Below are 56,618 nucleotides of genomic sequence, written 5' to 3' on the forward strand. Positions count from 1 at the left end.
CCGGTGCCCCCACCCGTACCCGGACGACCCAAAGTGTGCGGTTCGACCAATTTCCATTCCCGTTCGCTTAATTCATGGCGGCGTAGCATGCCGCTAAGCTACGACCACTGTCCACACTCCCTAAATCCTGAGCCCTAAAGCCTCCCGCCTACTTCCGGCCGAATACGCGCTTGAGCAGCTCGGTGGTGCGGGCAATGGGGTTTTCGCGGATGTTGGCTTCTTCCTGGGCAATAAGCATGAACAGGCCATCAATGGCCTTGCCGGTGGCGTACTGGTTCAGGTCGGTCTGCACGGGCTTCACCAGCGGAATCTGGTTGTAGCGCGTAGTGAGGCTGGTGTAGTAGCGCGTAGCGCCCACCTTATCGAGGCTCTGCTGAATGATGGGCTTAAAGGCCGTGGTGAGCTGCGTGGTAGTCGTGCGCTTGAGGTACTGGGTAGCGGCGTCTTTCTCCCCTGTCAGGATATTCCACACGTCGGAAAAAGTGAGGCTCTTGATGGCGGAAATAAAGATGGGCTTGGCACTTTTAGCCGCGTCTTCGGCGCCCCGGTTCAAACTCAGCTCAAACTTATCAACTTCCGCGCCCAGCCCAATCTTGCGGAGCGTGGTCGCCACGCGCTGGGCATCGGCGGGGAAAGGAATACGAATCAGGTTGTTGAGGTAGAAGCCGTCCTGCTGTGAGGCCTGGTCGGCCCCTTTGCTGATGCCCTGCACCAACGCTTCTTTCAGGCCGCTGGCAGCTTCCTGCTGCGTAACCGGGCCGGTTTGGGTGGTCGAGGTTGGCTTGGGCAGCGTAATGCCACCTACGCGCGGCAGCGTAATGGTTTGGGCGCAGGCCGAGAAGCTTAGGCTGGCCCCCAAGGCCAAAATCAGTGAATAGCGAAAGTTTTTCATAAATCGAAGCGGCAAAGGTCGGTGGGCTGTACGGCAGCCTTGTCCGCCCGTTTGCATAAACCGGACCAATATTTTTTGAGTTTCTGGTTTCTAGTTTCGGGTTTCTAGTTGTTTGTATCAACATCGACGCGCAACCCGAAGCAAGAACCCGAAACTAGAAACAAGCAACTAGAAACTCTTTTTTCCATGCAATCAGTCCCCACGGCCGAAATTATTACCATCGGCGACGAACTTCTTTACGGCCAGGTTATCGACACCAACTCGGCCTTTCTGGGTCAGGAGTTGGGTAAGCTCGGCATCCGGGTGCGGCAAATAACGAGCGTGTCGGACCGCGCCGATGAAATCGTGACGGCGCTGGACTTGGCCCGCACCCGCGCCAACGTGGTGCTGACCACCGGCGGCCTGGGCCCCACCAAGGACGACCTGACCAAGCACATCCTCACGCGCTACTTCAACACGGAGCTGGTGCTCGACGAGCCCTCCTTGCGCAATGTGGAGGCTATTTTCGCCCGCTTCAACCGGCCCGTCACGGAGGTGAACCGCCAGCAGGCGTTTCTGCCCGCTTCCTGCTTGCCCGTGCCCAACGCCCTGGGCACGGCGCCGGGTATGTGGTTCGAGGACCAGGGTACCGTATTTGTGAGCATGCCCGGGGTGCCGTTCGAAATGAAGCGCATGATGACGGACACCGTGCTCCCGCGCCTGGCCGCCCACTTTCAGGTGCCGCCCATCGAGCACATCGTGGTGCAGACCGCGGGCCTGGGCGAGTCGATGCTGGCCGAGCAGATTGCCGACTGGGAAGATGCCCTGCCGGCCAACATGAAGCTGGCTTACCTGCCCTCCTTGGGTGCTGTGCGCCTGCGCCTCACCGGCACCGACGACGGCCAGCCCAACCTGCGCGGCCGCATGGAAGCCTTGCTGCCAGCTTTGCGCGAGAAGCTCGGCCAGCACATCTTCGCCGAAACCGACATTCCGCTGGAGCAGGCCGTGGGCCAGCTGCTGGCCGCACGGGGCCTCACGGTAGCCACTGCCGAGAGCTGCACCGGCGGCTACCTGGCCCACAAGCTCACGAGCGTAGCAGGTAGCTCCCGGTATTTCCGGGGCAGCGTTATTGCTTATCATAACGACATCAAAATCAGTCAGCTGGGGGTACTACCTGAAACCCTGGCTGCACATGGAGCCGTGAGCGAGGAAGTGGTGCGCCAGATGGCCGAAGGCGCCCGTCAGCACCTGGGCACTGACGTGGCCCTGGCTACCAGCGGCATTGCCGGCCCCGACGGCGGCTCGGAGGAAAAGCCCGTGGGCACCTTCTGGCTGGCCTACGCCGACGCGCATCGGACCGTGACTCGCAAAATCGTATTCAACCGCAGCCGCCAGCTCAACATCGAGTATGTGACCCACGCCCTGCTCAATCTGCTGCGCCTCAGCCTGCCCGCCGCCGAGTAGCAGTCTGCCAAGGCTGGTTTGGAATCGGCATTGGCGCGCCAAGCCAAAAAGGCTACCTTTGACCGGTTTTTCGGCCCACCCACCCAAACTTAGTGGACCGGAGCTGCAGTTCTGCCCCCAACCCAATCCCCCCCAACTTTACATTTTCTGATTACGCATGGCACGAGTGGAAATGGTGATGCCCAAAATGGGCGAAAGCATTATGGAAGGCACCGTCCTGAAATGGCTCAAACAAGTAGGTGAAGCCATTGAGCAGGACGAGTCGGTGCTGGAAGTAGCTACCGACAAGGTAGATACCGAGGTACCCGCCATTCACGCCGGCGTGCTGCAGGAAATCCTGGTGCAGGAAGGCCAGGTAGTAGCTGTGGGCGCGCCCATTGCCATCATCGAAACCGACACGGCCAGCGCTGGCGCAGCGGCACCCACCGCTCCGGCTCCCGCTGCCGAGCCTGCTGCCAGCACTGGCACCTTTGCTCCCGAGGTACCTTACCTGCCCGAGCCGCACGACCCGCAGGCTCAGCAGCAAACTGCTGCAGCTCAGCCCCAGCCCGGCCGTTTCTACTCCCCGCTGGTGCTCAGCATTGCCCGCGAAGAAGGCATTTCAATGGCGGACCTGGAGTGCCTGCCCGGCACCGGCTCCGAGGGCCGCGTCACCAAGAAAGACATCCTCGATTACGTAGCTGGTGGTAAAAAGCCCCTGGCCGCCGCACCTGCGCCCACCGCAGCCTCCACGGCAGCTTCGGCCCCCGTTGCCACTCCGACGCCCGCCCCCCAAGCGGCTCCAGCAGCACCCGCCGCCCCGGCAGGTAAGCCTGCTGCTTCCCCAGCCCCTGCCAGCAAGCCCGCGCCTTCCGTAAGTGGTGGGCAGGAGCTGGTGGAAATGGACCGGATGCGCAAGATGATTGCCCAGCGCATGGTGGACTCCAAGCGCATTTCGCCCCACGTGACGAGCTTCGTGGAAGCCGACGTGACCGAAATCGTGAACTGGCGCAACAAGCACAAGGATGCCTACAAAAAGCGCGAGGGCGAAAACCTCACCTTCACGCCCATCTTCGTGCAGGCCATTGCCCGCGCTATCCAGGACTTCCCCAACATCAACGTGTCGGTAGATGGGGACTACATCATCAAGAAGCGCGACATCAACGTGGGCGTAGCTGTGGCCTTGCCTTCGGGCAACCTCATCGTGCCCGTGATTCACAACGCCGACCAGTTGAACCTGAACGGCCTGACCAAGCGCGTAAATGACCTGGCCGCCCGCGCCCGGGCCAACAAGCTCAAGCCCGAGGACCTGGAAGGTGGTACCTATACCCTGTCGAACGTAGGCTCTTTCGGCAACGTGATGGGCACGCCCATCATCATGCAGCCCCAGGTAGCCATCATGGCGGTGGGGGCCATCAAGAAGAAGCCGGCCGTAATAGAAACCCCTCAGGGTGACCTGATTGGCATCCGTCACTTCATGTTCCTCTCGCACTCCTACGACCACCGCGTGGTTGATGGTTCACTGGGTGGCATGTTCGTGCGCAAGGTAGCCGACTACCTCGAGCAGTTCGACCCCAACACGGCCATCTAGCTGCTTTGTCAGGCGTCAAGCCAAGATGACGCATCACTAACTTACCAGTCAGGGCGAGGCAGCTGCTTCGCCCTGCTTTTTGCCCATGAACAAAGTCCTCTCCCTCGCGGCCCTGCTCATTGCCCTCGGCCTGATCCTGTTTTTGTATCAGCAGCTTAACACCACCGAAAAAGCCTTGCAGCTAGCCGAGAAGCGTTTCGCCGACTGCGAGCAGGTGAACTTCCAGCTGCAGAACCAGCTCACTCTGATCAAGCGCGGCGCCGTCCCCGACAGCCTGAAAGCGCAATAACCAGGAACTAGCATACCAAAACAAAGCCCCGCCAATCTGCATTGGCGGGGCTTTGTCTTAGGCTGCTGGATGTACACCTTACGGGCGGCCGCCGCTTTGCTGGGCGGGCGCTTCGGTGGGGGCACCGCCACCATCCTTCAGGTCGTCGTTGTTCACCGACTTCTTGCGCCGTTGCGGAGCCATGCTCATCTTACCGATGCGGTAGCTGAGCGTGGCCCGCACGCTGGTACGGCGCAGCACGTTCAGGCTATTCTGGTCGAGCAAGGGCGAGCTAACCTCACTGCGGATGCGCCATTTGGGCGTAAAGAAGTTGTCGGCCCCGATGCCGAAGGAGCCTTTCTTATCGGCGAAGTCCTTTTTCAGGCTGAGGCTGTATACGCCGATGCCACCCTGGTAGCCCTGGAGCTGCACCTGCCGGCCCCGGTAGAAAGAGAAGAACTGCAGGCCCCAGCCCTTGGTGAAGTTGTAGCTGCCCATGAGGCGGCCACTGGCTACCCAGCCCTTGTTGCTGGCCGAGAAGCGCACGTCAGTAGTATTGTTGTTGTCGAGCACGGCGTAGTACAGATCCGCGCCGCCGCCCACGGTGAGCTTGTTGTTCAGGTTCACGTTGGCAAACACGCTGGTGCCGTAGGCGTTTTCCGTGCCGATGTTACCGTACCCGGTGCGGATGGTGTCGCCATTGGCGCTGGCCGTGCGGATGGGCTGGATGGACTTGTTAGTGTTGCGGGCGAAGGCTGTGAAGTTGAGCGAGGTTTGCTTGATGAAGGTGTTATAGCCCAGCTCGAAGTTGTTAGTATACTCCGGGCGCAGCAGTGGATTGCCTTCGGTGATGTTGACCGGGTTCTGGGCCTGGCGGTTGGGGTTCAGAAACTGCAACGACGGGCGCTGGATGCGGCGGTTGTAGGCCGCCTTCACGGTGTTGCCGTTCTTGAGCTTCTTCGACAGGTTGAGGCTGGGCACCAGCACCCCGTAGCTCGGAATCTTATCCACCTCCGAGGTTTCAAAGTCGGCGTCGATGGTGGTGTACTCGTAACGAGTGCCGGCTTTCAGGGTATAGTTCTCGCCGAAGCCCAGCGTGTAGGACGCGTAGGCCGCCGACACGTTCTGGCGGTAGGTGAAGACGTTGGACAAACCCAGGCCCGGCTGCGGCTGGCCGTTGGTGAGAGTAGTATAGTCGCTTTCCACCTGGCGGGAAATGTTCTTGCCACCCAGCTCCAATAACTGCTTGTCGCCCAGCGGGGTCTGGTAGTCGGCCTGCAGCGTTACTTCCTGGTTGTAGCTGTCGTTGAGGTTGCGCAATTCGGTGCCAGCCTGGGCACCTTCCAGGATGTCGTTGGTGAAGTCGTTCTGGCGGTTGTTGCGGCTATACTGGGTTTGCAAGCTCAGCTCGCGCTGGGGCACGGCGAAGTTGTGCGTGTAGCCCAAGCTCAAATCCAGCGTGTTGGCCTTGTCGAGTACCTTCACGTCGCGCACGGTGGAAGCGGGGTTCGTGGTGCCATCAAAGCGCTGGATGCTGGTGGTGAGGCCGTCCTGGTAGGTAGTGCCATTGCGCATGCCCAGCTGGGCCGAGGCCGTGAGGAAGTTCTGCTTGTTGATGTCGTAGTCCCAGCCCAGGGAGTAGCGGCCCCCAAACTGGTTGTTGCGCGTCTCGGCCGACTGCGTAGTGGTGCTGAGCTTGGTGCGGGTGCTCAGGTCGTTGCCGGTGATGCTGTAGGTGGTCTGCGCGTTTTCGAAGGAGCCCGGCGTGTTATAGCCCCCGCGTCCGCCTGCGTTCAGCGAGAAGCCCATTTTGCCGGCCCGGTACGAGGCCGACACACCCGCATCGGCGGAGCGCAGGCCCCCGCTCACGCGCCCATCCAGCGTGAAGCCCTGCAGGTTGTTTTGCTTGGTCACGATGTTGATGATGCCGCCCGAGCCTTCGGCGTCGTACTTGGCCGAGGGCGCGGTAATCACCTCTACGCTTTTGATCTGGTCGGCCGGAATCTGCTTGAGGGCATCGGCAATGGAGTTGGCGGCAATGGTGCTGGGGCGGTTGTTGATGAGTACCCGGATGTTCTGGGAGCCGCGCAGGGTCACGTTGCCGTCGAGGTCCACCGAAAGGCTGGGCACGCGGCGCAGCACGTCGGTGGCGTCGCCGCCCCGGGTGGTTTCGTCCTTCTCGGCGTTGTACACCGTGCGGTCTACTTTCTCTTCAATCAGGCTGCGCTGGCCTTCCACCACCACTTCGCCCAGCTTTTGAGCTGTGGAAGCCAGCGAGATGGTGCCCAGGGCCACGGTGTTCCCATCTTCGGTAATGACCACGCCGGGCTTTTCGATCTGCTGGTAGCCAATAAAGCTGATCTGCACGGTGTAGGTGCCGGCGGCCACGCGCGTGAGGGCGAACTTGCCATTGTCGTCGGCGGCCGTGCCATCCACGGGCTTGTTAGTAGCGGGGTTGAAGAGGGCAATGGTGGCGAAGGGCACAGGCTGCTTGCTAGTAGCATCGAGCACGGTACCCGTGATGCGGCCAGTCCCCTCCCGGGGCTGGGCAGCCGCGGCCGGAGCACCAGCGGGTCGGCCGGCCCCGGCCGGGCGGGAGGTACCGGCCGGACGCTCCGCGCCGGCGGGTTGCTGGGCTAAAGCTGCCGTACCTCCGGCAGTCAGGAAAATCAACAGAAAAATTCGTTTCATATCAGAGAAAAACAGCCACAGGCCCGCGTCGCCGGCACCTCAAAGCCTTAAAAGTATGTGCCTCTGGAGCGAGGCCCCACCGGGTATCGACCAACGCTTGGCTCCTGACTACTGGTGCCGTCAAAGCCTCCCGCCAACCTACCTGGCAATGCGCCACAGACACTATTTTGCGGCAGAGGTGGCACGAACCGCCAAAAAAACTGCTGCGCCGGGCAGTTGTTCATTCTTTCTTGTCTGGTAACCTGCCTCTATCCCTCATTTTCACCTCTCCAGCCCTTCTGGTCGGCGTTCGGGCTTGGCAAAATTGACATACCAAGGCTTAGATAGTTACGGTTTGGTTGTATCCGGCGCAAACGGCAGCCTCTCTGGCACCAGCCGCCCAGAAACCAGCACGCCCCTGCGTTGTGCCGATTAGACTTTCATCTAAAGGCACAACGCAGGGGCGTAGGAAGCGGCACTACCCCGAACTAGCCGGCTACCGGAGCTGGACGAGGGCGCCACAGCAGGTACAGGCTGGCTACGTGCGTAAACAGCACGACCGGTACAATGAACGTAGCCAGCCACACAAAGGGAAAGCGCACGACGGCTACATTGGGCTGCCCGAAGGCCAGCTGCTGCAGGGGTGTGGGGGCCGTCAGCAACGCCAGCCCTACGATAGTACCCAGCAACACTAAGCTGCCCAGATGCCAGGCCAGCAGGCCGCCGCGTCCCAGGCGCCCATGCCGGTAGAAAGCGGCTACTACCGGGGCCGAGAGGCCGGCCAGCACATCGAAGTTGCGGCCGGCAAAGGTCATCAACTCAGGTACCAGGTGGGCAGCCGCCAGCCCATACAGCCCCGCCTCCACGCCTACCCGCACCACGCTCACCCCGGCCAGATCGGCCAGCGGCAGATGGGCCGTGGCGCGTCGCCCTGCCCCGGATAGCAGCACCATCATCATAACTACCACGGTAGGCAGAATGCCCGTCACCACCAAGCGGGGTGGCAACACCTCCAGGCTTTGCTGATAAAACCCGGCTCCTGCCAGCACAGCCTGCAATGCCAGCCAAACGCCTACTAGCAGCCAGTAGCGGCGGGTAGGCAGGTCAGCACGGTGCAGGGCCCGTGCCAGCAACGCCGCCGTAGCTGCCGTGCAACAGATGAATAATGCACTCAGCCACAACGGCGCAGAAGTATGCAGGTACTGGAGATTAGCCGTCGGCATAAGAGGATGATAAAACGTGCAACCAAACGCAAAAGAAGCAGCCTGCGGGCTGATGGCGGATTGGTGCTTCCCCATCAGCCTGCAGGCTGCCTCCTCTATACCTGGTTTACTAAATCTAAGCTTTCACGCCCAACAATAGCAGCATAAAGGCAAATTGCCGGGCTGTGTCGTGGATGGACTTAAAGCGGCCGGATGCCCCGCCGTGACCGGCAGCCATGTCGGTGTGCAGGAGTAGCAGGTTGTTGTCCGTTTTTACGGTGCGCAGCTTGGCTACCCATTTGGCGGGCTCAAAGTACTGCACCTGCGAGTCGTGCAGGCCGGTGGTCACGAGCATGTTGGGGTACTGCTGGGCTTTCACCTGGTCGTAGGGCGAGTAGGAAAGCATGTAATCGTAGAACTCCTTCTGGTTGGGGTTGCCCCACTCGTCGTACTCCCCGGTGGTCAGCGGAATGCTTTCATCGAGCATGGTGGTCACCACGTCCACGAAGGGCACGGCCGCCACTACGCCCTTGTAGTACTCGGGGTGGTTGTTCACCACCGCGCCCATCAGCAGCCCGCCGGCCGAGCCGCCCATGGCAAACAGCTTATTGGCGGAGGTGAATTTCTGGTCGATGAGGTACTTAGAGCAGTCGGTGAAGTCAGTGAAGGTGTTTTTCTTCTTGAGCTTCTTACCGTTCTCGTACCACTGCCGGCCCATTTCCTGGCCGCCCCGGATGTGGCAAATCACGTAGGCAAAGCCCCGATCCAAGAGGCTGAGGCGGGCGGTGCTGAAGGTGGGGTTGGTGGAGTAGCCGTAGGAGCCGTAGGCGTACTGCAGCACCGGCGCCGTGCCATCCTTCTTAAAGCCCTTCTTGTAGACAATGGACATAGGGATTTTGGTGCCGTCGGTAGCCGTGGCATACACCCGCTCGGTCACGTAGTCTTCCTTCTTGAAGCTGCCCAGCACGGCCTGCTCCTTCAGCAGCTTTTTGCTGCGGGCGGCCATGTCGTAGTCGTAGGTGGAAGATGGGGTGGTGAGCGAGGAGTAACTGTAGCGCAGCACCGACGTATCAAACTCGGGGTTGATGCTGATGGCGGCCGTGTAGGCGGGCTCACCGAAGTTGAGGTAGTGCTCCTGCTTGTCCTTCCACCGAATCACGCGTAGCTGCAGCAAGCCTTCTTTCCGCTCGCCCAGCACCAGATAATCCTTGAACAGCTCCATGTTTTCCAGAAACACATCGGGGCGGTGGGCAATGACCTCCTGCCAGGCGGTTTTGGCCGTATTGGTTACGGGCGTTTTCAACAGGCGGAAGTTGGGCGCGCCAGCGTTGGAGCGCACATAGAACTGGTCGCCCAGGTGCTCTACCTCATACAAGTGGTCGGCCTCCCGGGGCAGAAACACTTTCAGCGCTTCGGCTGGTTTGCTCGCTTCCAGGTAGCGCACCTCCGACGACATGGTGCTACCGATGTCCAGTAGCACGTACCGGCGCGACTTGGAGCGGTGCACGCCAATACGGAAGGTGTTGTCCTTTTCCTCATACACCAGCTGGTCCTGCTTGGGGTCGGTGCCCAGGGTGTGGCGGTAGAGCTGGTAGTCGAGGAGGGTGCCGGGGTCCTTGCGAGTGTAGAAAACGGTCTTGTTATCGGCGGCCCACACGGCGTTGCCGCTGGTGTTGGGGATTTGCTCGGGAAACAGCTGCCCGGTTTTGAGGTTGCGGAAGCGCAGGGTGTAGAGGCGGCGGCTCACCACGTCCTCGGAGTAAGCCAGCACCTGGTTGTCGTCGCTCACCTCGAAGCCGCCAATCTGGTAGTAGGCTTTGCCCTTGCCCAGCTCGTTGGCGTTGAGCAGGATTTCCTCCTTGGCGCTCAGGTTGCCTTTCTTGCGGCAGTAAATGGGGTACTCGGCCCCGGCCTCGAAGCGGGTGTAGTAGTAATACCCATTGTCGCGGTAGGGCACCGACTCGTCCTGTTCCTTGATGCGCCCCTTGATTTCCTGAAACAGCTTTTCCTCCAGGCCTTTCACCGGAGCCAACTGTTGCTCGGTGTAGGCGTTTTCGGCGTTCAGGTAGCTGATGACTTCGGGGTTTTCGCGCTCATTCAGCCAGTAGTAGTTATCGGTGCGCGTGCCGAAGGGCGACTTCAGTTCTTTGGCCTTAATGGCGGCCACGGGCGGTTTGGACATGGTAGCGGAGGGCGTCTGAGCCAGGACTGCGCCGCTTAGCAGCACGCCCAGGCCCGTCAGGCAGGTGGAGAAAAGGTTCATAGGGCAACCAGATGAGATGAATGGCTGCACTAAAGAAACGAGGAAATACGCTGACCTCGGCTATGTCCGACGAGAGCAGGGCAAATCAACCCCGGTCTGCTTACCATAGCGAAGGAACACAAAGGTAAAAGCCCCTGGCTTCTCATCCGGCTACCGTTGACTACATGGGGCGAAACAATACTTTTAACTGATTAACTTGTATATTAGCCGCTCCGCCTCTCGTTACTTCCTTTACCTCACCTATTGTTCACGCGCGTCCGCCGCCGGTAGCTTACACATGGCTACGGCGCAGGAAGCCGCGCGGACTTTTTTGTTTTGGCACCTACCCGCTATGTATATGCCCGATAACGGCTTACCTTCTCTGCTTGTCTGCCCCGTGCCGCTGCCCTTGCGTGTACCGCTTATGCGCTCGGCCGCTTCCTGTGGCCAGTTGCTGGCTATCCGGTTCAGTAGCAGCAAGTCCGCGTTTCAAACCCAGCTGCGGCATGAGTTGCCCGCCTGGGTGTTGGTTACCAGCCACTGTTTGCGGGAAGACGGGTTGGTGTTCCACCGCATCCGGCAACAGCACCCCTGCTGCCATATTATCTTCTGCGCATTGGATAACACGTGTCCTTCCCTGGGCGGGCTGGACACAGCTTCTCCCAGCTATCCTGATGTACTCTGCACCGTACACGAATTGACAGAATGCCTGGTAGCGGCGGCCAAGGATTCCTTTTTTGTTTCAGCGTCATTAGCTGCTCTCTACGGTCCGTTGCCTACTGAGCCGGCTGCTACCCGTATTGCCTTAACCGCCATAAGCCGGGCCGAAAAACGGGTACTCCGGCAGCTACTGTTGGGGAAATCCAGCAAGCAAATTGCGGAGGCGCTCTTCCTGAGTCCTCGGACCGTAGAAAACCATAAAGCCAGTATGGCGGACAAGCTACACGTACGCGCAGAGGCTGGTAGTTTGGCCGCCTTCCTGCTGCGGCACCGGGAAGCCCTGCTACACTTGTTGGACCAGGATATCCAGCTACCAATTGAGTAGGTACCTGTATGCTTATTGAGTAAAACCACTTATCCTTCCTGTATTTTGGCTGTCAATCTTGCCCCCGTTGTACCGGACGACTGGGCGGTAGCCGAAAAGCCCTTCATAGAGTAGGCATTGTTTGACTCATCCTCTTTCTCATGCATCTTTTCAACGGTAAAAACCTCGTTTGTGCCATTGCTATGGCTTTGGTTACGACTCCTCTGCTGGCGGCCTCCGCAGCAGCCGGCGCGAAATCGGCCGAAGCCGGCACGGAGCCGGCAGCTGTCGTGTTCACCACCAAGGCCCCGGCATCCTGCACGGCTACTGCCACGGTTTCCATTCCCGGGGGGTCTAAAATAGAGCTTTCTGCTACCGCGGCTACGTGTGCCGAAGCCATCCGGATGGTACGGGCGGCTATTTCCAAGATCTAGCACCGTTCCTCAGAAATATTCTGGCAGCGGTTAGCTTACGGGCTGTCCGCTGCCAGCTTTTTCTCCCAGCCTACCCGTACGTTTATGCGCCTCCTGCTCGTCTTACTTTGCTTCCTGGCCGCCGGGGCCGCCTGGCCTTTTGCGCAGCCCGCTTGTGCGCAGGCGCCCCGGTTCAGCGTCACCTATCAGCAGCAGTTCAGTGGCGAGCCCCAGCCCACCGCCACGCTGGTGGTCAACGGCAGCTCTACGCTCTATTACTACAACCGCACGGCCGGCGAGGCCGCCCGGGAATTGCAGCAAACCAACGAAACCAACTACACACTAGCCGTAACGGATGCCGAGGGCACTTGTGTGTACCGCGACGCGGCCACGGGCCGGCTGCTGGCCCGGGAGCTGGAAATAAGCACTCAGCAGTTCGTTCTGATAGCCGATACCGTGCCCCGCCTGAACTGGAAGCTGGGCACAGCCACCCGCCAGATAGGTCAGTACCAGGCGCAGCAGGCCACTACCACGTTTCGTGGCCGGCACTACGAAGCGTGGTTCACGCCCGAAATTCCGGTGTCGGCCGGCCCCTGGAAGCTGGGCGGCTTGCCGGGCCTGATTCTGGAAGCCCGCGATGCTACCGGACAGGTAGCCTTCGCCGCGTTGCGCGTCAGCCAGCCCGCCGGGGTAGCCACGCCCGTACTACCACCTACCCAGGGCCGCCGCTACGGCAGCTGGGCCGAGTACCAGGCCGCCAGCCAGGCGGCCGCCGAGCGGCTCGCCAAATTTATGCAGGCCCAGGCCCCGGGCATCTCGGTCAAGATCAGCCGGGGCGAAGCCCTGGAGCTTGCTCCCTGAGTGAGGGTGGAGCATTGCCGTAGCTTTCTGATGAGCCTGCTGCTGGGCATGGGCCTGCTGCTGGGCCGGCCGGCACCAGCTCAGTGCCTGCTGCAAGGCCAGATAACCGATACGGCCCAGGCGCCGCTGCCGGGCGTCTCGGTGTACCTCACGCGGTCGGGCAACGCCGCCGGAATCGTGTTTACGACCACAGACCCGGAGGGCCGGTTTGCGCTGCGCGTTCCCATTCCGGCCGACTCGCTCCGGCTGCACGCGCGGCTGCTGGGTTTCCGGGCGGTTACGCAGCCCGTCCACTGCCCCGCCCCCCTCCTACGGCTCCGGCTGCAGGTGAGCACTACTGCCCTGGGCCAGGTAGTGGTGCGGGCACCGCCCCCGCCTATCCGGCACAACGATACCACTACCTATCAGGCCCGTGACTTCCGCACCGGCGGGCAGCGCAGCCTCCAGGAGCTCCTACGGCAGGTACCCGGCTTTGAAGTGTCAGAAACGGGCACTATCCGGTACCAGGGACGGGAGATAAGCGGCATCTACGTGGAGGGCGACAACCTGAGTGGGGCCGACTACCGCCGCCTGTCCCGCACGCTGGATGCCGCGCTGGTAGAAAAGATTCAGCCCATTCAGCGCTTTGTGGAAAACCCCTTGCTGGGTGGGCTGGTACACTCCGAAACCACGGTGCTCAACCTCACGCTCCCGCCCGACCGCAAGAAGCCCTTGTTCGGCAGCCTGAGCGCCCAGGCCGCGCTGCCCCACTACCTCGATGCCACGCTTAATGCCTTCAGCTACCGGGGCCGCCACAAGGTGTACGCGCTGGCGACCCACAACAACGTGGGCCTGACGCAGGACCCCTCGGCCCTGGCACCGCTGACTACCCTGGCCGACAACCCGCTGGTGCAGGAACTGCTGCCTCCCCCCCTGCTGCTGGTGCCACCGGAGCTGGCCAGCCTCGGCTTCCGGCCGGAGCTGGCCAGCCTCAACCGCGAAACCACTGCCGGGATAGTACATGTGCTGCGCTCCGCCCGCCCTAGTGGGTGGAAGCTGCTCACGGATGCCGCCGCCTACACCGACTACCGCCACCAGGACCTGCTGGCCGAAACCCGGCTGCTGCTGCCCGAAAACCAGTCTCTCAGCTTCCGGGAGCAGAACCAGGCCCGCCAGACGCGGCAGTGGGTTCGACTGCGCCAGAACTGGTTTGCCGTGCTGGGGGCACGCACCAATCTCACGTATGAGCATCGTCTCCGCTTCAGCACTACCCGCAGCACCGACCACCTCACCCTGGTTACCCAAAGCCTCACCGATACTGTGCATGAAAACCTGCGGCAGCAGTTGATTAGCCAGCCCTGGCACTTAGGTCAGAATCTGCTGCTGACTACCCGCTTCCCGGAGCAGGCCGCGCTGCAAACCCAGGTCGCGCACTTCCTGGAGGGCGGGCCGCAGCAGCTGCGGCTGCACACCTCACAGCCCGCCCGCCTGCAGGCCCTGGCTCCGGGGTGGCCGGCTGCCTCCACCGAGCTACGCCAACTGGCCCCCAGCCGCCAGCAGGGGTTTCTGTTCCAGACGGAGTATTTCCGCACTGGGCGCCGCCTGAACGTGGTACCCACGCTGGAAGTGCGCTACCTGAACACCCGGCTGACGACCCGCCTGGCAGGTGCCCCAACGGAGCCAGATCATCTCCTGCACACCACCCGGCTGCTAGGCGCCGGGCGGATTCGTTTTCACCGCCTGGCAGGCCGGGCTACCCTCACGGGCACGGCGGGTCTGCGGCTGGGCCGGCTGTGGGCTTCGGGCACCACATCAGCCGACCGGACGCTGGCCTACCCTACCACTACCCTGAGCGTACAACTGCCCCGGGGCCGCTACTCCACGGTACTGGCCACCTATGGTTTCGACCAGGCGCTGCCACTGCCGCAGGAGCTACTGGCAACTCCATTGGTAACGGACTACCGCACCCGCCAGCAGGGCCTGGAAACCCTGCTGGTGCGGCCCGAGCACCGCGCGGGCCTGCAACTGGTATATCTGAATACGGAGCACTTCACCCAGCTGCAACTGGGCCTGAGTGGCAGCTGGCAGCTGGCCTCCTTGGCGCTGGCCCAGGACGCCGACCAGCTTGTGAGCCAGTTACGGCTTTTGCCCGGGCCACCCACGCGCGGTGCCACGGCTACCCTGCTGGCCGCGCAGCTGCTGGATAGCCTGGCCGTACGCCTTCAACTGGAAAGCAGCCTGACCTACCTGGAGCCCGTAGCCCAACGGGCAGGCGCCCCCTTACAGCGGAGCCCCCTGGTATCGTGGCGGCAGCGGGTACAGCTGGGTACCGCGGGCCGGGGGCCGCTCAACTTCTATGCCGGAGCTACTTTGCTACACGTGGCCCTGTATCAGCCGACCACTGCGCCTAGCCGCAATACGCAACTGCAGTTGGATGCACAAGTGCAGCTGCGCACCCGCCGCCTCACGGCCAGTGTGCGCGCCGACCAGCTCCTGCAGCGCCAGAACGCCTATCTGGTGCTGGGGGCCGAAGCAACCTATGTACCAATGCGGGCTAGTGCATGGTCCTATACGTTGAGCCTGCGCAACCTGCTCAACACGCGCACTTTCGAGCAGGTGAGCATCACGGCGCTGCTTTTCGCCCGCACCCGCTACGACCTGCTGCCCCGCCTGATTATGCCTGGAGCCACTTACCGCTTCTGAACATAGCGGACAGCGGAAGCCTGCCCGGGCAGTCCCGGCCTAGCAGTTGTGCCCAACGGGCTAAAATAAGGCCGGCTCCGCGCTCAACCAATTGAGCTATACTCATCACGAAGTGAGCTGCGCCTGGGTGTAGAGACGCGACCCTTCGCGTCTCCTCGTTGAACGATAGGAACCGCGCCGGCTAAACAACGTCAGCAACGACGAGACGCGAAGGGTCGCGTCTCTACATCAACCAGGTTTTCGCTGGGTACTGCGTGACGGGTATAAGCGCGGAGCCGGCCTAATTTGCACCTGCGTGGTGCCCGTTGAACAGAATCTACATCCCGGCCAGGCTTTGTTCCAGGGCCGTAATCCTGGCTTCGGCGTCGGCCAGCTTCTGCCGCTCACGCTCCACCAGGTCGGGCTTGGCGTTGGCCACGAACTTCTCGTTGGAGAGCTTTTTCAGTACCGAGTCACGGAAACCCTGGGCGTACTCCAGCTCTTTGCCGAGGCGTTCTTTCTCGGCACCAAGGTCAATCTGGCCTTCCAGGGGCACGAAGAACTCACTGCTGCCCGCCACGAAGCTTACCGAAGCAGCCGGCGCTTCCGTCACCACCGAAATGTCGGTAAGGGCGGCCAGCTTGCGGATGATGGGGTCGTAGTCCTGGAGCAGCTGCGGGTCGTCGGTTTTGGCGGCAAGGGTCAGGGGCTTGTTGGGGCCCAGTCCCTTCTGGTTGCGGATGGTACGTACCCCGCCCACAATGGCCAGGGCCTTTTCCATGCGGGCCAGCACCTCGGCGGCGCCCGCTACGGGCACGGGCTTGGGCCAGGCGGCCACGCACACGTATTCCTTCGGACCGCGCTCCTTCAGCTCGTGCCAGATTTCCTCGGTGATGAAGGGCATGAACGGGTGCAGCAGCTTGAGCAGCGTTTCGAGGAAGCCCGAGGTCAGGCGCAGCGTCTCCGCGTCGATGGGTGCCTGGTAAGCGGGTTTGATCATCTCCAGGTACTCCGAGCAGAAGTCGTCCCACACCAGCTTGTACACCGTCATCAGGGCATCCGAAATCCGGAATTTCTCAAAGTGTTCATCCAGCTCCGTGATGGTAGCGTTGAGCTTGGCCGAAAACCACTCCACCGCCTTTTCATTGGCGAAAGGCAAGGCGGTATCCACTTCCCAGCCTTTGATGAGGCGGAAGGCGTTCCAGAGCTTGTTGGAGAAGTTGCGGCCCTGCTCCACCAGCTTTTCGTCGTAGAGCAAGTCGTTGCCGGCCGGAGCCGAGAACAGCATACCAGTACGCACGCCGTCGGCGCCGAACTGCTTGATCAGGTCCAGCGGGTCGGGCGAGTTGCCGAGCTGCTTGCTCATCTTGCGGCCCAGATTGTCACGCACGATGCCGGTGAGGTACACGTTGCGGAAAGGTATTTCCTTGCGGTACTCCAGCCCGGCCATAATCATGCGCGCCACCCAGAAGAACAGGATGTCGGGCCCCGTTACCAGGTCGTTGGTGGGATAGAAATAGTTGACGTCAGCGTTGTCGGGGTCCTTGAAGCCGTCGAACACCGAAATCGGCCACAGCCACGAGGAAAACCAGGTATCCAGCACGTCCTCATCCTGGCGCAAGTCGGTGAGTTGCAGGTCCTGGTTGCCGCTTTGCTCCCGGGCCTGCACCAAGGCTTCCTCGGCGGTGAGGGCCACCACATAAGTACCATCGGGCAGGTAGTAGGCCGGAATCTGCTGGCCCCACCACAACTGCCGCGAGATGCACCAGTCGCGCACGTTCTCCATCCACACCCGGTAGGTGTTCTTGAACTTGGCCGGATGCAGCTTCACGGTGTCGTTTTCCACCACTTCCAGGGCCGGCTTGGCCAGGTGCTCCATTTTCAGGAACCACTGCAAGCTCAGGCGGGGCTCAATCACGGCCTTGGTGCGCTCCGAGGTCTGCACGATGCTGGCGTACTCGTCTACCTTCACCAAGTGGCCGGCTTCTTCCAGGTCTTTCACGATGTTGCGGCGGGCGGCAAACCGGTCCTGGCCCACGTACAGCACGGCCTTCTCGTTGAGCGAGCCGTCGTTGTTGAGGATATCGATAACGGGCAGGTTGTGCTTTACGCCCAGCTCGTAGTCGTTCAGGTCGTGGGCCGGCGTCACCTTCAGCGCACCCGTCCCGAAGTCGATGCTTACGTACTCGTCCAGAATCACCGGAATTTCGCGCCCCAGCAGCGGAATCCGCACTTTCGCCCCGTGCAGGTGGGTGTAGCGCGGGTCGTTGGGGTTCACCGCCACGGCCACGTCGGCCATGATGGTTTCGGGCCGCGACGTAGCTACTGTTAAGAACTGAGAGTTTAGAGCTGAGAGCTTAGAATCGTTCTGCCCCTCACCTTCTGTCTCTAAGTTCTCAGTTCTACCATCTAAGCTCTCCGCTCCTACCACCTCATACCGCAGGTGGTACATCTTGGCCATCACGTCCTTGGGAATTACTTCCTCGTCAGACAGGGCCGTTTGGCTTTGCGGGTCCCAGTTTACCATGCGGATACCGCGGTAAATCAGACCTTTCTGGTGCAGGTCCACGAACACACGCAGCACGGCCTCGGTCAGTTCGGGCTCCATGGTGAAGCGCGTCCGGTCCCAGTCGCAGGAGGCGCCCAGTTGCTTGAGCTGCTCCAGAATGATGCCGCCGTACTTTTCCTTCCAGGCAAAAGCATGCTCCAGGAACTGCTCCCGCGTGAGGTCCTTCTTCTCGATGCCCTGCTCCTTCAGCAAGGCTACTACCTTGGCCTCGGTGGCAATAGAGGCGTGGTCGGTGCCGGGCACCCAGCAAGCTTCCTTGCCCTGCATGCGGGCCCGGCGCACCAGCACATCCTGAATGGTATTGTTCAGCATGTGGCCCATGTGCAGCACACCCGTCACGTTGGGTGGCGGAATAACTACTGAGTACGGCTGCTTGCGGGGGTTGGCCTTGGCTTTGAAGAAGCCCTGCTCCTGCCAGCGCTGGTACCATTTGGCTTCAACGTCGGCGGGGGTATAGGTTTTGGCGATGGACATCAGCGGAGGGAATTCAAGTTGGAATACGGGCGCAAAAGTAGGCATTTCGGGCGGGGCGGGAAATGTTCGGCCGTTCCCGGCCGAACTGGCCTTTAGTAAGTAGCCGTCCTGGCACTGGGCGCACCTCAGGAATCGAACTGGGTTTAGCGCCGGCGCTTCTCTACTTTTGATTCTTGCCTGGCTTCTCAGCGCCCAACTTACCCTTCGTTTGCTTCCTTCTATGCTCCTGCCCTTCCCTGCCAATCCCGATAAGGCCGCCGACGACTCCGTGGAAGGCCTGGTGCTGCTCGGTGGGGAGCCGACCGTCGAAAACCTCTCTGCTGCCTACAGCCGGGGCATTTTCCCGTGGCCGGTGGAGGGCTGGCCGGTGCTGCCGTGGTTTTGTCCGCCCCGGCGCGGCATTCTGCGGCTGGAGCGCCTGCACGTGGGCCGCTCCCTGGCCCGGGCCCAGCGCCAGAGTCCCTGGCGCATCAGCTTCAACGAGGCGTTTGAACAAGTGATGCGGGCCTGCCAACAGCAGCCCCGTCCCGAGCAGGCGGGCACCTGGATTACGCCCCAGCTGGTGCGCGGCTACGTGGCCCTCCACCGGGCGGGGCGGGCCCACAGCGTGGAGGTGTGGGACGGTACTGAGCTGGTAGGCGGCGTTTACGGGGTGGCCGTGCAAGGCGTGTTTGCGGGGGAGAGCATGTTTCATACCCAGCCCAATGCCTCCAAGCTGGCTTTGCTGGCCCTGATAGAGAGCCTACACCAGCAGGGGGCTACGTTGCTCGACATTCAGCAGCTCACGCCCCACCTAGCCGCCTTGGGAGCCGAGGAAGTCAGCCGCCGCGAGTTTCTGCGGTTGTTACAGCTAGAGCAGGCAGCCGGGCGCGAGCTGCGTTTCGGACCGGAACTGCGGCCCGCTATAACGCCATAAGCCCTGCCGTAGCAGAGCTTATGGATAAGTTTTTCCAAGAAAACACTTCAGTGGTCTAGGCTTCGGCGTGCAGCCACTCTTTCTTCTTGAGCAGCTGATCCTGCGACTCGCGGTAGTCGGGGTCGTCCACGCAGCAGTCTACGGGGCACACGGCGGCGCACTGGGGCTCCTCGTGGAAGCCCACGCACTCCGTGCACTTGTCCGACACGATGTAGTAGTACTCGTCGGAAACGGGCGTTTGTGGGCTGGTACCCGCTACGGTTTGCCCGCCGTCCACAGTCACTTCCTTCAGGGCTGTGCCATCGGCCCAGCGCCAGTTAGCTCCTCCCTCGTAGATGGCAGTATTTGGGCATTCCGGTTCGCAGGCACCACAGTTGATGCACTCGTCGGTTATCATGATGGCCATAGCCGTATCTCCTTTTTTGGTACGCGTAAACGTAGATTGCGGGGCAATAGATGCTTGCTACCTACAACCTAACCGGGCAAAAGTAGAAACTAACCCGTACTCTTGCGAGTTTTTTGCTGAATAGTCCGTTTCTCCTCTTCCCTTCCTTTATGAATCACGCCGAACGTCTTGCCGCTTTTGTCGCCCTGGGCCAGCGCCTGCAGCAGCTTACCGACGATGAACTGGCTTCCCTGGCGGCCCGGGCCCGCAACCAGAATGCGTGGTTTGATCAGCCCAACATCACGTCGGCCTTCAAGGGCGTGGCGCAGATGCTCCAGGAAGAAACACTCCGTACCTGGGCCGGACGCTACCGTCCCGAGCCTGAGACCCCGCGCCAGGTAGGCGTGGTGATGGCCGGCAACATTCCCCTGGTGGGTTTTCATGACACCTTGTGCGTATTGCTGAGCGGGCACACCCTGCTGGCCAAGCTCAGCGCCGATGACACCGTCCTTATGCGCTGGCTGCTGCAGGAGCTGACGCAGCTGGAGCCGCGCTTTGAAGAACGCATCCAGCTGGTAGAGCGCCTAAATGCCGCCGACGCCTTTATTGCCACGGGCTCCGACAATACGGCCCGCTACTTCGAGTTTTATTTCGGCAAGAAACCCAACATTATCCGGCGCAACCGCAGCTCCCTGGCGGTGCTTACGGGCCGGGAAACGGCGCACGAGCTAGGTCTGCTGGGCGAAGATATTTTCCGCTACTATGGCCTGGGCTGCCGCAACGTCAGCTCCCTGTACGTGCCCGAGGGCTACCATTTCCCCGACCTGCTCGATGCCCTGCAGCCCTGGCACCGCGTGGCCGACCATCACAAATACCAGAATAACTACGACTACAATAAGAGCATTATGCTGGTGAACCAGGTCCCGCACTACGATAGTGGGTTTCTGCTGCTCACGGAAAGCCCCCAGCTGGTTTCGCCTATTTCCGTGCTGCACTACGTCACCTACCAGCACGAGGTAGACCTAGCCGACAAGCTCACCGATATTGCCGAACGGACGCAGTGCCTTGTTTCGGCGGGCTCACTGTATCCGGGCAGCTTTCCGCTGGGTCGGGCCCAGTATCCGGCCGTAGATGATTACGCCGATGGGGTAGACACCATGGCATTTCTGGCTGCCCTGTAGCGCTGCATCTTTCTAGGCCGTACCCCTGCCCTGCTACCTGATCTGGTAGTAGGCAGGGGTATTCTTTTGCCTTATTGGTCGGATAAGAACTGGAAAAGCCGATGCAACATCAAAATGAGACAATAGCACTACCAAATGATCGCCGTAGCGAATATTCACTATCGTTAAATATGATTTTTTACGACATACTACTTGGTTTATTGCTTTCAAATAACTAGTTTACTAGCACTAAAACCTAAACCGCCCAAACATCCCACCATGACACAGTTTGCACAATACCCAGAAATCATTTCCAAGGAAGTTGTTCAGCAGTTGCACTTCCCGGTTTCCGATGTCCTGGCTACGCCCGATGCCCGTAACCTGCGCCGCTACTCGGCGGAGCGCGCAACTACGCTTGGCAACGGCTATCATGGTAAAGTAGATATCTACTTCAAGACGGCCGACGGGGAAACCAAGCGGGTCCAAACTACCGTGTGGGCCAATGACGCCGAATACATTACCCTGAAATCGGGGGCTTTCCTGCCCATGCGTAGCGTGCTGGGCATCGACTTCCTTTAATGCTCTCCTACGACAAGTCGATGTCAGCGCGCAGAAGCGGCTCCTGGTCTTCCGGGAGCCGCTTTTTTTGCGTGGTTCGGCAGTTCAGTCGTCACTCTGCTGGTCAGGTGGCCATGCTGCAATCAACGGCAAAGCGGCTTCAACCACGTGGTTGAGGCCGCTTTGCCGTTTGGTAATCGGTTAGCTCTAGATACGGTCCAGGGTTTTCTGGATCAGGTCATTTACTACCTCCTCCGCATTGGTGGCAAACTCGCCCGTGGCGCGGTTAGCCACAATGGCATTGAGCGAGACTACCTCATGGCCCAGCATCCGGCCCAGGGCATAGTAGCCGGCCGTTTCCATCTCGAAGTTGGTGAGGCGGAACTCCCCCTCGGCGCTGTGGTAGCGAAATTGCTGAAACTGCTGAATCAGGTCGGGCAGGCGCAGATCCAGGCGCAGCACCCGGCCTTGGGGGCCGTAAAAGCCGGGGCAGGTGAGCGTATTGCCCACTACCATACCCGCGCCCAGCTGCTCACGTAGTAAATCGGAGCCACGTACGCAGTAAGGACGGTAAGGCAGCTGCAGAGCCTGCTGCACGCCGGTGGCTACTTCCACTTCCAGACCGGTTTCCACCAGCGGGTAAAACTGCATCAGCGAGTCGAGGCCTACGCCGTGTTCCGTCACTAGGTGGGAGCCGATGGGAATGTCGGGCTGGAGGGCGCCGCTGGTGCCCACGCGCACAATGCGCAAGGAAATTCGCTCTTCCAGGGGCCGGGCCTCCCGGGTGACGAAGTCGATGTTTACCAGGGCATCCAGCTCGTTAAGCAGAATGTCGATGTTGTCGGTGCCCATGCCCGTGCTAATGACGGTCAGGCGCTTGCCCTGGTAGTAGCCCACGTGCGTGACGAATTCGCGCTTGTGGATCTGGGTTTCAATGGAGTCGAAGTGCTGGCTGATCAGGGGCACGCGCTCCGGGTCGCCCACGGTGATGATAGTATCGGAAATATGGTCGGGCACCAGGTTGAGATGGTACACGCTGCCGTCGCGGTTCAAAATCAGCTCCGATTCGGGAATAGGCATGGGGAGGGCGGGAAAAAGTGGGGAAACATTCGAGTTACGTATTACGCAGCAAGTGGCCAAAATGTGCGTAATTCTTTCCCTGTTGCAACTGAGAGCCAGGGGCAAAAAATAATGACCCGGCAGTAGCCGGGCCATCAGGTAAAGCAAGGCAGGTAGAGGCTGCCCTATTTCAGGCTGGGAGCCCGATACGAGAGTAAGCCCTGTTCGGGGTTGTAGTTGTTGCTGACTTTGGGATAGGCACCCGTGCCATCGTAGGGCCGTTTGGCCGGGTGCTCCTGGCACGCGGTAGAACAGGCCCCATCAAGCTGCTCGCCGCAGGCCTCGCACATGGCCACGTGCAGGTTGCAGTGTGGGTTGGCGCAGTTGATCATGCGCGCCGAGGGCGTATGGCAGTGGTGGCAGGTGGAAATCAGGGTGGGGTTTACGCTGTTTACATCCACGGCCACGCGGCCGTCAAACACGTAGCACTTGCCCTCGAAATCCTCCCCGCCGGCCTCAAGACCGTATTTGATAATACCGCCGTGCAGCTGGTACACGTTTTCGAAGCCCTGCTCCAGCAAAAACGCCGAGGCCTTTTCGCACTTGATGCCGCCGGTGCAGTACGTGAGGATCTTTTTGTCCTTGTACTGCTCCAGCTCCTGCACCTTCTCGGGAAACTCACGGAAGTTTTCGATGTCGAGCGTCAGGGCGTTTTTAAAGCGCCCGAGCTGGTGCTCGTAGTCGGAGCGCACATCCAGAATCACCACGTCTTCCTGGTCTTTTAAATCGCGGAATTCGGTGGGCGACAGGTGCACGCCGGTGCGCTCGTAGGGCTTGATGTGGGGCAGGCCTACATGCACGATTTCGGGCTTCACCCGTACATGCAGCTTCTGAAAGGTATGGGCCGGGGCTTCCTCTACTTTAAACTCCAGCGCGGCAAAGCGCGGGTCGGCCTTCACGGCCTGCATGTACGCTTCGCAATCGGCCGTGCGGCCCGACACCGTGCCGTTGAGGCCTTCTGGTGCCACAATAATGCGCCCGAGCAGGTTCAGGCCCAGACAGAGACGATGGTGCTCCTCCCGGAACTGCTCCGGATTTTCGATGGGCGTGTAGCAGTAATAAAGCAGAACGCGGTAGTCCATTATGCAATGAGGAATGAGAAGTTAGGAAGGAGGAATGTTAGTCAGCAATTCTTCACTCCTCTCTCCCAACTTTTAATTAAACCTTCTGGGCGGGGTTGCCAAATACCGTCTGGCCAGCCGCTACGTCGGCTACTACCACCGAGCCGGCTCCTACCCGGGCCTTTGCCCCTATTTTCACCCCGGCTACCACCACTGCCCCGGAGCCGATAAAGGCCTGAGCCCCTACTTCTACCCCCGCATTCAGGATGGCGCCCGAGCCCAGCTGGGCATACTCGCCTACCTGTACCTTGGCTTCTACTATGGCATTGGGGCCGATGATAACGCCGTTTTCCACCTTGGCCGTACTGGCCACCACGGCGTTGGCACCTACCAGAATGCCGTGGCCCAGCCAAGCGTGCTCCGATACGCTGGCGCGGGCATGGATGGCATTGACCGGCGCTACCGTGTACTCTTCGTGCAGCATGTTGGTGAGGCTGCGGCGGCTGGCGGTGTCGTCGGTGGCCACGAATACCTCACACTTCTTGCCGAGCAGCTTCAGCAGCTGCGCGTCGTCGGTATTGCCCATAATGGGCACGTTATTGAGTTCCGTATTCTGCAGGGCTTTATCGTCGTCGAGCAGGCAGTATACCACCACGTCGTTGCTGAGAAAAGCATCAAGGGCAGCCGTGCCGATGGTTTGGGCACCAAGAATAATAACAGGATTTTCCATGCGCAGGCAAACAGCGGCGGTTGCCGCCAGGTTTCTAAACCGCAAAGATACGTGCCTTTCGCAGGGCGGCCAAGCCTCTTACTTCCTGGGCCAGGGAAGCCGCCGGAGCACCGCGGCCGCGTAGTCGTTTTGCAGGAGCAGCAGCAGCAGGAAAGGCAGAAACGCCGTGCGGTAGCGGGTAAGTGTACCTAAATTGGGCGTCGTAAGACCAATAAACAACGCAACAACCACGCAATACCACAAGAATACAAGAACAAGAGCAAACGGTAATGTCCCTGCTTTTTTACGTATCACGCCCAGCAAGCTAACCACCAACAAACCAAGCAGCCCCACATTTTCTAACCCAAGCAGCTGATATCGTAGATCTGGGCTTTCTCCCGGCCACGGCCGGCTAAGTGTATTAAATATAGCTACTGGTGCATGTTGCGCTATACTGCTCAAAGTGGGCTTCAAGTCTTGGTATACAATCAGAGGCTTGCCTACCGAGAGTTGACTCATTCCTCGGTAGGTAGTAATTACCTGATTGGTGAATTTATTGGCTCGGAAAACAGGTACTACTTCCGAAGCAGCCCATGCCCCTCCGCTGAAAAGGAAGCCAAAAAATACAAGTTGGCTCCACCAACTACGTAGGCTTCCCATATACTGTATTGTTCGGATCAAAAGTAGAATACCCAATCCTGCGAGCAGAAATATACTAAAGAAGAAGCGCATTTTGAAGGCCACATAAGCTAGCAGCAATGTCCAGACAACCGTGAGCGGTTGCACCTGGTCAGAGCCATAAGCCCACGTAACAACCCAAGCTGTACAACCAAGCACGCTTCCTGTCAGAAGTGCCTCCTTAGTTATACCCGAAGTCCAATAAATACAAGAAGGCCATATTAACAAAGCAAGAGCTGCGCTCAACGGAGGAACTGCCGGAAATAGCCGCAGGATTGTACGAGCCAGAAACCAGCATCCGGCAAAGCTGACTATCGAAAGGTAGGCAGCCGTCAGCCATGGATATCCTAGTGTAACCAGATTTAGGACTGAAAGAATTTTGATAAAAAACCAAGTATTAGAAAAGCCATGAAACCCCAGCTTGGTCCCCTGAAAATAAATAGCGCTTCCTTCCATTGTTTGCAGCCAATCAGGTACGCTGTACCAGAACTGGCGCGTCATCCGCCGTGACCAGATGACGACAAAGCGAACATCTTCGGTCATAAAGCGCGTAACCACCCAGCTAGTGGTTAGCTTGAGTAGCAAGGTGGGCAACAGCCAGTAACGTAACGGATGGGGAACGGTCAACTCACGCCGCAGCCACCAGCATAGCAGCCACAGTAACGGAATGTGTAGCCCAAGGGCCAGCAGTAGCTTCAAGAGACGAGCGTATTTTGGCGCAAAATACGATTTCCAATGGCACAATGCAGGCAGCGCCGGGGCTGGCAGTACGCCCGGTGCAGGGTAAGCAGCCCCTGGGAGTCGGCCGCCGACTTGTTATCGAAGCCCAGCGCCTCATACGGCGCCAGCAGGTGATTATGCTCGGCGGGAAGTTGCGTGAGCAGGTTAATGGCCTCCTCCGCCAGCTCGGGCTGCCCTACGTGCCGGGAATACGCTACCCGCAAGGGCACCACCACGTTGCTGACGAGCAGATGGGCACTACTGCGGCCCAGCTCAGCCAGGCTGCCGGCTTTGCCCGGCCGGGCGTGGTTCTGCCAGTAGGCGGGCAGCGGCGCCCGAAAGAATGCTTCCAGCGTCGTCACCTTATCGGCGGCTAGCAGGGGCGCAAACAACGTAGGGCGGGCATGCAGCAACGCCGCCAGCTGCACCAGCCGGACCGTGGGAAAGTTGGCCGGGCGGAGCCGCAGGAAATTCCATTCGTGGGCGTGCAGGGCAGTATCCGCTAAAGAGTACTTGTGGCGCAGGAAGCCGTACTCCCGCTGCAAAGCGGTGGAGTAGTCGTCAGGTTCTTCCAGATTTTCTAAAAACCCGGCCTGCCCAAGCAACAGCGCTTCGATTTGTAAAGGCTGATGGCGGTGGCGGCGCAGGACAGCCAGCGGCAGCGCCTTGGCTAGTCGGGCCAAGGGTTCGGTGTTCTTCTGAAAGCCAAAACCGGCCGCCAGCGCGTGCCAGGTGGTGGCTTCCCAGTCGCCCAGTAGCTGCTCGTGCAGGGCCAGTACTGTATCGGCCTTGCGCTGGGCCCGCTCCAGCAATGCCCGCTCTACCATGGAAAGCCGTGTTATTGAGGGCACCTGGGGCAGCAAGCCGGCGCAGGGTAACGTGGCCGCCGGAGCTGCCAGCAAGACCTCATAGGTGGACAGCAGTTCCGGCGCGATGCGCGGCCCCAGTTCCAGAGTGGGAATCAGGCTACCATCGGAACGGCGCACAGGCTGGTCGGCGGTGTACACCACGTGCAGGATAACCTGATCGTAGCGCAGGTCCAGCTGGTGTTGGTGGCGGTACCAGTCGGAGGCGCGCAGGTGGATTTCCACGGCTCCATTCCACTCTACTTCCCCAATGCGGAGGCGGGCACTGGGAAAGTCGGGGCCAGCTTCCTGGTGGCGGAAGCCGGGACGCAGCACCGTCAGCTCCTCTCCTTCCTGGGTGCGCAGACTGGCTTTATCGAAATACTGTTGCTGCCAGACATAGTGTAGAAAATCTTCCTGCATATGTTGCTGAGTTATAGTACACCTATTTCCGCTAGTTCCCGGAAGGAAAGTACTGACCAAGTAGCCCAAAACCAAACCGGCCCGCCCCCGCACGAGGCGGAAGCGGGCCGGTAAATTCGGCAAGTAAAAGGGTTAGCGCAGGTCAATTACCTTCACGCCTTTGTATTTGGCTTTGTCGAAAGTGAACGTGGTGGCATCTACCGGCACGTTGGGCGTGAACTTGCTGATGCGGAAGGTGTAGCGGTTGCCGTTCTTCTTGAACATCTGCCAGCTTTTCACCGAGCGGTCTTTCTTGCTCACCGACAGGCGCACCTTGTACACGGCGTTGTTACGGTCTTCGGGGGAAAGTTCAATGATGTCTACGGCCTCACCGGCTTCCTTGCCTTCCTGCACGTAAGAGTACTTGTAGCCCTTCTTATACAGTGTATAAATCTGCGAAGGCGAAATTTCCTGGTCGTCGGGCTCGTAGTCGGAAATGTTGACTTCGTTTTCCGACTTCATGTACGTCCACATGGTCTGGCCGTTGTTGATGACCTCCTGGCCATTCATCTTCAGCCGAAACTTGGTGCCGCTCACCGTGATGTCGCCCGAGAGGTTTTCCTTTACCTTGGCAGTGGGGTTTTCCAGTGTCTGGGTAAACGAGGCCTTGAAGGCTTTCATCGCCTGATACTTGGCACTCATCTGGTCCAGAATCTTAGCGGCTTTGGGGTCCTGCTGGGCTGAGGCGGCTGACGTAAGTGACACGGACAGGGCAAGCAGGGCGAGAAACTTTTTCATTGCGAAAAATGAGAGAGGGGTGTCTTGGACGAATACCGATAAAGCGCCGCCGGCTCCTATACGGACAAACTCCGGCTAGGGATAAAACCACGGAAAAAGCCCGCCATTTTGCCCTGAAGCTCAACGTTAGGCGCTTACTTGGGCAGGGTATTCAACAACTGTTCCAAACTGTACTCATCCGGAATTAAAACTTCGCGGGCCTTGCTTCCCTCGAAGGGCCCCACGATGCCCGCGTGCTCCAGTTGGTCGATCAGACGGCCGGCGCGGTTGTAGCCTAGCTTCAGGCGCCGCTGCAGCAGGGACGTGCTGCCCTGCTGGTGCGTGACGATTACGCGGGCAGCCTCCTCAAACATAGAGTCGCGCGAGGCGGGGTCGAAGTCCTCCGCATCGCCATTGCCCGTCCCCGATTCGCCCTGCACTTCCGGCAGCATGTAGGCCTCGGAGTAGCCCTGCTGCTCGCCGATAAAGTCACACACGCGGTCTACTTCCGGAGTATCGATAAAGGCGCACTGCACCCGGATCAAATCGGAGCCAGCCGAGAACAGCATGTCCCCCTGCCCTACCAGCTGGTCGGCGCCGCCGGTATCCAGAATGGTGCGCGAGTCGATTTTGCTGGTCACCTTAAAGGAAATCCGGCAAGGAAAGTTGGCCTTGATGATACCGGTAATTACGTTTACCGAAGGTCGCTGGGTGGCCACAATCAGGTGAATGCCGATGGCGCGGGCCAGCTGGGCTAGGCGGGCAATGGGCGTTTCAACCTCTTTGCCGGCCGTCATCATCAGGTCGGCCAGCTCGTCGATGACCAGCACGATGAAGGGCAGGTAGCGGTGGCCTTTCTTGGGGTTCAGGCGGCGCTCAATAAACTTGCGGTTGTACTCCTTCAGGTTGCGGCAGCCCGCATCCTTGAGTAGGTCGTAGCGCCGGTCCATTTCCATGCACAGGGAGTTGAGCGTATTCACCACCTTTTTGGTGTCGGTGATGATGGCCTCCTCCGTATCCGGCAGCTTGGCCAGGAAGTGACGCTCAATCTTGTTGAAGATGCTCAATTCCACCTTCTTGGGGTCGACAAGCACAAACTTAAGCTGGGCGGGGTGGCGCTTGTAGAGCAGAGAAGCCAGAATCACGTTCAGGCCCACCGATTTCCCCTGGCCCGTGGCCCCGGCCATGAGCAAGTGCGGCATTTTGGCCAGGTCGGCCACAAATACCTCGTTGGTGATGGTGCGGCCGAAGGCTACGGGCAAGTCCATTTCGGTGTGCGCGAACTTCTCCGTGGCAAACACCGAGCGGATGCTCACCATCTCCTTCTTCGTATTCGGCACCTCAATACCAATGGTGCCCTTGCCCGGGATGGGCGCAATGATGCGGATACCCAGGGCTGCGAGGCTCAGGGCAATGTCATCTTCCAGGCTCTTGATCTTGGAAATCCGCACCCCGGCATCGGGCACAATTTCGTAAAGCGTAACTGTGGGCCCAATGGTGGCTTTGATGCTGGCGATGTTGATGCCGTAGTGCCCCAGCGTCTCCACAATGCGGTCTTTGTTGGCCTCCAGCTCTTCTTTGGTGACTTGGGCTTTGGCCTGGCCGTAGTCGTTGAGCAGTTCCAGCGTGGGGTATTGGTAGCGGGAAAGGTCCAGCGTGGGGTCGTAGTTCACGTTGGGCATGGCGTCCGCATCCTCGTCCTCATCGGCAATGGCGGCCATGTCGGCCCCGGCGGCCGGGTCCAGCTCGGTCGTGTCTTGGTCGATTTGGAGGGCGGGCGCAGCCACGGGTATTTCCACCTCAAACGAAGGGCCTTTCGGCGCGGGGGCCGGTAGCGGAGCGTCGTTGTCGGCCAGGTCGGCCAACGACAGCGGCGTGGGAACCCGCGCGGGCGTGGGCGGCGCGACTTCCAGGGCCGGCGCTTCCACAGAAAAGGCCGGGCCAGCTGCTTTAGCAATGGCGCCGCCCATGCTTAAGGCGGCGGCACTGGCAGCCGTGGTGGCCGCAGCAGCCACCGGCGCCACGCTCAGCGGCACCGAAGCGGCAACTGCCGGAGCCGCCACCGCGCCGCTGGTGATAAAGGGAGGCTCTACTTCCTCGTCCTCCTCTTCCATGACCTGAGGAGCGACGGTTGGACTCGGGGTTACTGAGGCAAGCGGACCGGTGCGCTTGAGCGTCATGGCCGGTGCGGGGTCTTCTTCCTCCTCATCCATGGGCAGCGGGGCAGTAGCCCGACTGACGCCCTGCGGGTTGCGGCTTGCGTCAGAAGCAGAAGCCTGATTGGCAGCAACTTCTTCTTCCTCGCTTTCGGGGCGGCGCAGGTTTAGAGTGGTGACGTTGAAGAAGAACACCACAAACGAAATCAGCAGGAAGGCCAGCAGCAACACCGTCCCCCACCCGATCAGGCTGTCGAGCCAGAGGGCCACTTCGTAGCCGATGCCTCCGCTCAGGAAGTCGAGGCTGTGGGCCAGGGCGGGGTCGGCATCCGGGGCTTCGAGAGACAGCACCACGTAGCCCAGCAGCACGCTCAGCCAGCCCATTGTGAACAGGCACAAAGCCAGCACATAGCTGACCGACACATCCTGGCGGCGGAAAACAATTTTATATCCCAGGAAGAAAACTATGGGAATCAGGGCAAAGGCGGCCACCCCAAACCCGCGGTAGATCAGCCACTGCGCCAGCGTAGCCCCAATCAGGCCCAGCCAGTTGCCGGTTTCCTGCCCTGCCACCAGCAGCGGCGTCGTGCCGGCACTTTGCACCACGCTTTGGTCGGCGTGGCCCGTGAGCAGGAACGACAGGAACGCTATGGTCAGGTAAATGGAAGAGAGCAGGAAGAAGAAGCCCAGAAAGAGCTGAAACCGCCGGTCGCGCAGGAAGCCGAAGACGTTGCCCAGGGAAGGCAGCTTCACGGGGGTACGGGGCGTCTTGGGCGCTTTGCTCGTAGCCCGGGGCTCGGGCCGGCGGGACTCCCGGGGAGCCTCGGGGGCCGGGCGCGGCTGGTTGCGCGGCGGCCGGGGGGCATTGGCGGCCTGCGGAGCCGGCGCAGCGGGTTGTTTGTACGTATTTTTAGCCATTCGAAATCACACCTGAAAATCAAATCTACGGCTTTTCCGGCGTTTAACCGGCTTTTTTGCCGCTGGGAAGGAAGGTCAATCCGCGGGGAGTGGACTTGCGGCGGGCGGGCATTCTACAGCGTTTCATACACATACAGATGCCAGTAGGCGGTGGCATCGGCAAAGTCTCCTACTCGTTGTAAACCACTGCGGGCTGGGTGGGCCAGGGCTACCGCCGAAACCACGTAGCGCCCCCCCAACTGCTTAAAGGTAGCGGCATCAAAGGCAAAATCCTGAATGGGGGCGTGGCTGGCCGGCACCCGGAAGTTTTTGCCCAGCTCCGCCGCCAGCAGGTAACAACGGTTGCCCCAGGCATCGAAGTATGTGCGTAATTGCGGGCTTTTGCTTAGCTCCCCGGCAATGAGCCGCCGAAACCGATGCTTGTACGGGAGCGGGTAATTGTTCTGGTAGCTGTCGAGGGTGTAGAAGCCATTGAGCTGAGCCACGGCCGGGGGCAGGCCCAGGCAGGCAATGCGGTAGCCCGCAGGCGCCTGGCCGCTACGAACCTGAAGGGCTTGCTGCACGCGGGTAAACAACGCGTGGGCCACCATCTGCTGGTAGTTAGGCTCGGCAGCGGCCGGGCGCCCCAGCAGCTGCCGCAGATTCAGGGTCCACTCGCGGTGCATGAGCAACACCACCAAGAGCTGCGCTACTACCAGCGCCCAGCGCACCCGCGCGGCGGGCAGCGTACGCAGGGCCAGCACCCACACCACCAGCCACAGCAGCGGCGTGAGAAAGTGGAAGCGCGTGAGGTTGAACGTCCGCAGGAAAGGCAGTCCGCCTTGTAGCGCCCCCAGCAGGCTGGGATAAAAGCCGCAGAACCCAGCCAGCAAGGTTAGCATCACGAGCAAGCATATAACCGGCCGCGCAGGGAAAGCCCGGCGCTGCAGGCGGGCCTGCCACCAAGCCAGGAGCACCGTCAGCAGGAGCAGCCCCCGGAAGAACAGGCTGCTGTGGTACTGCCCCATCAGACCAAACATTAGAGTACCGCGCACTTGCGACAGTAGTGTGGCCGGGGCCAGTTGCAGCAAATCAAACTCCGTGCGGTGGGGCACAAAGTGGTGCCGGAGCAAGGAAAACAGCAGCGGAAACTCCACCACGCCGTAGCTCACGGCCAGCAAGACCAACCCCAGCCAGGCGCGCCAGCTTAAGCGGCGCTGCTGCCAGTCAGTCCAAGCCAGGTAGCCGCCCGCTCCTACCAGCACGAATACCCCCGCCAGCACTAGATTCGACCACAGCGGAAACAACGCCAGCAACAGCCAGGGCCAGAGGACCGGCTTTGGCCCGCGCAAGGTGTGCACGGCCAGCAGCACCGCCGGCTGCCCCAGCACCGACAGGCCATACATCGAATACAGCGGAAGCATGGCCCAGCTCAAGGCAACCCCTGCCGCCAAGGCCCGCTGCTCCCGGGCCGGCAGCAGCCAGCAGCGCAGCAGCGCGTACATACTCAGCAAGCCCGCCACCCGTACCAGCACCATGTTCAGCAAATAGGCTGGCAGCGGTGGCAGCAGCTCAAAGCACGCTACCGTCACGCTCAGGCCCGGCCGCAAGGCGTTGCGCGGCAGGCCATTCATGATCTGCGGCAGCACGGTGTGGGCTCCATAGTTCAAGGCCGTGCCCGTGCGCGCCAGCAGGTAGGGTCCGGCTAGCTCGGCATCCAGGTTGTCGTCGAGGGTGATATAGGTTTGAGGGCCTAGCACCCACAGGGGCAGCAGCAATACTGCCAGTGCCACCAATGCCCATAGCAACGGCGAGGCCCACAAACGACGCAGAAATAAACGCGGGAACGGAAACACTGCGACAAAATTAGCGCTTCAACGTCCGCAACCTAACCCCCGCCCTTTGCCCTGGCGACTGACTACTTCCGGCCAGCTAGCTGCGCGGATGAAACTCCGTGATAACCTGGCGCAGGTAGTCCCGGTCGAGGTGGGTGTAGATTTCGGTGGTGGTGATGCTTTCGTGGCCCAGCATTTCCTGCACGGCCCGCAGGTCGGCTCCGCCTTCGATGAGGTGGGTGGCAAACGAGTGGCGGAACGTGTGGGGGCTGATGCTCTTGCGCACCCCGGCTTTATCGGCGGCGGCTTTGATGATGTTGAAAATCATCACCCGGGAAAGCTTGGTGCCGCGCTTGTTGAGGAACACGTGGTCCTCGTGACCCGGCTGGATGTCGAGGTGGCAGCGCACTCCGCTCAGGTAAAAGCCCAGGTGCTTAAGGGCGTCGCCGCCAATGGGCACGAGGCGTTCTTTGTTGCCCTTGCCCGTCACGCGCACGAAGCCATCCTCGGCGTATACGTTGGAGAGGCGCAGCTCCGTCAGCTCGCTCACCCGCAGGCCCGAGGAATACAGCACTTCCAGGATGGCCCGGTTGCGGGTGCCCTCGTTGGTACTCAGGTCGATGGACTCCAGCAGCTGTACTATCTCCTGGTAGCTCAGCGTATCGGGGAGCTTGCGGCCGGTTTTGGGGGCTTCCAGCGTGTCGGTGGGGTCGATGCTGAGCTGGTCTTCCATGATGAGGAAGTGGAAAAATGCCTTCAGCCCCGAAAGCGTGCGGGCCTGGGAGGTGGCACTCAGCTCCAGCTCCCCCAGCCAGGCCAGAAACTCCCGCAGCAGCTCCGGGCCTATTTCCTGCGGCCGCAGCGTGAGCTGGCGCAGCGCCAGAAACTGCCGCAGCTTCTGCACGTCGCGGCTGTAGGCTTCCACGGAGTTGCCCGACAACGATTTTTCCAGCCGCAGGTAGCCGTCGAATTGCTTTTGGTAGATGGACCAGTTCACGCAGAAGCCGCCAGCGCGGTGATTGGGGTGGAAACAGCAGGATGCTGCCGGGCAAAGGTCGGACAACAAACCCGCCCGCACAGAATTTTCTACTGGCACCGAAAAGTATTCTGCCTTCTGCCAACGTTCTACGACCTTTACCTCCGCTACCCGGCCTTGCGCGGGCGGGTGGTTTTCTTCGGCTTCTCCCCTACGCTATGCAACTTCTCCTGCTCAACGGCCCGAACCTGAACCTGCTGGGCCACCGCGAACCAGGCATCTACGGTTCCCGCTCTTTCGAAGACTACCTGCCCGAGCTGCGCGAAGCCTTCCCGCACCTCACCCTCGAATATTTTCAGAGCAACCACGAGGGCGAGTTGATTGACAAGCTGCACGAAGTAGGCTTCACCTACCACGGCGTGGTGCTGAATGCCGGGGGCTTCACGCACACCAGCGTGGCCCTGGCCGATGCCGTGGCCGCCATCAACACACCGGTGGTAGAAGTGCACCTGAGCAACCTGCACGCCCGGGAGGAGTTTCGCCAGAAAAGCCTGATCGGCCGCAACTGCGTGGGCAGTATTGCCGGCTTCAAGCTCGAAAGCTACAAGCTGGCCCTGCACTACTTCGACGGCCTGCGCCCCAAGCGTGTGGGGTTTAAAGTTTAAGGTGCTAATGTGTTTCGAATGTGCTGATGTGCTAATAATTGTTATCGATTAGCACATCAGCACATTCGAAACACATTAGCACCTTAGGCTCCTACCTTTGTATTTCCTTCCTTCTGACTTCTTCACCTATGTATACATTCAATCCGGGCCCGGCAGCAGTTTATCCGCAGGTGCGCCAGTACTTGCAGGACGCCTTCGATGAGGGCTGGCTCTCGGCCCCGCACCGCGGCGAGCGGTTCACGACCCTGCTGCGCCAAACGGTAACCGACCTCAAAACGCGCCTCAACGTGCCCCAGGACTACACCGTGTTCCTGATGGGCTCGGCCACGGAGTGCTGGGAGGTGCTGGCCCAAAGCCTGACGCCCACCAAAAGCCTGCACGTGTACAACGGCGCTTTTGGCGAGAAATGGTTTGAGTACGCCAAGGCCCTGCGCCCGGCTTCCTCGGCCGTCACGTTTGGCCTCGATGAACTGCCCGACATCAGCAAGCTGCCCATGGACCTGCAGACGGACCTGGTCTGCATTACCCAAAACGAAACCAGCAACGCCACCCAGCTGCGCGACGGGTTTATCCTGAACCTGTTCAACCGCCTGCCCAGCAATGCCCTACTGGCGGTGGATGCTACCTCTTCCCTGGCCGGTATTCAGCTCAAGTACATCAAAGCTGATATCTGGTACGGCTCGGTGCAGAAGTGCTTCGGGCTGCCCGCCGGGCTGTCGGTGATGCTGCTCTCGCCGCGGTCGGTAGAGCGGTTCCGCAAAATCAATGAGCGGGCCCACTACAACAGCCTCGTGCACCAGTACGAGAAGATGCTCAACTTCCAGACGAACTATACCCCGAACGTGCTGGGCATCTACCTGCTGAGCCGCATGCTGCAGGAGCGCGCCCCCATCAAGGCTGTGCACCAGCACATGACCGAGCGCGCCACCAAGCTCTACGACTACTTCGACCAGGCCACCCAGCTCACTCCGCTGGTGCAGAACCCCGAAACGCGCTCTACCACCGTCATCGGCTTGCAGGGTGCGCCGGCCCTTATCGACGAGGTGAAGCGTCGGGCCCTGGCCCAGGGCCTGCAGCTGGGCAACGGCTACGGCAGCTGGAAATCCGGCTCCCTGCGCATTGCTAACTTCCCGGCCATCCCCGACGAAGCCTTCGAGCAGCTGGTGCAGTTTTTCGCCAAGGAATTCGCTTAGCTGCGGATGGAACGGATGGAAAAACGGATGAAACAGATGGGCAGAACGGATGAAACGGCTGGCTGTTCCTTGCTACGAGCCGCATTTCCATAAGCGCAAGCCCTAGCTGGCGTACTGCGTTGATTACCGTAACCGTGCCCGGCCCCCTCCCCTCCGTTTCATCCGTTCATTCATCCGTTAGCATCTGCGGTCCATGTTTAGCCTGAAGGAAATTACCTCCGTCACTCTTACGCTGTTTGCCATCATTGATATTTTGGGCTCTATTCCCATTATCATTCAGATCCGGCAGCGCGAAGGGCGCATCAACTCGGAGCTGGCTACGCTAGTGGCGGGCATTCTGATGGTGGCTTTCCTGTTTCTGGGGCAAAGCATTCTGGCGTTGTTCAGCGTGGATTTGCAGTCGTTTGCGCTGGCGGGCTCCATCATCATCTTCCTCATCGGCATGGAAATGATCCTGGGCGTGGAGCTTTTCCGGCACAACCCCACAGCCTCGGGCACGGGCTCCATTGTGCCGCTGGCCTTCCCCCTCATTGTGGGCGCCGGCACCATGACGACGCTGCTTTCCCTGCGTGCGGTATACTCTCTACCCAACGTGCTGGTAGGCATTGTAGCCAACCTCGTGTTCGTGTACCTGGTGCTCAAAAGCTCGGCCTGGATTGAGCGGAAGCTGGGCAAAGCCGGTGAGGACATCCTGCGCCGCGTCTTTGGCGTCATCCTGCTGGCCATTGCCATCAAGCTGTTCAAACAGAACTTTTAATTGAATGTGGGAAATGTGAGAAATGCGGGAGAATGTGCAGAATGAAATGCCAGGCTGAAGTAACCGACAGCGCTGATTCTGCACCACATTCGCTCCGTTTTTCACATTTTCCACATTTCTCACATTCCCCACATCCGAATTGATTTACTTATTCACTGATGGCTCTTCCCGCGGCAACCCCGGCCCGGGCGGGTACGGAGCCATTCTGCGCTTCGGGCAGCACGAGAAGGAGCTTACCCAGGGCTTCCGGCTGACCACCAACAACCGCATGGAGCTGCTGGCCGTGATTGTGGGCCTGGAAGCCATTACGCGCCCTGAGCTGCCCATCACGGTGGTTACTGACTCGAAGTACGTGGTAGATGCGGTAGAGAAGCGCTGGGTATTTGGCTGGGCCCAGAAGCCTGATTTCGGAAAGAAAGCCAATGAGGACCTCTGGCGGCGCTTTCTGAAAGTGCACCGCCAGCGCAAAGTGCAGTTTAAGTGGGTACGCGGCCACAACGGCCACCCCGAGAACGAGCGGTGCGACCAGCTGGCCGTCTGGAGTGCCACGCAAGGCAAGCTGCTTATCGACGAGGGCTACGAGCTGCTGGAGTCGCAGCGGGCATGAACCGCGGGTACCTGCCGGCCCTGACGGGCTTTCGGGCCGTGGCGGCGCTGCTGGTGTTTCTGTTTCACTACCGCACCGCGGCGGGGTGGCTGCCCTCGGGCCTGGAGGACGCCTGGCGGGCCCTGGCCAGCCAGCTAAACCTCGGCGTATCGTTGTTTTTCACCCTGAGTGGTTTTCTGCTTGGCCGCCTCTACTACGCCGCACCCTGGCCGGGAGCCCGGCGCTTCTGGCAGCGGCGTTTTGCGCGCATCTACCCGCTGTTTTTTCTCCTCACCACTCTTCAGTTCCTTTTTCACCCCGCGCTTAAGGGATTAAGGCCGGCTGTTTGGTGGCCCCAGTATCTGCTCAATGTCTCCCTGCTGAAGGGCTTCTCTCACCGGTGGCACCTGACGGGCATCGGACCAGCCTGGTCGCTCACGGTGGAAGAATGCTTCTACCTGCTGCTGCCCGTCCTGTTGTGGCTGGCCTACCGATTCACCCCGCGCATTTGGGCGGGGTGCGCCCTCGTGCTGGCTCTGCTGGGTTTGGGCTTAAGCGCCCTCCTGCCCCCCATAGGCTGGCTGGAAACCCCGCATTTCACGCTGCTGGTCACTTTTTTCGGGCGGAGCGCAGAATTTCTGATTGGCGCCGCCTTCGCCCTGCTTCCCGCTGGCCGGCTGACGCGGGCTACCAGCTGGGGCTTGCTGCTGAGCACCGTGGTGCTGGGGCTGCAAGTGGGCATTGCCCGGCACTATGGGGTAGCCGCAGCCATCGACACCTGGCCGGGAATGGCCCTCAATAACTGGGGGCTGCCCGTGGCCTCGGGGCTGCTACTCTACGGCCTAGCCACGGAGCCCAGTTGGCTAAGCCAGGTGCTCAGTAGCCGGCCTCTGCAGGTGCTGGGGCGCAGCTCCTACGCTTTCTACCTCTTGCACCTGAGCGTAGTAGCCGATTTTATCCAGGGCCGGCTGCACCGGCATGTGCCCCAACTGCCGGCGGTTCTCTCACTCTTCTTGCTGCTGGTTACAGCAGCCGTTGCGCTGCATTACCTGGTTGAGAAACCTGTTCACCGCTGGCTCACGCAAGCGGCGCCTTCTGAGTAGACCTATGGCTAACAACTATTTTCAGTTCAAGCAATTCCGAATAGAGCAGGCCGCGTGCGCCATGAAAGTCAGCACAGATGCCTGCGTGCTGGGTGCGGTAGCGGACCTCAGCCACGCCAAGCGGATTCTGGACATCGGTACGGGCACCGGCCTGCTGGCGCTGATGGCGGCCCAGCGCAACCCGGCGGCGCAGATTGAGGCCGTCGAAATCGATCCGGCGGCGGCGGCGCAGGCGGCGGCCAATGCGGCGGCCTGCCCCTGGAGCTACCGCCTTCACATCCGGGCCCTGAGCCTGCGTGCCTACGCCGCCACCCAGCCGGGCTCGTTCGACCATATTCTCTGTAACCCGCCGTTTTTCCGGCATTCGCTCCGCTCGCCCGACGACCGGCGCACCACGGCCCGGCACGCGGCAGAGGATACCCTTAGCTTCGGGGAGCTAGCGGGGTTTGCGGCAGCCCACCTCACGCCGGCCGGCCGCCTCACGGTGCTGCTGCCCCCGGCAGAAATGCAGGAGTTCGTGCGTACCGCGCACCAGGCGGGCCTCTACTCTATTACCCAGCTGGTCCTCCGCCACCGCGCTGGCAGCAAGCCGCTGCGCTGCATCACCGCCTTCGGCCTGACGCCCCAGCCAATGCAGCAAACGGAGCTGACGATGCGCGCCGCCGCCGATGACAGCTTGTATTCAGCTGAGTTCAGTGCGTTGCTGCAGCCGTTTTACCTGGCCCTGTAGCCTCGGGCAGCAGGGCCCGCACCTGGGCCAGCTTGTCCTGGAAAAAGTTATCCAGCAGATCGGGAGCTACCTGGCCGAACTCCGCGGCCGCATAGTGGCGGCGCACGCGGCCATCGGCCAGCACCGTTATTTCGTCGCACAGCTCGGTGAGGGAACCCAGCAGATGAGAGGTGAGCAGAATGCCCACCCCCTGTTGGCGCAAGCGGCGCAGAATCCCCATCACCAGCAGGTTGGCACCCAGGTCGAGGCCGTTGAAAGGCTCGTCGAGAATCAGGTAGCGGAAGGGTTGCACCAGCAACGCCAGCAGCGCCAGCTTTTTCTTCATGCCAGCCGAGTACTCCTCGGCGTACTGATCGAGGGGCAGCTCTAACAGCTGGTTCCAGCCATTAAAGTCCACCAGCGGCCGGCCCCGAGCCTGCAGACTGAACTCGAGATACTCGCGGCCCGTGAGGCGGGGGTAGAAATAGGGCTCATAGGGCAGCAGGCCCGTGCTAGGCCGAACAGGCAGCCCGGTTGTTTCGCGGATGGTACCCCGGTAGTCGGCGTGCAGGCCGTAGAGGCAGTGCAGGAGCGTGGTTTTGCCCGCCCCGTTGGCCCCCACCAGCCCGTGCAGGGTGCCGGGCCGCAGCGTAAGGCTCACGTCGCGCAGCACGGCGTGCGCGCCAAACGACTTCTGCAGCTGCTGAATCTCAATCATAGCGAAAACGGGAAAGCTGGCGGCGGCTTTTCCAGATCAGCCCGAAAAACGCCACCAGCAGCAGGCTGGGATACACTGGGTGCCCGGTTAGCAGCACCGCCACGGCCAGCACTAGGCCTTGAGTAAGGCGCACCAGCAGGGCATTGGGGTAAAACGCGTACCGGGCCAGCACCACCATAGTAACTAGCACTGCCCCGAGCAGGGCCGCTACGGCCGCGCCGCCACTGCCGGTGGCCCCCGTGCCCAACAGCCACACGAAGGGGGCAGCCGTGAGGCCATAATACGCCAGGGCCAGGGCACAACGGCGGCCCAGCCAGCTGGCTGGGCCGCGCAAGGCTGGCAGCAGCAGGGGCCACGGCTCGGGAGTGCCGTAGCAGCCTGCCAGCACCAGCACCCAGCCGCCTATAGCCAGGGCCGGCACCACGGGGTAGCGCTGCCCCCACGCCGCCGCGCCCAGCAGCCCCAGCCACCAGAACCACGCCCCCGTCTGCCGGAAGCCCCCAACCAGTTCCAGCGCCTCGCTCCGAAAAACTGCCGGTTGGCGGTGACGAGCCGCCCGGGCCTGGGCCGGAGGCATCCACCCCACGGCGGCGGCCACCAGCAGGGTGAGCCCTGCGGTGCCGGCCTGCCGGAACCCCAGGAGCACCAATGCGGCGGGCAAGGCCAACAAAGTGTATTCCACGGCCAGCCAACCGCGAAAGTAGGGGGCGCTCAACGCCAGAAAAGGTACATCCGGGCGGCGGCGGTGGGTACCTGCCAGCATCAGCAGCACCAGCAGGGGCACCAGCCAGTGCGCCGTGGCATGGCTGGCCAGCACCGTAAGGGCCCGGGCCACGGCTGCCAGCAGTAAGGGCAACAGCAGGGCCAGGCGCCACCACCCTACTTCCAGCACCTGCCGGCCCAGGGTGCGGCCGCGGAGCCGCAAATAGGCGCTCAGTCCCCGCTGCACGGGCTACTGGCTGATGGCCGCTACCATTTGCCCCGCGCCGGCTTCTTCCACGAACCGAATACCGTAGTCGGCTGCCAGTTCCGCGAGTATCGGCTCGTAGATATCGGCGTGCGTGGGAATGACAACGCCCGGGTGCGCTACTTGGCCCTGCGCCAGCCGCCGCACAGCCATACCCAGCGGCAGGCCTACGGTTTTGGCCATGGCTGTATGCACAGCATCATCGCCCAGCACTACCAGCGAGGAAGTGTGCCAACGGGGCTGGCCTTCCAACTCATATTCAAATAGATGCTGCATCACAATCATATCGTGGTCCTGGGGCTGCAGCACCCATTTTTTGGTCAGCAGCAGCTCCAGCAGCTGGGCGGGCGTGGCGTCGGATAGGCCAACGGGTTCCTCCCCAAAAATACCCAGCCAGTTGAGGCGGCTCATTTCGGGTCCCTGCACCTCCAGCCCCAGGTAGGCAGCGCAACGCTCGGCCAGCGTGCCCGCAGTAGCAGCCGCCGGCAAATAGGCCGCCACGAGGTCCTGCCAGGGCATGTCGGCGGAGTTGCCGAGGTGAACCTGATCATCGGTGAGGCCCAGCTGCACTAGCGCATGCCAGGCCGCGCAGTAGCCGGGACGGCGGAGGGTGCCGCGCAAAATGGTGCGAATGTCGTCGAGGCCGTAGGGCTGGCGGTAGCTCAGGGAGTCGCGGTTAGCATAGCCATCGAAAGCCCCGTAGCCGGGCACCTGCAGCTGCTCGGTGCGGGCAAACAAATGCTGATATGGTATGTAGCGCAGCTGGCCCTGCTCCAGGTACTTGGCGGTGCTCTGGCCGGCCAGCACCACGTTGCGCGGGTTCCAGGTGAACTTATACTTCCAGGGGTTTTCGCCTTCAGAGTCGGGGGCCATCAGGCCCCCACAGTACGATTTAAAGGAGGTAAGACGCCCGCCTTGCGCCCGGATATCGTCAATTACCTGCATGGCCGACATGTGGTCGAGGCCGGGGTCGAGGCCACACTCCATGAGCAGGGTAATGCCCGCGGCCTGGGCTTCAGCATCGAAGGCCCGGATTTCGGGGCTCACGTAGCTGGCCGTAGCCAGGTGGCGGCCGTGGTGCACGCAGGCCTTGGCAATGATGGGGTGAAACAACGCCGGCAGCATGGATATAACGATATCGGCATTGCTGACCAGCGTATCCAGCAACGGGGCATCCGCAATTTCAAAGGCTACGGCCCGGGCATAGGCGGCGTGCGGGGCCAGTATGTCCTGTAGAAAGGCGGGGTTAACGTCGCCGATGGTGAGGTGCCAGTTTTCGGTGGGCGCGTGCTGCAGCAGGTAGCGGATCAGGGAGGAGGCGGAGCGCCCGGCGCCGAGCAGTAGAATGCGGGTCATGCAGGAACGAAAGAAGCGGGCCCGCGGCTGCGCGCCCTGGTGGGTGGGAATTCAGGGTCAAGTATCGGCAAAATCTGCTGAACCCGCGTGCCTGGCGGCTCCCACATTTTTGCCGTAGCCCTTATTGAACCCCACAGATTTGTAGTACATTCACCGCCCCTTCCCGCACCGGGGCCGCTGTCTGGCTTCGTGAGGTTTATTTTATCGTTGCCGATGGCCCACCCGCATACGCTCACCATCACGGTAGAGGTGCTGAACTCCGAAGCTGAACTCTCGCCTGCCGAGGCTACGGTATGGCACGCGGCCCGCGCCGCTACCGACCATTCCTACGCCCCCTACTCCCACTTTCACGTGGGCGCGGCGCTGCTGCTCGACGATGGGTCGGTCTTTAAGGGTACCAACCAGGAAAATGCCGCCTTCCCCTCCGGGCTGTGCGCCGAGCGTACAGCCTTGTTTGGCCTGGCCGCCAGCCAGCCGGAGCGCCGCATCCGGGTCATGGCCGTGGCCGCCCGCCCGGCTACGGGGAGTTTTGTGGCCGTAACATCGTGCGGAGCCTGCCGCCAGGTGATGACGGAGTATGAGCACCGCCAGGGGGAGGCTATTCCGCTGCTGCTGCCGGGCCCCGGCAACACCATTTACCGCTTCCAGCGCCTGAGCGACCTGCTGCCCTTCGGCTTCACGCCCAACGACCTGCCCGCTCATCAGTAGCTTCCTGTCGATATAGGAAAGCACAGAAGCCGTATTGCCGTGCCCGCCAGCCTTTGCTCTCGCCCGGTGCGTTCTGCTAGCTGTAAGCCTAGTTTTTTGCCCTAGAGCCCGCGTTAATGTCCGCTGCCCAGGAACACCATCTTACCGTTAGCCGCTCGGCCCGCTATTATATGGCAGGCACTTTATCGGATCAGACGCGCCACTTGTGGATTGTCTGCCACGGCTACGGGCAATTGGCGCAGTATTTCATTCGCCACTTCACCGCGCTGGCAACTGCCGACCCCACTTTGGCTGTTGTGGCCCCGGAAGCCCTTTCCCGTTTTTACCTGCAGGGTACCAGCGGCCGGGTGGGCGCCAGCTGGATGACGCGGGATGACCGGCTAACCGAAATTGACGACTACGTAGCCTACCTCAATCAGCTCACCGATACTATGCTGGCTGCCTGCCCGGCCGAGGTCAGGGTTACGGTGCTGGGATTTTCGCAGGGTTCAGCAACTGTAAGCCGCTGGCTGGCGCAAGCACGCTTCCAACCTACCCGGCTGATTCTGTGGGCCGGCGCCTTTCCGCCCGATATGGACTTTGCCGTGGCTACGCACCTAGCCCGGCGGGTACCCATCGTGTTGGTTTGCGGTACCCAGGACGAGTACGTGACCGAGGAAAACCTTGCGGCCCAGGTAGCTTTTCTGCACAACTTGGGCTGCCCCCCCGAAGTCCGCCGCTTTGTCGGGCGGCACGAACTCAATGCTGAAATTATACAGCACCTGCACGCGGAGGTTTCGGGGCTCAAGTAAAAAGCCGCCCCGGGTCGGGAGCGGCTTCACTGCGCAGGTGCTGGTGCTGGTGCTGGAATACCGCTAGGCGTCGCGCTTGAAATGCATGGTGGAGGCCTGCGCAGCAGGCAACAAGAGCACCTCAGCAATGTTCACGTGCGGGGGGCGCGTCACCATAAAGGCAATGACCTCGGCTACGTCCTCGGCCCGAAGGGGTTGGAACCCTTTATACACGGCCGCCGCCCGGCTTTCGTTGCCCTTGAAGCGTACCTGAGCAAACTCCGTCTCCACGGCCCCAGGGTTGACCTCTGCCACCCGGATGCCGTGGGGCAGCAAGTCCAGGCGCATGCTCTTGCTCAGCGAGGCCACGGCGGCCTTGGAAGCACAGTACACGTTGCCGTTGGGATACGCCTCGTGCCCGGCAATGGAACCGATATTAATGACGTGCCCGCGCTGACGCTGGGTCATACCCGGCAACACGGCGCGACTCACGTACAGCAGACCCTTCACGTTGCTATCGAGCATCGCATCCCAGTCGGCTACGTCGCCTTCCTGGATAGGTCCTAGCCCGTGGGCATTGCCGGCATTGTTGATCAGCACATCAATGGCCTGGAAGGCTTCGGGTAGGCTGGCAATGGCCGCTTCGGTGGCAGCCCGGTCGCGCACGTCAAACGTGAGCAGGTGTACTGGGGTGGTAAGCTGCTGGGCCAGTTCCGCCAGCCGCTCGTAGCGGCGGCCAGTCAGAATCAGAGAATAGCCGGCCTGGGCTAAAGCAATGGCCGTAGCCCGACCAATACCGGAAGAAGCGCCGGTAACTAACGCGAGTGGCATAGGGTAAGTAAGTAGCCAGGACCGAGCTCAGAAGAAAAGTCGGCCCTGCTTATTCGAAGTTCAGGTACAAGGTTACGGCATTGGTCCGCAGGCGCTGCAGGTTGCGGCTGTACACGTCGGTGCCGGATTGCAGCACGTTGGGCAGGCCGTGTGAGAAGCGCAGTTCCGGGGCGAACTTAAAAAACGGGTAAAATAAATCCATACCTACCCCATACTCCAGGGAGTAATCCGTATTAGCCGTGCGCAGCACGCTGGTTTCCGGGTCCTGCCGCCGGTTGGTCACACTCACGCTGGCTTTGGCGCCGGCAATGAGGTACATGCGCGAGTTGCCGCGGCGCTCCGAATGGTACTTGAGCAGCAGCGGAAACTCCAGCACCGTCCCGCCCACCTCCTGGGTTTTGATGGAGTCGGCCGGGGAGTACGACAAGGGCTTGTATTCAATCCGGCGGTTGGCAAATGACACGCCCGGCGTAAAGCGCAAGTTGAAGAAATCAGCCAACCGGGCATCAGCAATAAAGTTCACGCCAAAGCTGGGACTAATCACGGAGTTTGCTGAAACCTCCCGCGTCTGTACGTAGCGGTTAGAATGCTCTACCCGAAAGCGCGTGGCACTAGCATTTAGCTGAAACCCGCCGTGAAACCACTTGTCATCGTAGCCCGGCAAGTTGTTGACCGTCAAGGTTTTTACGTTGCCATTGCGGCCGCGCCGGGCCCGGGTGGGGCTTTGGGCATCGGCCGCGTGACTTAGCAAAAGGCCAGCCCCCACCAACAAGCCTGCTATTTTGTAGCGGTGTAGATGGAGCTGATGCCGAAGGTGAGGGGTTGCCATGCAGTAGTGTTAAAGCCCACTTGGGTTAGAATGGTCAGAAAATCACGCCCGTCCGGAAAGGCCTGCACCGACTCGGGCAGGTAGGTATACGCGGCGCGGTCTTTTGAAATCAGCTTACCAAATACGGGCAGAATGTGCCGGAAATAGAAGTTGTACGCCTGCTTCATGGGGAAAGCCGTAGGCTTGGAAAACTCCAGAATCACGAGCTTACCGCCGGGGCGCAGCACGCGGCGCATTTCCGCCAGCCCTTTCGACAGATTTTCGAAGTTGCGCACCCCGAAGGAGGCCGTTACGGCGTCAAAGTGGTCATCGGGGAACGGTAGGTTCTCCGAGTCGCCGAGTTCCAGCTGAATGCGTTGGCTCAGGCCTTTGGCTTCCAGCTTGCGGCGACCTACTTCCAGCATGCCTTCCGATATATCCACCCCGGTGATCTGAGCGTCGGCCGAAGCGGCCCGCAGGGTCTCAATGGCGAAATCGGCCGTGCCGGTAGCAATGTCCAGGATGCGGGCCGGCCGTAGCGCCTTCAACTCCCCCACGGCCTTGCGCCGCCAGTAAATGTCGGTGCCGGCACTCAGGAAATGGTTGAGGAAGTCGTATTTGCCAGCTATGCTGTTGAACATCTGCGCTACCTGCGACTTCTTGCCGGCGGCATCATCTTTATAAGGAACTACGGACATACTTCGGGAGGAAAACGAGAAAAGAGCGGCCGAATTGCCCAAACTTAACGCGGTGGGCGCGATTATGTTAAAAAAAAAGGCCAGGCACCAGGCCCGACCTTTCTTTTAGACTGATTTCGTGCCGCTTAGGGCTTTACCGTGGTGGTCGAATCGGTAGGAGTTGTGGTAGCAGGCGTGGTGGTAGCCGGGGCCGCCTGGGTGGAGTCGGTGGCAGCCGGAGCCGCAGGCGTAGCTACGCTGGCGGGAGCCGCACCTTCTACTTGAAGCTTGGTTTTGCCGGTTTCGTCCTTGGTCTTGGCATCAATTTCACCCTCTTTATAGACGGTTTTTGATTCCTGATCATTCGCGCCCTTGGTTTTCACTTTCACTTTGTCGCTGTCCTCGTCCACTTTGGTTTTCACCTTAGTGCCGTCGGCCATCTTCACCTTGCTCTTGCCAGGCTGCAGCGAAGTGCGAGTGGTACCTGTGCCCGTAGCTCCCGTGCGGGTGCCCGTGCCGGTAGTACCGGCGCCCGTGCTGCTTGCGCCCGTGCCGGTTCCAGCACCGCTGCCGGTACCAGGGTTCAGTTTCGGCATGGCTTCCCCTTCCTTCAGGATGGGGCGGAACTCTACGCGGCGGTTAAGCTGCATGTTCTCCGGCGAATCGTTCGGGGCATCCGGACGACGCTCCCCGTAGCTGGTGGTTACCAGGCGGGTTTCGGCAATGCCATTCTTCTTCAGGAAGTTGTAAGCAGCATCGGCGCGGTTCTGACCGAGTACGATGTTGTACTCATCCGTATTGCGCGAGTCGCAGTGGCCTTCGATGGACAGGTTCAGGCCAGGGTTAGCCTTCAGAATACGGGTAATGTTGTTCAACTCCGTAATCGACTCAGGCCGCAGCTTGTACTTGTCGGTGTCGAAGTAGATCTTCTTGAACATGGTCGCCACCGTCTGTGTGGTGTCTACATACGGCACGTAGAAGTTCTTCTCAATCACCGTCGAGTCGGCGGTTACGATGGGAACAGCAAACTCCTGCGTTTCGATGCTCTTGCCGTCTTTCGACACGGCTACCTGGTAAGTACGGCCCGAGAGCACGCTTACTTGGTAGTTACCGGAGTCGGGCTTGGTCACGTCGCGGTAGCTCAGGGCTGTTTTGTCGGCCTGGGTGCCGCTGAACACCAGCTCTACGCCCGGAATCACCGTCACGCTGTCCTTAGCCGAAATGACCTTACCGCGGATGATGGCGTTCTTGATGTAGTTGATGGTGTAGATGTCCTTTTCACCGTAGCCACCGATGCGGTACGACGACATGTAGGCATACGAACCATCCGGCGACAGGCGGTAGTAGCTGTCGTCGTCGGGGGTGTTAATGGGGTAGCCCATGTTCTCGGCACGGCTCCACTTACGGCCAATAGAGTCCCACTCCGACTTGAAGATGTCGTAGCCGCCCATGGTGTTGTGGCCCCGCGAGGAGAAATACAACGTCTTACCGTCGCGGCTCAGGAAGGGGCTGTCGTCATCGTACTTGGTGTTGATGGCGTTGCCAATGGTCTTGGCCTCGCCCCAGTCGCCGCCGGGCTGACGGGTAGCGAAGTAGATGTCCAGCGTGCCGTCTTCCGAGTACTTACCCGTAGAGAAGTAAATGGTGCGGCCGTCCGGAGTAATGTAGGCATCCGACTCGAACTGCTTCGAGTTGATGTTGTTGTTCAGCTTCTTGGGCTCCGTCCAGTCGCCGCCGGCCTTCTCCGAGTAGAAGATGTCGCCGCCTTCATCCTGGCGGTACATCAGCATCTTCGTGTCGTTGTCGAATACCTGGATAGAGGCGTCGTGGCCTTTGCCGTTCAGCACGCCCGACAGGGAGCGGGGCTTTTCCCAGTTCTCGTCGTCGATGCGCTTGGCTTCGAAGATGTCTTCGTAGTACTCACCGTCGGAGGCCAGGTTGCCCTTACCGTTTTTAGCATCGGCCGAGGAGGCGTTGGCACCCGTTACGTTTTCACCGCGCGAGGTGAAGAGCAGCAACTTATCGTCGCTGGAAATAACGGGGCTATGCTCCGAGAAGGGCGTGTTAATGGTGGGCCCCAGGTTCTTCACGAAGATGTCCTTGGGGCTATTGAACTGCACTTTGGCATTCTTGCTGTGCTGAATCAGCTGGGCCAGCTCCGCTTTGCGGGTGTCCTTCTTTTTCAGGGTAGCGTTGTAGGCCTGGTAGTGCGTAATGGCCTCGTCGAAGTTGTAGTTCAGGTGGTCAACCCGTCCCAGCCAGTACTCTACATCCTTGGAGACGTTTTTCTTCAGGCGCTGGGCCTTGTAGATGTAGTCACTGGCTTTCTCCTTGTCAAAGGACATGTAGGCAATGCCGGCGCGAAACAAGGCTACCGCGTTGTTCGGCTCCTTGGCCAACACCTGCTCGTAGTAAGGAATAGCTGCCCGGTAATTCTCTAAATCGAAGAACTTGTTTGCGGTCTTCAACTGCTTACGGGTACTTTGGGCCAGTGCAGGCTGGCTTACTGCCGTAGCAAGGGCGAAGGCGCAAGAGGCCGTTAATAACCTTCTGACTACGTTGTCCATTGGAGAGAAAATTTGGGAAATATGACGGAATTTCGGGGAGAATGGACCCAATCACGAGGACTGGGCTACTTTTTTAGGTGACCCTTATACTGAAATGCGTTTTCAAGGTTAGCCTTTCAGGAAAAGAATGCCGGTAAAACCCGGCCGGAGGGCACGAAAACTGACACGCGCCCTAGCCGGTTTGGGCAAAGATAGACATTTCAAAATACGGCACTCTTCCTATATACTGCTGCCAAACACCCTGATAAAAAGGCGCTTGACAAGGAAGTGAGTCGTACGTTTCTAGTACTAATACCATATCACACAGTACTGGAATCGGTGCAAATATAGCCTGCCTTTGTAAACTACAAGAAAATCCACGAAAATATTTACTTCGGCATCCTTCCGCATTGTGTTACTTTTGCGGGTCAACCGATTCTTTTTTCTATGCTGATTCGCTCGGCCAAATTCCTTACCAGCAATACACGCGTGGACCAATGCCCCGTCCCGGATAAACCGGAGTACGCGTTTATCGGGCGCTCCAACGTGGGCAAATCTTCCCTCATCAATATGCTCACGGGGCACAAAGGGTTGGCCAAAACCTCCGCCCAGCCCGGCAAAACCCAGCTGATCAATCATTTTCTGATCAACGACTATTGGTATCTGGTTGACTTACCGGGCTATGGCTACGCCAAAGTGAGCAAAGACTCGCGGGCGGCCTGGGAGCGTATGATTCGCTTTTACCTGCGCGAGCGGCCCAATCTGACGTGTGTATTCGTGCTTATCGATTCGCGGCACGAACCCCTGGCCCCCGATCTGGCCTTTATAGATATGCTGGGGACTATGGGTGTGCCGTTCGTGCTGGTATTTACGAAAGCCGATAAGCAGTCGGCGTTGCGTACGCAGCAAAACGTGGCGGCCTACACGGCAAAGCTGAGCGAAACCTGGGACGAATTACCCCGGCAGTTTATTACATCGGCTTCGGAAAAAACCGGGCGCGATGAGGTGCTTTCTTTTATTGAAGAAGTAAATCAGCAGCTCGCCCAAAACCCCGATAATGCGTAAATTTGGACAGGACAGAAAATTACCGGAATTAATTTTCTGGTCATTTTTCCGCTCTTCACTTTCTCTTCATTTCCTCCCCTCCATGAAAAAAATCTATTGCGCCCTGGCCCTGGGTTTCCTGGCGGGCGCTCCGGCCCTGGCCCAACAGGCTACCCCCGCCGCGCCCGCTCCGGCCCCCGCGGCTCCGGCCCCGGCTCAGGCAGGCCCTACGGGCGTAGTAGCCGCCGCCAAATACTACGAAGGCGGCGCTGAAGCCATGTATGCCTTCATCAACCAGGAGCTGAAGTACCCCGTTATGGCCCGGCGCAACCGCATCCAGGGCACGTGCATCGTTTCCTTCACGCTCAATACCGATGGTACGCTGTCGGGGGTGAAGCTGGTGAAGCAGGTAGGCGGGGGCTGCGGGGAAGAGGCCCTGCGCCTGGTACGCCTGCTGAAATTTCAGAAGCCGGAATACGCCATCCTCACCAACCTTCCCATTGCTTTCAAGCTCCCTGCCCCGGGTCAGACCGCGGCGCAGTAACTTTGCCTTTCGTACCAACTGCTTTTTTATGCCCTATGATCTGAAGGAGGTAGCCGCCATCAGCGGAATGCCCGGCCTCTACCGCCTCGTGCGCCCTACCCGGGCCGGCGTTATCGTGGAAACCCTCGACGAGCGGGCTACCCGCTCCGTAGCCTCGGCCCGCAACAAGGTGTCGCTGCTCCACGAAATTTCCATCTACACCCAGGACTACGACCAGACTGTGCCATTGGCGGAGGTATTCGACCGGATTCGCCAGCACTACGGGGAGGACTTTGCCCTCACCAACAAGTCGGACGACCGGGACCTGACCTCGTTCATGGAAACCATTATTCCCGACTATGACCGCCAGCGCGTGTACATGTCGGACATCAAGAAGCTGGTGACCTGGTACCGCCTGGTAAGCACGGCCCTCCCTTACGATGCTGCCCCCGAAACGGCCGCTCCGGAAGCGGAGGAAACCGCTGTGGAGGCCCAGCCCGCGCAGGAAGAAGCGCCAGCCAAGGCACCCAAAGCGGCTAAGTCGGAGGATACGGTGGAAACCGCCGAAGCCAAGCCCAAAGCTCGCGCCAAGAAGAAAGCCGAGTAAGGCAGGTGTGCTTTAAACCAACAAGCGCGGCCCCGGACAGTTCCGGGGCCGCGCTTGTTGGTTTTGGCAGTTGGGTACTTATTTCGTTTCCAGCAAATCGGCAAACTCGCGCGCCATAAACTCTTCGGCTTTTTCCACCAGCTCGGTAGAGCCGATGAAGAACGGGCACCGCTCGTGCAGGCTCTGGGGCTGTAGCTCCATGATGCGCTGCTGCCCGTCGCTGGCTTTGCCGCCGGCCTGCTCCACAATAAAGGACAAGGCATTGCACTCGTACATCAGGCGCAGCTTGCCCTTTTTGGCCTTGAGCGTGGCGGGGTACATGTAGATGCCGCCCTTGAGCAAATTGCGGTGGAAGTCGGCTACCAGGGAGCCGATGTAGCGGGCCGAGTAGTTCTGCTGCTTGCAGTAAGCCACAAACTCCCGCACACCCTCAGTGAAGTCGTTGGATAGTCCTTCGTTGATGGAGTAGATAGAGCCGGTTTTAGGCGAGGTAATGTGCGGATGCGAGAGGAAGAACTCCCCCAACGAAGGCTCGTAGGTAAAGCCATTCACGCCGTTGCCGGTGGTATACACCAGCATGGTGCTGGACCCGTAGATAACGTAGCCGGCGGCTACCTGGTGGGTGCCCGTCTGCAGGCAGTCCTGCTCGGTGCCCTCGCCGCCCGTGGGCGACACGCGCCGGTACACGCTGAAGATGGTCCCGATGCTCACGTTCACGTCAATGTTGGAGGAGCCGTCGAGGGGGTCGATGGCCACCACGTACTTGCCCTGCACGTTGCCGGTCTGAATCATTTCCTCATCCTCCTCCGATACGATGGTGCAGACCTCGCCCCCGTTGCGTAGGGCCCGGATAAAGCGGATGTTGGCAATGACATCGAGCTTCTGCTGATCCTCGCCCTGCACGTTGCGGTTGCCGTAGGCGCCGGCAATGTCGATCAGGCCGGAGCGGTTGATTTCGCGGTTCACGATTTTGGCGGCCAGGGCAATATCGCGCAGCAGTTGGGAAAGCTCCCCCGTGGCGTAGGGAAAGTCTTCCTGCTTGCGCATAATAAATCGGTCGAGGGTGGTACCGACGGGCAGCGCCAGCTTGTCGTGGTGAGTCATAGAATGCGGGGAATGATGGATTTGGGTGGGCTCAAAATTAACCAATTTGCCTGATTGGGTGCTAACGAAAATTCGCTGGCACAGTTTTCGACCCGCCATATCCCGGCTGAATGCACCAGAAACCGGCCTTCCTTCTACCTTTGGGCCCATGCAAGAGCCGCATCAACTCAACGTCTACAAATTTGGGGGAGCCTCGGTAAAAGATGCCGCCGCCATCCGCAACCTGCGCCACATTGTGCAGCAAGCCGTACCCGGCCAGCTGCTGATTGTGGTATCGGCCATGGGCAAAACCACCAATGCCCTGGAGGAAATTTACCACCGGGCGCACTCCCGGCTTGACTACGCGCCCCAACTCAAGGCCCTGCGCGACTTCCACGAAGGCGTGGCGCAGGAGCTGTTAAACCCCGCCGGCGCACACCCGGCGCACAATGAACCGCTACAAGCGTTGTTTGCCGAGCTGGAAAACCAGCTCGCCGCGCTGGAGCCCGGCGACTACGACCGGCAGTACGACCAGGTTGTAAGCTTTGGGGAATTGCTGGCCACGCGCATTGTCAGCCAGGCGCTGGCGGCCCAGTGGCTCGACTGCCGCCCCCTGGTGCGCACCGACCACCTCTGGCGGGAAGGCCGCCTGGACTGGGCTACTACGGAGCGCAACATCCGTAGCGTAGTACCCCAGCTGCTGCAGCAGGGCCCTGTAGTTACGCAGGGGTTCCTGGGTGGTACTTCCAGCGGCCAGACGACCACCCTGGGCCGGGAAGGCTCCGACTTCACCGCCGCCATTTTTGCCCACTGCCTGCAGGCCCGGGCCGTTACGATCTGGAAGGATGTGGCGGGCCTGCTCAATGCCGACCCTAAGATCTTCGAGGATACCGTGCGCTACCCGGAAATCAGCTACCAGGAAACCATTGAAATGGCGTACTACGGGGCCTCGGTTATTCACCCCAAAACCATCAAGCCGCTGGCCGTAAAGCGCATTCCGCTGCTGGTGAAGTCTTTTCTCGACCCCACGGCCGAGGGCACCATCATTCACGACTGCCGCCACGACTCCCTGCCGCCGGCCTTTATCCGTAAAGCGGGGCAGTGCCTGGTGTCGTTTGAGTCCAAGGACCTCACCTTTATTTCGGAGGAAAACCTGGAGGTTATTTTTGGGGCCCTGGCGCAGGTGCGGCTCAAGATTCACCTGATGCAGAACTCGGCCATTAGCTTTTCCGTGTGTACCGACTACTCGGCGTATCGCCTCGACCGGCTGCTGGAAATGCTCTACGAGCAGTTTACCATTCACTACAACACCGGCCTGGAACTCTACACCATCAAAAACTACGATGCCGCCAGCATCCAGCGCCTCACCCAAGGCCGGGACTTGCTGTTGGAGCAGCGCACCCGCCAAACGTTCCAGTTTGTGTGCCGCGGCGCGTCATAGTCTTCCTTAAAAATCCAGGAGGTCATGCCGAGCGCAGCCGAGACATCTTTACCGCTTCGTTCGACGAAGCGGCAAAGGTCTTCGGCAAGCGGACGCCAGATGAAGCATGACGGATACTCCAATCATCTACTATTCCCACCCCATGCCACTTTCTCCGCAATTCCTGACCGTAACGCCCGAGGCCCGGCCGCACGTCGCCCTCGTGCAGCTTAACCGGCCCAAGGAGCTGAATGCGCTGCACTATAACCTGATGCTGGAAATTGCCCAGGCACTGGAAGAGCTGTGCGCCAACCCTGCTGTGCGCGTGATTGTGCTTACCGGCTCGGAGCGCGTGTTTGCAGCCGGGGCCGACATTAAATTTATGTCGGAGCGCACGGCGGTGGAAATGCTGGAAATTGACCAGATCAGCCTCTGGGAACGAATCCGCAAAACGCACAAGCCCCTGGTTGCCGCCGTGTCGGGGTTTGCCTTGGGGGGCGGCTGCGAGCTGTCGATGGTGTGCGACATGGTTGTAGCCTCGGAAACGGCCCAGTTTGGGCAGCCCGAAATCCGGCTGGGCATCATGCCGGGCGGCGGGGGCACGCAGCGCCTCACCCGGGCCGTGGGCAAAGCGCGGGCGATGGAAATGGTGCTTACGGGCCAGCCTATTTCGGCCCAGGAAGCCGCCGATTACGGGTTGGTGAACCGGGTAGCGCCCGTGGGCCAGTACCTGGAAGAGGCTTACCGCTTAGCCGCAGCTATTGCCCGCATGTCGCCGGTAGCGGCCCGCTTGGCCAAGGAAGCCGTGAACCGCTCGTTTGAAACCCACCTGGATGAGGGCCTGAACTTCGAGCGCAAGAACTTCTACCTCACCTTTGCTTCCGAAGACCAGAAAGAAGGCATGGCGGCCTTCCTCGAAAAGCGCCTGCCTGAATTCAAAGGCAGGTAAGCGTCCTTGACGGGCGCCACTCGCAAAGACGGCCGCTACCGGCTAAATGGAAACAATTTTGACCGGCAGTGGCTTATAGCCCTATCTTTGCGGAGAATAATTCTTATCTGGTGAGTACTTATTCTGACCACGTCCATACTTTGCCCACGCCTCCCCGGCCGGATCAGCTGCGGGAGCGACTGGCCCAGGCCGGTTTGCGGGCTACGCGTCAGCGCCTTCTTATTCTGGAAAGCTTGCTGGTTTTGCCGGGCCACCCTACAGCCGAGCAAGTACACCGACGGGTAGCGGGCCTGGAAGCGTCCATTTCACTGGGAACGGTTTACAAAGCCCTAGACTCATTTGTGGAAGCTGGCCTCACCCGGCGCGTGGCCTCTGCCGAGGGGGCTTCGCGCCGCTACGATGCCGACTGCACCGAGCACCACCACCTGTTCTGCACCGACACCCAGGAAATCATTGATTACTGCGACCCGCAGCTGGATGCGCTGATTCGGGAGTTCTTCGCGGCCAAAGGGCTGCAAAACTTTCAGCCGCACTCCTTCTCGCTGCACATCACGGGCAACAAGGTATCCAACGGCTAGAAGCCCGACTTGGCTTGTAACGAGTCTTTTCTTCGTACTGAGCACAGCGGGCTTGTTAATGGCCTTACTTCTTTCTCATTCCATTTGCTTTTTTCACTTTATTACCCCGTACAATGGCAGTTCTCGTAGGCAAACGCGCTCCTTCTTTCAAAGCTACCGCCGTCATCGATGGTGAGTTCGAGGAGGATTTCTCCCTCGACCGGTACCTGGGCAAGAAGCACGTTATCTTCTACTTCTACCCCGCCGACTTCACGTTCGTGTGCCCCACTGAAATCATTGCTTTCCAGGACCGTCTGGCCGATTTCGAAGCTAAAGGTGTAGCCATCGTTGGCTGCTCTACCGATACGCATTTTTCTCACTTTGCCTGGCTGCAGACGCCCCGCGACAACGGCGGCATCTCGGGCGTAACCTACCCCCTGGTAGCCGACGCTACCAAAACCATTGCCGCTAACTACGACGTGCTGGGTGGTCACTACGACTACAACGAAGCCGGCGAAATGACCTTCGTAGGCTCGCCCCTGGCTTACCGCGGCTTGTTCCTGATTGATAAAGACGGCATCGTGCGCCACCAGGTAGTAAACGATGGTCCGCTGGGCCGTAGCATCGACGAAGCCATGCGCATGGTAGATGCCCTGCAATACTTCGAGGTGAAAGGTGAAGTGTGCCCCGCTAACTGGGAAGAAGGCAAAGAAGCCATGGCCGCCACCCGCGAAGGCGTAGCCAACTACCTCGGCAAACAAGCCGCCCACTAAAAAGGGAGTTTCTGGTTTCTAGTTTCTCGAGTAAGCCGAGCGCGAACAACTAGAAACTCAAAACCAGAAACTCTAAAAAGGCCCTGACTATGCGTAGTCAGGGCCTTTTTTAGTGGGCATGCCGCGTAGCCAGCAGAAGCGCGTACTTTTGTGCTATGCTACTTCGCCGGGCCCTGGCTGACGATGCTTCGCGCATTGGGCAGCTCTTCTACGACACCATCACGCGCATCAACGCCGCCAACTATTTGCCGGTGCAGGTGGAGGCGTGGCGTGGGGGGTGGCAAAACCTGGCGGGCTGGCAGGATAAAATCCGGGAGCAGTACTTTCTGGTAGCAGAGCAGGACGCAGAGTTAATGGGCTTTGCCTCCCTCGCGGCCGATGGCTACCTGGATTTTCTGTTTGTGAGTGCCGACCACCAGCGCCAGGGTATTGCCCGGCAGCTTTGGCAGGCATTACTGGCCGAAGCTACCCGTTTGGGGCTTACACAGGTCTACACCAATGCCAGCTGTACCGCCCGGCCTTTCTTTGCTCATCAGGGGTTTGTGGTGGAGCGGGAGCAACAACCCGTAGTACGGGGCGTAGCCCTCACCAACTACCGGATGGTACGCCCACTACCTTCCACTGCACCCGATACCGACTTTTAACTCTTGGTTTTACTGTATTCTACAGCCTTGCGCCTGTATGCCCTGCTGTTGCGGCTGGTGGCTCCCTTCGTGCCGAAAGCCGCTCAGTGGGTGGCAGGCCGGCAAGAGCTACTGCCGCGCATCCAGGAGGCCCTACGGCAGGAAAAGGCGCCGCTGGCCTGGTTTCACTGCGCCTCGCTGGGCGAGTTTGAACAGGGCCGCCCCCTCATGGAAGCTTACGCCGCCCGGCACCCCGGCCACAAGCTAGTGCTTACCTTCTTTTCGCCTTCCGGCTATGAGGTGCGCAAGAACTGGTCCGGTGCCGACTACGTGTTTTACCTCCCCCTCGATACCGCCGAAAATGCCCGCCTGTTTCTGGATGCGGTGCGGCCGCGGCTGGCGGTGTTTGTGAAGTACGAGTTCTGGTACCATTTCCTCACCGAACTGCGCCAGCGCCAGATTCCGGCCATTTGCGTGTCGGCCATCTTCCGGCCTGAGCAGTCGTTTTTTCAGCCCTGGGGTGGCTTCTTCCGGCGTATTGTGGGCAGCTTTACCCACATCTTCACCCAGAACCAGGCATCCGTAGACCTGTTGCGCAGCGTGGGCATCACGCAGGCCAGCGTAGCCGGCGACACGCGCTTTGACACGGTGGTGCAAACCGCCTCAGCCCCGCCGCGGGCGCTGCCGCTGGTGGATGCTTTTACCGACGACTGGGCCCCGGTGTTCATCATTGGCAGCAGCTGGCCCGAAGACCTGCCGGTCCTCACGCCCCTGCTGCAGCAGTACCAGAAGCAGCTGCGGTTTATTGTAGCTCCGCACGAAATCAGCGAAACCAACCTCCGGCTGGTGGAAGAAGCCTTGCCGGGCCGAGTAGTGCGCTACTCTGCAGCCAATGCCAGCACGGTAGCCCAGGCCCGTGTGCTGCTGATGGACAACGTGGGCTTGCTCAGTCAGCTGTACCGGTTCGGGCACTTCGCCTACATTGGTGGCGCTTTCGGCAAGGGCCTGCACAACACGCTGGAAGCCGCGGCTTTTGGCCTGCCCCTGTTTTTCGGGCCCTCGTACCACAAATTTCAGGAGGCGCAGGATCTGGTGGCGCTGGGCTGTGCTTTCCCCGTAACCTCAGCTGCGGAGCTGCTTACGGCCTTTGGCCCGCTGTTTC

The 56,618-nt window shown here is 60.3% G+C and carries 50 protein-coding genes (1 of these 50 running past the window's edge); 27 read left to right on the forward strand and 23 right to left on the reverse strand.

What is annotated here, in order from left to right; all coding sequences use genetic code 11:
* Positions 1-148: 148 nt before the first annotated feature.
* Entirely contained in the window at positions 149-892 is a 744-nt protein-coding gene (locus FY528_RS13915; protein ID WP_149071638.1) for a DUF4197 domain-containing protein, read from the reverse strand.
* A 186-nt stretch (positions 893-1,078) separates the two neighbouring features.
* Between FY528_RS13915 and FY528_RS13920 the strand changes: the two genes are divergently transcribed.
* The 3 genes from FY528_RS13920 (at position 1,079) to FY528_RS13930 (ending at position 4,194) form a co-directional block, all read left to right on the forward strand.
* Complete coding sequence (locus FY528_RS13920) at positions 1,079-2,335, forward strand: competence/damage-inducible protein A (RefSeq protein ID WP_149071639.1); 1,257 nt, start codon at positions 1,079-1,081, stop codon at positions 2,333-2,335.
* 157 nt (positions 2,336-2,492) lie between these two features.
* On the forward strand, positions 2,493-3,905 hold the full coding sequence (locus FY528_RS13925) for a dihydrolipoamide acetyltransferase family protein (protein ID WP_149071640.1): 1,413 nt from the start codon (positions 2,493-2,495) through the stop codon (positions 3,903-3,905).
* Positions 3,906-3,990: 85 nt separating this feature from the next.
* On the forward strand, positions 3,991-4,194 hold the full coding sequence (locus tag FY528_RS13930; protein WP_149071641.1) for a hypothetical protein: 204 nt from the start codon (positions 3,991-3,993) through the stop codon (positions 4,192-4,194).
* Between the two features lie 78 nt (positions 4,195-4,272).
* Here FY528_RS13930 and FY528_RS13935 read toward each other — a convergent pair whose 3' ends face one another.
* The 3 genes from FY528_RS13935 to FY528_RS13945 form a co-directional block, all read right to left on the reverse strand.
* Positions 4,273-6,864, reverse strand: a complete 2,592-nt coding sequence (locus FY528_RS13935) for a TonB-dependent receptor (protein WP_149071642.1) — start codon at positions 6,862-6,864, stop codon at positions 4,273-4,275.
* A gap of 467 nt (positions 6,865-7,331) precedes the next feature.
* On the reverse strand, positions 7,332-8,066 hold the full coding sequence (locus FY528_RS13940) for a hypothetical protein (RefSeq protein ID WP_149071643.1): 735 nt from the start codon (positions 8,064-8,066) through the stop codon (positions 7,332-7,334).
* A gap of 115 nt (positions 8,067-8,181) precedes the next feature.
* Positions 8,182-10,308, reverse strand: a complete 2,127-nt coding sequence (locus FY528_RS13945; protein WP_373281621.1) for a S9 family peptidase — start codon at positions 10,306-10,308, stop codon at positions 8,182-8,184.
* A 403-nt stretch (positions 10,309-10,711) separates the two neighbouring features.
* Between FY528_RS13945 and FY528_RS21815 the strand changes: the two genes are divergently transcribed.
* The 4 genes from FY528_RS21815 to FY528_RS13965 all read left to right on the forward strand — a co-directional run bounded on the left by FY528_RS21815 (position 10,712) and on the right by FY528_RS13965 (position 15,267).
* Positions 10,712-11,332: a response regulator transcription factor gene (locus FY528_RS21815; RefSeq protein WP_373281622.1), complete on the forward strand. Its 621-nt coding sequence runs from the start codon at positions 10,712-10,714 to the stop codon at positions 11,330-11,332.
* 140 nt (positions 11,333-11,472) lie between these two features.
* A complete protein-coding gene (locus FY528_RS13955; RefSeq protein ID WP_149071645.1) occupies positions 11,473-11,745 on the forward strand; it encodes a hypothetical protein in 273 nt (90 codons plus the stop codon).
* An 84-nt stretch (positions 11,746-11,829) separates the two neighbouring features.
* Positions 11,830-12,585: a GLPGLI family protein gene (locus FY528_RS13960; RefSeq protein ID WP_149071646.1), complete on the forward strand. Its 756-nt coding sequence runs from the start codon at positions 11,830-11,832 to the stop codon at positions 12,583-12,585.
* A 30-nt stretch (positions 12,586-12,615) separates the two neighbouring features.
* Entirely contained in the window at positions 12,616-15,267 is a 2,652-nt protein-coding gene (locus tag FY528_RS13965; RefSeq protein WP_149071647.1) for a carboxypeptidase regulatory-like domain-containing protein, read from the forward strand.
* 316 nt (positions 15,268-15,583) lie between these two features.
* On the opposite strand, the gene FY528_RS13970 is transcribed toward FY528_RS13965, so the two are convergent.
* A complete protein-coding gene (locus tag FY528_RS13970) occupies positions 15,584-18,289 on the reverse strand; it encodes a valine--tRNA ligase (protein WP_149071648.1) in 2,706 nt (901 codons plus the stop codon).
* A 220-nt stretch (positions 18,290-18,509) separates the two neighbouring features.
* Between FY528_RS13970 and aat the strand changes: the two genes are divergently transcribed.
* On the forward strand, positions 18,510-19,205 hold the full coding sequence (gene aat / locus FY528_RS13975; RefSeq protein WP_149071649.1) for a leucyl/phenylalanyl-tRNA--protein transferase: 696 nt from the start codon (positions 18,510-18,512) through the stop codon (positions 19,203-19,205).
* Between the two features lie 55 nt (positions 19,206-19,260).
* Here aat and FY528_RS13980 read toward each other — a convergent pair whose 3' ends face one another.
* Positions 19,261-19,611 (reverse strand): 4Fe-4S binding protein, encoded by a 351-nt coding sequence (locus tag FY528_RS13980; RefSeq protein WP_149071650.1) that lies wholly within the window; start codon positions 19,609-19,611, stop codon positions 19,261-19,263.
* Positions 19,612-19,760: 149 nt separating this feature from the next.
* Between FY528_RS13980 and FY528_RS13985 the strand changes: the two genes are divergently transcribed.
* Both FY528_RS13985 and FY528_RS13990 read left to right on the forward strand, forming a co-directional pair.
* Positions 19,761-20,771 (forward strand): acyl-CoA reductase, encoded by a 1,011-nt coding sequence (locus FY528_RS13985; RefSeq protein WP_149071651.1) that lies wholly within the window; start codon positions 19,761-19,763, stop codon positions 20,769-20,771.
* A 258-nt stretch (positions 20,772-21,029) separates the two neighbouring features.
* The gene (locus FY528_RS13990; protein ID WP_149071652.1) at positions 21,030-21,329 is read left to right on the forward strand and encodes a hypothetical protein; all 300 of its coding nucleotides are present in this window, start codon (positions 21,030-21,032) and stop codon (positions 21,327-21,329) included.
* Positions 21,330-21,515: 186 nt separating this feature from the next.
* Here FY528_RS13990 and FY528_RS13995 read toward each other — a convergent pair whose 3' ends face one another.
* The 9 genes from FY528_RS13995 to xerD form a co-directional block, all read right to left on the reverse strand.
* Positions 21,516-22,388, reverse strand: a complete 873-nt coding sequence (locus tag FY528_RS13995) for a nucleoside phosphorylase (protein WP_149071653.1) — start codon at positions 22,386-22,388, stop codon at positions 21,516-21,518.
* A gap of 164 nt (positions 22,389-22,552) precedes the next feature.
* A complete protein-coding gene (gene trhO / locus FY528_RS14000; protein ID WP_149071654.1) occupies positions 22,553-23,509 on the reverse strand; it encodes an oxygen-dependent tRNA uridine(34) hydroxylase TrhO in 957 nt (318 codons plus the stop codon).
* Between the two features lie 76 nt (positions 23,510-23,585).
* Positions 23,586-24,218, reverse strand: coding sequence for a NeuD/PglB/VioB family sugar acetyltransferase (locus FY528_RS14005; RefSeq protein ID WP_149071655.1), 633 nt, complete (start codon positions 24,216-24,218; stop codon positions 23,586-23,588).
* Between the two features lie 78 nt (positions 24,219-24,296).
* The gene (locus tag FY528_RS14010) at positions 24,297-25,418 is read right to left on the reverse strand and encodes a hypothetical protein (protein ID WP_222931821.1); all 1,122 of its coding nucleotides are present in this window, start codon (positions 25,416-25,418) and stop codon (positions 24,297-24,299) included.
* 152 nt (positions 25,419-25,570) lie between these two features.
* Positions 25,571-26,863 (reverse strand): DUF2851 family protein, encoded by a 1,293-nt coding sequence (locus FY528_RS14015; protein WP_149071657.1) that lies wholly within the window; start codon positions 26,861-26,863, stop codon positions 25,571-25,573.
* A gap of 132 nt (positions 26,864-26,995) precedes the next feature.
* Complete coding sequence (gene lolA1, locus FY528_RS14020) at positions 26,996-27,640, reverse strand: outer membrane lipoprotein periplasmic chaperone LolA1 (protein WP_149071658.1); 645 nt, start codon at positions 27,638-27,640, stop codon at positions 26,996-26,998.
* A 134-nt stretch (positions 27,641-27,774) separates the two neighbouring features.
* Positions 27,775-30,693, reverse strand: coding sequence for an FtsK/SpoIIIE family DNA translocase (locus FY528_RS14025; RefSeq protein ID WP_149071659.1), 2,919 nt, complete (start codon positions 30,691-30,693; stop codon positions 27,775-27,777).
* A gap of 113 nt (positions 30,694-30,806) precedes the next feature.
* Positions 30,807-32,528: a DUF6044 family protein gene (locus tag FY528_RS14030; protein ID WP_262383999.1), complete on the reverse strand. Its 1,722-nt coding sequence runs from the start codon at positions 32,526-32,528 to the stop codon at positions 30,807-30,809.
* 76 nt (positions 32,529-32,604) lie between these two features.
* On the reverse strand, positions 32,605-33,504 hold the full coding sequence (gene xerD, locus FY528_RS14035) for a site-specific tyrosine recombinase XerD (protein ID WP_149071661.1): 900 nt from the start codon (positions 33,502-33,504) through the stop codon (positions 32,605-32,607).
* 197 nt (positions 33,505-33,701) lie between these two features.
* Here xerD and aroQ point away from each other — a divergent pair, with 197 nt between their 5' ends.
* The 6 genes from aroQ (at position 33,702) to FY528_RS14065 (ending at position 38,517) form a co-directional block, all read left to right on the forward strand.
* A complete protein-coding gene (gene aroQ / locus FY528_RS14040; protein WP_149071662.1) occupies positions 33,702-34,148 on the forward strand; it encodes a type II 3-dehydroquinate dehydratase in 447 nt (148 codons plus the stop codon).
* Positions 34,149-34,276: 128 nt separating this feature from the next.
* Complete coding sequence (locus FY528_RS14045; RefSeq protein WP_149071663.1) at positions 34,277-35,341, forward strand: aminotransferase class V-fold PLP-dependent enzyme; 1,065 nt, start codon at positions 34,277-34,279, stop codon at positions 35,339-35,341.
* A 193-nt stretch (positions 35,342-35,534) separates the two neighbouring features.
* Positions 35,535-36,098, forward strand: a complete 564-nt coding sequence (locus tag FY528_RS14050) for a MarC family protein (RefSeq protein WP_149071664.1) — start codon at positions 35,535-35,537, stop codon at positions 36,096-36,098.
* Between the two features lie 139 nt (positions 36,099-36,237).
* A complete protein-coding gene (gene rnhA, locus FY528_RS14055) occupies positions 36,238-36,705 on the forward strand; it encodes a ribonuclease HI (RefSeq protein WP_149071665.1) in 468 nt (155 codons plus the stop codon).
* The gene (locus tag FY528_RS14060; RefSeq protein ID WP_149071666.1) at positions 36,702-37,787 is read left to right on the forward strand and encodes an acyltransferase family protein; all 1,086 of its coding nucleotides are present in this window, start codon (positions 36,702-36,704) and stop codon (positions 37,785-37,787) included. The genes rnhA and FY528_RS14060 overlap by 4 nt, the downstream gene beginning before the upstream one ends.
* A gap of 4 nt (positions 37,788-37,791) precedes the next feature.
* Positions 37,792-38,517: a tRNA1(Val) (adenine(37)-N6)-methyltransferase gene (locus FY528_RS14065; protein ID WP_187632125.1), complete on the forward strand. Its 726-nt coding sequence runs from the start codon at positions 37,792-37,794 to the stop codon at positions 38,515-38,517.
* On the opposite strand, the gene FY528_RS14070 is transcribed toward FY528_RS14065, so the two are convergent.
* Genes FY528_RS14070 through FY528_RS14080 form a run of 3 tightly spaced genes read right to left on the reverse strand, consistent with a single transcriptional unit; the run spans position 38,480 to position 41,537 of the window.
* Complete coding sequence (locus tag FY528_RS14070; protein WP_149071668.1) at positions 38,480-39,214, reverse strand: ATP-binding cassette domain-containing protein; 735 nt, start codon at positions 39,212-39,214, stop codon at positions 38,480-38,482. The two genes, FY528_RS14065 and FY528_RS14070, sit on opposite strands and share 38 nt — an antisense overlap.
* Entirely contained in the window at positions 39,207-40,163 is a 957-nt protein-coding gene (locus FY528_RS14075) for a hypothetical protein (protein WP_149071669.1), read from the reverse strand. Before FY528_RS14075 ends, FY528_RS14070 begins: the two co-directional genes overlap by 8 nt.
* 3 nt (positions 40,164-40,166) lie before the next feature.
* Positions 40,167-41,537 carry a saccharopine dehydrogenase C-terminal domain-containing protein gene (locus FY528_RS14080; RefSeq protein WP_149071670.1) on the reverse strand — a complete coding sequence of 457 codons (1,371 nt, stop codon included), beginning with the start codon at positions 41,535-41,537 and terminating at the stop codon, positions 40,167-40,169.
* Positions 41,538-41,750: 213 nt separating this feature from the next.
* Here FY528_RS14080 and cdd point away from each other — a divergent pair, with 213 nt between their 5' ends.
* On the forward strand, positions 41,751-42,245 hold the full coding sequence (gene cdd, locus FY528_RS14085; protein WP_149071671.1) for a cytidine deaminase: 495 nt from the start codon (positions 41,751-41,753) through the stop codon (positions 42,243-42,245).
* Positions 42,246-42,415: 170 nt separating this feature from the next.
* Positions 42,416-43,036, forward strand: coding sequence for an alpha/beta hydrolase (locus FY528_RS14090; RefSeq protein ID WP_262384001.1), 621 nt, complete (start codon positions 42,416-42,418; stop codon positions 43,034-43,036).
* A gap of 63 nt (positions 43,037-43,099) precedes the next feature.
* On the opposite strand, the gene FY528_RS14095 is transcribed toward FY528_RS14090, so the two are convergent.
* The 4 genes from FY528_RS14095 to FY528_RS14110 form a co-directional block, all read right to left on the reverse strand.
* Positions 43,100-43,846 carry an SDR family NAD(P)-dependent oxidoreductase gene (locus FY528_RS14095; RefSeq protein ID WP_149071673.1) on the reverse strand — a complete coding sequence of 249 codons (747 nt, stop codon included), beginning with the start codon at positions 43,844-43,846 and terminating at the stop codon, positions 43,100-43,102.
* Positions 43,847-43,895: 49 nt separating this feature from the next.
* On the reverse strand, positions 43,896-44,675 hold the full coding sequence (gene porT / locus FY528_RS14100) for a type IX secretion/gliding motility protein PorT/SprT (protein ID WP_149071674.1): 780 nt from the start codon (positions 44,673-44,675) through the stop codon (positions 43,896-43,898).
* A complete protein-coding gene (gene ubiE, locus FY528_RS14105) occupies positions 44,624-45,352 on the reverse strand; it encodes a bifunctional demethylmenaquinone methyltransferase/2-methoxy-6-polyprenyl-1,4-benzoquinol methylase UbiE (protein WP_149071675.1) in 729 nt (242 codons plus the stop codon). The genes porT and ubiE overlap by 52 nt, the downstream gene beginning before the upstream one ends.
* A 125-nt stretch (positions 45,353-45,477) precedes the next feature.
* A complete protein-coding gene (locus FY528_RS14110; RefSeq protein WP_262384002.1) occupies positions 45,478-47,799 on the reverse strand; it encodes an OmpA family protein in 2,322 nt (773 codons plus the stop codon).
* Between the two features lie 525 nt (positions 47,800-48,324).
* Here FY528_RS14110 and yihA point away from each other — a divergent pair.
* From yihA to FY528_RS14125, 3 genes are all read left to right on the forward strand, one after another.
* Positions 48,325-48,942, forward strand: a complete 618-nt coding sequence (gene yihA / locus FY528_RS14115; RefSeq protein WP_149071677.1) for a ribosome biogenesis GTP-binding protein YihA/YsxC — start codon at positions 48,325-48,327, stop codon at positions 48,940-48,942.
* An 82-nt stretch (positions 48,943-49,024) separates the two neighbouring features.
* Complete coding sequence (locus FY528_RS14120; RefSeq protein WP_149071678.1) at positions 49,025-49,465, forward strand: energy transducer TonB; 441 nt, start codon at positions 49,025-49,027, stop codon at positions 49,463-49,465.
* A 28-nt stretch (positions 49,466-49,493) separates the two neighbouring features.
* Complete coding sequence (locus tag FY528_RS14125) at positions 49,494-50,051, forward strand: DUF5606 family protein (protein ID WP_149071679.1); 558 nt, start codon at positions 49,494-49,496, stop codon at positions 50,049-50,051.
* 78 nt (positions 50,052-50,129) lie between these two features.
* Here the strand turns inward: FY528_RS14125 and fbp are convergent, their stop codons facing one another.
* Complete coding sequence (gene fbp, locus FY528_RS14130) at positions 50,130-51,155, reverse strand: class 1 fructose-bisphosphatase (RefSeq protein WP_149071680.1); 1,026 nt, start codon at positions 51,153-51,155, stop codon at positions 50,130-50,132.
* Between the two features lie 148 nt (positions 51,156-51,303).
* Here fbp and FY528_RS14135 point away from each other — a divergent pair, with 148 nt between their 5' ends.
* The 6 genes from FY528_RS14135 to FY528_RS14160 all read left to right on the forward strand — a co-directional run.
* A complete protein-coding gene (locus tag FY528_RS14135) occupies positions 51,304-52,575 on the forward strand; it encodes an aspartate kinase (protein ID WP_149071681.1) in 1,272 nt (423 codons plus the stop codon).
* 106 nt (positions 52,576-52,681) lie between these two features.
* Complete coding sequence (locus FY528_RS14140) at positions 52,682-53,503, forward strand: enoyl-CoA hydratase-related protein (protein WP_308418676.1); 822 nt, start codon at positions 52,682-52,684, stop codon at positions 53,501-53,503.
* A gap of 110 nt (positions 53,504-53,613) precedes the next feature.
* Positions 53,614-54,081 (forward strand): Fur family transcriptional regulator, encoded by a 468-nt coding sequence (locus FY528_RS14145; RefSeq protein WP_187632126.1) that lies wholly within the window; start codon positions 53,614-53,616, stop codon positions 54,079-54,081.
* A 113-nt stretch (positions 54,082-54,194) separates the two neighbouring features.
* The gene (locus tag FY528_RS14150) at positions 54,195-54,833 is read left to right on the forward strand and encodes a peroxiredoxin (protein ID WP_149071684.1); all 639 of its coding nucleotides are present in this window, start codon (positions 54,195-54,197) and stop codon (positions 54,831-54,833) included.
* Between the two features lie 155 nt (positions 54,834-54,988).
* The gene (locus tag FY528_RS14155) at positions 54,989-55,477 is read left to right on the forward strand and encodes a GNAT family N-acetyltransferase (RefSeq protein WP_149071685.1); all 489 of its coding nucleotides are present in this window, start codon (positions 54,989-54,991) and stop codon (positions 55,475-55,477) included.
* Between the two features lie 27 nt (positions 55,478-55,504).
* Positions 55,505-56,618: the 5' portion of a 3-deoxy-D-manno-octulosonic acid transferase gene (locus tag FY528_RS14160; protein WP_262384003.1), read on the forward strand. It continues 104 nt past the right edge of the window; the window shows 1,114 of its 1,218 coding nt (coding positions 1-1,114); the start codon lies at positions 55,505-55,507; its stop codon lies off the right edge, out of view.

This window comes from Hymenobacter lutimineralis (genome assembly GCF_008271285.1).
GTDB lineage: Bacteria > Bacteroidota > Bacteroidia > Cytophagales > Hymenobacteraceae > Hymenobacter > Hymenobacter lutimineralis.

Excerpts from the sequence above, each read along its gene's own strand:
- FY528_RS13915 (WP_149071638.1), bottom strand. The coding sequence starts at position 892 with ATGAAAAACTTTCGCTATTCACTGATTTTGGCCTTGGGGGCCAGCCTA.
- FY528_RS13920 (WP_149071639.1), top strand. The coding sequence starts at position 1,079 with ATGCAATCAGTCCCCACGGCCGAAATTATTACCATCGGCGACGAACTT.
- FY528_RS13925 (WP_149071640.1), top strand. The coding sequence starts at position 2,493 with ATGGCACGAGTGGAAATGGTGATGCCCAAAATGGGCGAAAGCATTATG.
- FY528_RS13930 (WP_149071641.1), top strand. The coding sequence starts at position 3,991 with ATGAACAAAGTCCTCTCCCTCGCGGCCCTGCTCATTGCCCTCGGCCTG.
- FY528_RS13935 (WP_149071642.1), bottom strand. The coding sequence starts at position 6,864 with ATGAAACGAATTTTTCTGTTGATTTTCCTGACTGCCGGAGGTACGGCA.
- FY528_RS13940 (WP_149071643.1), bottom strand. The coding sequence starts at position 8,066 with ATGCCGACGGCTAATCTCCAGTACCTGCATACTTCTGCGCCGTTGTGG.
- FY528_RS13945 (WP_373281621.1), bottom strand. The coding sequence starts at position 10,308 with ATGAACCTTTTCTCCACCTGCCTGACGGGCCTGGGCGTGCTGCTAAGC.
- FY528_RS21815 (WP_373281622.1), top strand. The coding sequence starts at position 10,712 with ATGCGCTCGGCCGCTTCCTGTGGCCAGTTGCTGGCTATCCGGTTCAGT.
- FY528_RS13955 (WP_149071645.1), top strand. The coding sequence starts at position 11,473 with ATGCATCTTTTCAACGGTAAAAACCTCGTTTGTGCCATTGCTATGGCT.
- FY528_RS13960 (WP_149071646.1), top strand. The coding sequence starts at position 11,830 with ATGCGCCTCCTGCTCGTCTTACTTTGCTTCCTGGCCGCCGGGGCCGCC.
- FY528_RS13965 (WP_149071647.1), top strand. The coding sequence starts at position 12,616 with ATGAGCCTGCTGCTGGGCATGGGCCTGCTGCTGGGCCGGCCGGCACCA.
- FY528_RS13970 (WP_149071648.1), bottom strand. The coding sequence starts at position 18,289 with ATGTCCATCGCCAAAACCTATACCCCCGCCGACGTTGAAGCCAAATGG.
- aat (WP_149071649.1), top strand. The coding sequence starts at position 18,510 with ATGCTCCTGCCCTTCCCTGCCAATCCCGATAAGGCCGCCGACGACTCC.
- FY528_RS13980 (WP_149071650.1), bottom strand. The coding sequence starts at position 19,611 with ATGGCCATCATGATAACCGACGAGTGCATCAACTGTGGTGCCTGCGAA.
- FY528_RS13985 (WP_149071651.1), top strand. The coding sequence starts at position 19,761 with ATGAATCACGCCGAACGTCTTGCCGCTTTTGTCGCCCTGGGCCAGCGC.
- FY528_RS13990 (WP_149071652.1), top strand. The coding sequence starts at position 21,030 with ATGACACAGTTTGCACAATACCCAGAAATCATTTCCAAGGAAGTTGTT.
- FY528_RS13995 (WP_149071653.1), bottom strand. The coding sequence starts at position 22,388 with ATGCCTATTCCCGAATCGGAGCTGATTTTGAACCGCGACGGCAGCGTG.
- trhO (WP_149071654.1), bottom strand. The coding sequence starts at position 23,509 with ATGGACTACCGCGTTCTGCTTTATTACTGCTACACGCCCATCGAAAAT.
- FY528_RS14005 (WP_149071655.1), bottom strand. The coding sequence starts at position 24,218 with ATGGAAAATCCTGTTATTATTCTTGGTGCCCAAACCATCGGCACGGCT.
- FY528_RS14010 (WP_222931821.1), bottom strand. The coding sequence starts at position 25,418 with ATGACCGAAGATGTTCGCTTTGTCGTCATCTGGTCACGGCGGATGACG.
- FY528_RS14015 (WP_149071657.1), bottom strand. The coding sequence starts at position 26,863 with ATGCAGGAAGATTTTCTACACTATGTCTGGCAGCAACAGTATTTCGAT.
- lolA1 (WP_149071658.1), bottom strand. The coding sequence starts at position 27,640 with ATGAAAAAGTTTCTCGCCCTGCTTGCCCTGTCCGTGTCACTTACGTCA.
- FY528_RS14025 (WP_149071659.1), bottom strand. The coding sequence starts at position 30,693 with ATGGCTAAAAATACGTACAAACAACCCGCTGCGCCGGCTCCGCAGGCC.
- aroQ (WP_149071662.1), top strand. The coding sequence starts at position 33,702 with ATGCAACTTCTCCTGCTCAACGGCCCGAACCTGAACCTGCTGGGCCAC.
- FY528_RS14045 (WP_149071663.1), top strand. The coding sequence starts at position 34,277 with ATGTATACATTCAATCCGGGCCCGGCAGCAGTTTATCCGCAGGTGCGC.
- FY528_RS14050 (WP_149071664.1), top strand. The coding sequence starts at position 35,535 with ATGTTTAGCCTGAAGGAAATTACCTCCGTCACTCTTACGCTGTTTGCC.
- FY528_RS14060 (WP_149071666.1), top strand. The coding sequence starts at position 36,702 with ATGAACCGCGGGTACCTGCCGGCCCTGACGGGCTTTCGGGCCGTGGCG.
- FY528_RS14065 (WP_187632125.1), top strand. The coding sequence starts at position 37,792 with ATGGCTAACAACTATTTTCAGTTCAAGCAATTCCGAATAGAGCAGGCC.
- FY528_RS14070 (WP_149071668.1), bottom strand. The coding sequence starts at position 39,214 with ATGATTGAGATTCAGCAGCTGCAGAAGTCGTTTGGCGCGCACGCCGTG.
- FY528_RS14080 (WP_149071670.1), bottom strand. The coding sequence starts at position 41,537 with ATGACCCGCATTCTACTGCTCGGCGCCGGGCGCTCCGCCTCCTCCCTG.
- cdd (WP_149071671.1), top strand. The coding sequence starts at position 41,751 with ATGGCCCACCCGCATACGCTCACCATCACGGTAGAGGTGCTGAACTCC.
- FY528_RS14090 (WP_262384001.1), top strand. The coding sequence starts at position 42,416 with ATGGCAGGCACTTTATCGGATCAGACGCGCCACTTGTGGATTGTCTGC.
- FY528_RS14095 (WP_149071673.1), bottom strand. The coding sequence starts at position 43,846 with ATGCCACTCGCGTTAGTTACCGGCGCTTCTTCCGGTATTGGTCGGGCT.
- porT (WP_149071674.1), bottom strand. The coding sequence starts at position 44,675 with ATGGCAACCCCTCACCTTCGGCATCAGCTCCATCTACACCGCTACAAA.
- ubiE (WP_149071675.1), bottom strand. The coding sequence starts at position 45,352 with ATGTCCGTAGTTCCTTATAAAGATGATGCCGCCGGCAAGAAGTCGCAG.
- yihA (WP_149071677.1), top strand. The coding sequence starts at position 48,325 with ATGCTGATTCGCTCGGCCAAATTCCTTACCAGCAATACACGCGTGGAC.
- FY528_RS14120 (WP_149071678.1), top strand. The coding sequence starts at position 49,025 with ATGAAAAAAATCTATTGCGCCCTGGCCCTGGGTTTCCTGGCGGGCGCT.
- FY528_RS14125 (WP_149071679.1), top strand. The coding sequence starts at position 49,494 with ATGCCCTATGATCTGAAGGAGGTAGCCGCCATCAGCGGAATGCCCGGC.
- fbp (WP_149071680.1), bottom strand. The coding sequence starts at position 51,155 with ATGACTCACCACGACAAGCTGGCGCTGCCCGTCGGTACCACCCTCGAC.
- FY528_RS14135 (WP_149071681.1), top strand. The coding sequence starts at position 51,304 with ATGCAAGAGCCGCATCAACTCAACGTCTACAAATTTGGGGGAGCCTCG.
- FY528_RS14140 (WP_308418676.1), top strand. The coding sequence starts at position 52,682 with ATGACGGATACTCCAATCATCTACTATTCCCACCCCATGCCACTTTCT.
- FY528_RS14150 (WP_149071684.1), top strand. The coding sequence starts at position 54,195 with ATGGCAGTTCTCGTAGGCAAACGCGCTCCTTCTTTCAAAGCTACCGCC.
- FY528_RS14155 (WP_149071685.1), top strand. The coding sequence starts at position 54,989 with ATGCTACTTCGCCGGGCCCTGGCTGACGATGCTTCGCGCATTGGGCAG.